The 57,171-nt window shown below is 62.3% G+C and carries 51 protein-coding genes and 1 other RNA gene (1 of these 52 only partly in view); 19 read left to right on the top strand and 33 right to left on the bottom strand.

The genetic code is table 11. The annotated features are described in order from the left end of the window. A protein-coding gene (gene secF / locus ACZM96_RS01445; RefSeq protein WP_294484271.1) for a protein translocase subunit SecF crosses the window boundary here: on the top strand, positions 1–974 show its 3' portion. It extends 142 nt beyond the left edge of the window; 974 of the gene's 1,116 nt are visible here — the last part of the coding sequence; its start codon lies beyond the left edge, outside the window; its stop codon occupies positions 972–974. Between the two features lie 475 nt (positions 975–1,449). Here the strand turns inward: secF and ACZM96_RS01440 are convergent, their stop codons facing one another. Next, on the bottom strand, positions 1,450–2,598 hold the full coding sequence (locus ACZM96_RS01440) for an ATP-grasp domain-containing protein (protein WP_489486850.1): 1,149 nt from the start codon (positions 2,596–2,598) through the stop codon (positions 1,450–1,452). A gap of 7 nt (positions 2,599–2,605) precedes the next feature. Further along, positions 2,606–3,577, bottom strand: a complete 972-nt coding sequence (locus tag ACZM96_RS01435) for an ABC transporter ATP-binding protein (RefSeq protein WP_489486848.1) — start codon at positions 3,575–3,577, stop codon at positions 2,606–2,608. Between the two features lie 277 nt (positions 3,578–3,854). Here ACZM96_RS01435 and ACZM96_RS01430 point away from each other — a divergent pair, with 277 nt between their 5' ends. Continuing rightward, on the top strand, positions 3,855–5,465 hold the full coding sequence (locus ACZM96_RS01430) for an OpgD/OpgG family glucan biosynthesis protein (protein WP_489486846.1): 1,611 nt from the start codon (positions 3,855–3,857) through the stop codon (positions 5,463–5,465). Between the two features lie 99 nt (positions 5,466–5,564). Then, on the top strand, positions 5,565–8,030 hold the full coding sequence (mdoH, locus tag ACZM96_RS01425) for a glucans biosynthesis glucosyltransferase MdoH (RefSeq protein ID WP_489486845.1): 2,466 nt from the start codon (positions 5,565–5,567) through the stop codon (positions 8,028–8,030). Positions 8,031–8,678: 648 nt separating this feature from the next. Here the strand turns inward: mdoH and infB are convergent. Genes infB through ACZM96_RS01405 form a run of 4 tightly spaced genes read right to left on the bottom strand, consistent with a single transcriptional unit; the run spans position 8,679 to position 13,919 of the window. After that, positions 8,679–11,774: a translation initiation factor IF-2 gene (gene infB / locus ACZM96_RS01420; RefSeq protein WP_489486843.1), complete on the bottom strand. Its 3,096-nt coding sequence runs from the start codon at positions 11,772–11,774 to the stop codon at positions 8,679–8,681. Then, complete coding sequence (locus ACZM96_RS01415) at positions 11,767–11,982, bottom strand: DUF448 domain-containing protein (RefSeq protein ID WP_489486854.1); 216 nt, start codon at positions 11,980–11,982, stop codon at positions 11,767–11,769. The genes infB and ACZM96_RS01415 overlap by 8 nt, the downstream gene beginning before the upstream one ends. 30 nt (positions 11,983–12,012) lie before the next feature. Next, complete coding sequence (nusA, locus tag ACZM96_RS01410; protein ID WP_294484279.1) at positions 12,013–13,293, bottom strand: transcription termination factor NusA; 1,281 nt, start codon at positions 13,291–13,293, stop codon at positions 12,013–12,015. Next, entirely contained in the window at positions 13,290–13,919 is a 630-nt protein-coding gene (locus ACZM96_RS01405) for an LSm family protein (RefSeq protein WP_489486842.1), read from the bottom strand. The genes nusA and ACZM96_RS01405 overlap by 4 nt, the downstream gene beginning before the upstream one ends. Before the next feature lie 534 nt (positions 13,920–14,453). On the opposite strand from ACZM96_RS01405, the gene ACZM96_RS01400 reads away from it, so the two are divergent. Both ACZM96_RS01400 and nrdD read left to right on the top strand, forming a co-directional pair. After that, complete coding sequence (locus ACZM96_RS01400; RefSeq protein WP_489486841.1) at positions 14,454–16,709, top strand: anaerobic ribonucleoside triphosphate reductase; 2,256 nt, start codon at positions 14,454–14,456, stop codon at positions 16,707–16,709. Between the two features lie 11 nt (positions 16,710–16,720). Beyond that, the gene (nrdD, locus tag ACZM96_RS01395) at positions 16,721–16,906 is read left to right on the top strand and encodes an anaerobic ribonucleoside-triphosphate reductase (RefSeq protein ID WP_294484282.1); all 186 of its coding nucleotides are present in this window, start codon (positions 16,721–16,723) and stop codon (positions 16,904–16,906) included. 878 nt (positions 16,907–17,784) lie between these two features. Here nrdD and nrdG read toward each other — a convergent pair. From nrdG to ACZM96_RS01335, 12 genes are all read right to left on the bottom strand, one after another. Further along, complete coding sequence (nrdG, locus tag ACZM96_RS01390) at positions 17,785–18,315, bottom strand: anaerobic ribonucleoside-triphosphate reductase activating protein (RefSeq protein WP_489486839.1); 531 nt, start codon at positions 18,313–18,315, stop codon at positions 17,785–17,787. Position 18,316: 1 nt separating this feature from the next. Beyond that, entirely contained in the window at positions 18,317–19,201 is an 885-nt protein-coding gene (locus ACZM96_RS01385; protein ID WP_489486838.1) for a hypothetical protein, read from the bottom strand. Positions 19,202–19,371: 170 nt separating this feature from the next. Beyond that, entirely contained in the window at positions 19,372–19,590 is a 219-nt protein-coding gene (locus tag ACZM96_RS01380; RefSeq protein ID WP_489486837.1) for a hypothetical protein, read from the bottom strand. A gap of 113 nt (positions 19,591–19,703) precedes the next feature. Beyond that, on the bottom strand, positions 19,704–21,410 hold the full coding sequence (locus ACZM96_RS01375; protein WP_489486835.1) for a YeiH family protein: 1,707 nt from the start codon (positions 21,408–21,410) through the stop codon (positions 19,704–19,706). Positions 21,411–21,651: 241 nt separating this feature from the next. Beyond that, positions 21,652–22,311 carry a tetratricopeptide repeat protein gene (locus tag ACZM96_RS01370; RefSeq protein ID WP_489486834.1) on the bottom strand — a complete coding sequence of 220 codons (660 nt, stop codon included), beginning with the start codon at positions 22,309–22,311 and terminating at the stop codon, positions 21,652–21,654. Continuing rightward, positions 22,308–22,712 carry a hypothetical protein gene (locus tag ACZM96_RS01365; RefSeq protein WP_294484291.1) on the bottom strand — a complete coding sequence of 135 codons (405 nt, stop codon included), beginning with the start codon at positions 22,710–22,712 and terminating at the stop codon, positions 22,308–22,310. The genes ACZM96_RS01370 and ACZM96_RS01365 overlap by 4 nt, the downstream gene beginning before the upstream one ends. A 2-nt stretch (positions 22,713–22,714) precedes the next feature. After that, positions 22,715–23,386 carry a YkgJ family cysteine cluster protein gene (locus ACZM96_RS01360; RefSeq protein WP_489486832.1) on the bottom strand — a complete coding sequence of 224 codons (672 nt, stop codon included), beginning with the start codon at positions 23,384–23,386 and terminating at the stop codon, positions 22,715–22,717. A gap of 193 nt (positions 23,387–23,579) precedes the next feature. Then, complete coding sequence (locus tag ACZM96_RS01355; RefSeq protein ID WP_077074005.1) at positions 23,580–23,768, bottom strand: ferredoxin family protein; 189 nt, start codon at positions 23,766–23,768, stop codon at positions 23,580–23,582. Between the two features lie 153 nt (positions 23,769–23,921). Further along, positions 23,922–25,361 (bottom strand): threonine synthase, encoded by a 1,440-nt coding sequence (thrC, locus tag ACZM96_RS01350; RefSeq protein ID WP_489486830.1) that lies wholly within the window; start codon positions 25,359–25,361, stop codon positions 23,922–23,924. Positions 25,362–25,465: 104 nt separating this feature from the next. After that, positions 25,466–26,248, bottom strand: a complete 783-nt coding sequence (hisF, locus tag ACZM96_RS01345; protein WP_294484510.1) for an imidazole glycerol phosphate synthase subunit HisF — start codon at positions 26,246–26,248, stop codon at positions 25,466–25,468. A 1-nt stretch (position 26,249) separates the two neighbouring features. Beyond that, positions 26,250–26,885: an imidazole glycerol phosphate synthase subunit HisH gene (gene hisH / locus ACZM96_RS01340; RefSeq protein ID WP_489486828.1), complete on the bottom strand. Its 636-nt coding sequence runs from the start codon at positions 26,883–26,885 to the stop codon at positions 26,250–26,252. 38 nt (positions 26,886–26,923) lie between these two features. Continuing rightward, positions 26,924–27,103 carry a hypothetical protein gene (locus tag ACZM96_RS01335; protein WP_489486826.1) on the bottom strand — a complete coding sequence of 60 codons (180 nt, stop codon included), beginning with the start codon at positions 27,101–27,103 and terminating at the stop codon, positions 26,924–26,926. 237 nt (positions 27,104–27,340) lie between these two features. Between ACZM96_RS01335 and ACZM96_RS01330 the strand changes: the two genes are divergently transcribed. Further along, positions 27,341–28,381 (top strand): aspartate-semialdehyde dehydrogenase, encoded by a 1,041-nt coding sequence (locus ACZM96_RS01330; RefSeq protein ID WP_489486824.1) that lies wholly within the window; start codon positions 27,341–27,343, stop codon positions 28,379–28,381. A gap of 748 nt (positions 28,382–29,129) precedes the next feature. Here ACZM96_RS01330 and hisG read toward each other — a convergent pair. The 11 genes from hisG to ACZM96_RS01275 all read right to left on the bottom strand — a co-directional run bounded on the left by hisG (position 29,130) and on the right by ACZM96_RS01275 (position 37,601). Continuing rightward, positions 29,130–30,035, bottom strand: a complete 906-nt coding sequence (hisG, locus tag ACZM96_RS01325; protein ID WP_489486822.1) for an ATP phosphoribosyltransferase — start codon at positions 30,033–30,035, stop codon at positions 29,130–29,132. 10 nt (positions 30,036–30,045) lie between these two features. Continuing rightward, on the bottom strand, positions 30,046–30,450 hold the full coding sequence (gene hisI / locus ACZM96_RS01320; RefSeq protein ID WP_294484307.1) for a phosphoribosyl-AMP cyclohydrolase: 405 nt from the start codon (positions 30,448–30,450) through the stop codon (positions 30,046–30,048). Positions 30,451–30,522: 72 nt separating this feature from the next. After that, positions 30,523–32,085: a ribonuclease Y gene (gene rny / locus ACZM96_RS01315; RefSeq protein WP_294484308.1), complete on the bottom strand. Its 1,563-nt coding sequence runs from the start codon at positions 32,083–32,085 to the stop codon at positions 30,523–30,525. A gap of 145 nt (positions 32,086–32,230) precedes the next feature. Then, positions 32,231–32,412, bottom strand: a non-coding RNA gene (gene ssrS, locus ACZM96_RS01310) — 6S RNA. Between the two features lie 28 nt (positions 32,413–32,440). After that, positions 32,441–32,728, bottom strand: a complete 288-nt coding sequence (locus tag ACZM96_RS01305; RefSeq protein WP_294484309.1) for a cell division protein ZapA — start codon at positions 32,726–32,728, stop codon at positions 32,441–32,443. Positions 32,729–32,742: 14 nt separating this feature from the next. After that, positions 32,743–33,006 (bottom strand): cell division protein ZapB, encoded by a 264-nt coding sequence (locus tag ACZM96_RS01300; RefSeq protein ID WP_294445633.1) that lies wholly within the window; start codon positions 33,004–33,006, stop codon positions 32,743–32,745. A gap of 1,781 nt (positions 33,007–34,787) precedes the next feature. Then, the gene (locus ACZM96_RS01295) at positions 34,788–35,432 is read right to left on the bottom strand and encodes a redox-sensing transcriptional repressor Rex (protein ID WP_077074016.1); all 645 of its coding nucleotides are present in this window, start codon (positions 35,430–35,432) and stop codon (positions 34,788–34,790) included. Between the two features lie 68 nt (positions 35,433–35,500). After that, positions 35,501–35,818 carry an ATP synthase F0 subunit C gene (gene atpE / locus ACZM96_RS01290; RefSeq protein WP_418765919.1) on the bottom strand — a complete coding sequence of 106 codons (318 nt, stop codon included), beginning with the start codon at positions 35,816–35,818 and terminating at the stop codon, positions 35,501–35,503. A gap of 65 nt (positions 35,819–35,883) precedes the next feature. After that, complete coding sequence (atpB, locus tag ACZM96_RS01285) at positions 35,884–36,612, bottom strand: F0F1 ATP synthase subunit A (RefSeq protein WP_489486820.1); 729 nt, start codon at positions 36,610–36,612, stop codon at positions 35,884–35,886. A 28-nt stretch (positions 36,613–36,640) separates the two neighbouring features. After that, positions 36,641–37,075 carry a hypothetical protein gene (locus ACZM96_RS01280; protein WP_489486818.1) on the bottom strand — a complete coding sequence of 145 codons (435 nt, stop codon included), beginning with the start codon at positions 37,073–37,075 and terminating at the stop codon, positions 36,641–36,643. Next, positions 37,062–37,601, bottom strand: coding sequence for an AtpZ/AtpI family protein (locus tag ACZM96_RS01275; RefSeq protein WP_489486816.1), 540 nt, complete (start codon positions 37,599–37,601; stop codon positions 37,062–37,064). The genes ACZM96_RS01280 and ACZM96_RS01275 overlap by 14 nt, the downstream gene beginning before the upstream one ends. 180 nt (positions 37,602–37,781) lie before the next feature. Here ACZM96_RS01275 and ACZM96_RS01270 point away from each other — a divergent pair, with 180 nt between their 5' ends. The 11 genes from ACZM96_RS01270 to priA all read left to right on the top strand — a co-directional run bounded on the left by ACZM96_RS01270 (position 37,782) and on the right by priA (position 50,704). After that, entirely contained in the window at positions 37,782–38,204 is a 423-nt protein-coding gene (locus ACZM96_RS01270) for an FKBP-type peptidyl-prolyl cis-trans isomerase (RefSeq protein ID WP_294484323.1), read from the top strand. Between the two features lie 76 nt (positions 38,205–38,280). After that, complete coding sequence (locus ACZM96_RS01265; RefSeq protein ID WP_489486815.1) at positions 38,281–40,500, top strand: glutamine synthetase III family protein; 2,220 nt, start codon at positions 38,281–38,283, stop codon at positions 40,498–40,500. Positions 40,501–40,513: 13 nt separating this feature from the next. Further along, positions 40,514–41,797: a phosphoribosylamine--glycine ligase gene (purD, locus tag ACZM96_RS01260; RefSeq protein ID WP_294484328.1), complete on the top strand. Its 1,284-nt coding sequence runs from the start codon at positions 40,514–40,516 to the stop codon at positions 41,795–41,797. Between the two features lie 73 nt (positions 41,798–41,870). Beyond that, on the top strand, positions 41,871–42,365 hold the full coding sequence (gene purE, locus ACZM96_RS01255; RefSeq protein WP_489486814.1) for a 5-(carboxyamino)imidazole ribonucleotide mutase: 495 nt from the start codon (positions 41,871–41,873) through the stop codon (positions 42,363–42,365). A 205-nt stretch (positions 42,366–42,570) separates the two neighbouring features. Beyond that, positions 42,571–43,602: an alpha-hydroxy-acid oxidizing protein gene (locus tag ACZM96_RS01250; protein WP_489486813.1), complete on the top strand. Its 1,032-nt coding sequence runs from the start codon at positions 42,571–42,573 to the stop codon at positions 43,600–43,602. 235 nt (positions 43,603–43,837) lie between these two features. Further along, a complete protein-coding gene (gene acpS / locus ACZM96_RS01245) occupies positions 43,838–44,218 on the top strand; it encodes a holo-ACP synthase (protein ID WP_489486812.1) in 381 nt (126 codons plus the stop codon). Between the two features lie 112 nt (positions 44,219–44,330). Then, positions 44,331–45,995, top strand: a complete 1,665-nt coding sequence (locus tag ACZM96_RS01240; protein ID WP_489486811.1) for an NAD(P)H-hydrate dehydratase — start codon at positions 44,331–44,333, stop codon at positions 45,993–45,995. Further along, positions 45,980–46,525 (top strand): tRNA (adenosine(37)-N6)-threonylcarbamoyltransferase complex ATPase subunit type 1 TsaE, encoded by a 546-nt coding sequence (gene tsaE, locus ACZM96_RS01235; RefSeq protein WP_489486810.1) that lies wholly within the window; start codon positions 45,980–45,982, stop codon positions 46,523–46,525. Before ACZM96_RS01240 ends, tsaE begins: the two co-directional genes overlap by 16 nt. 32 nt (positions 46,526–46,557) lie before the next feature. Continuing rightward, positions 46,558–47,763, top strand: coding sequence for an aspartate kinase (locus ACZM96_RS01230; RefSeq protein WP_489486809.1), 1,206 nt, complete (start codon positions 46,558–46,560; stop codon positions 47,761–47,763). 97 nt (positions 47,764–47,860) lie between these two features. Beyond that, on the top strand, positions 47,861–48,211 hold the full coding sequence (locus ACZM96_RS01225) for a DMT family protein (RefSeq protein WP_489486808.1): 351 nt from the start codon (positions 47,861–47,863) through the stop codon (positions 48,209–48,211). Between the two features lie 39 nt (positions 48,212–48,250). Next, the gene (gene priA / locus ACZM96_RS01220; RefSeq protein WP_489486807.1) at positions 48,251–50,704 is read left to right on the top strand and encodes a replication restart helicase PriA; all 2,454 of its coding nucleotides are present in this window, start codon (positions 48,251–48,253) and stop codon (positions 50,702–50,704) included. A 179-nt stretch (positions 50,705–50,883) separates the two neighbouring features. On the opposite strand, the gene ACZM96_RS01215 is transcribed toward priA, so the two are convergent. From ACZM96_RS01215 to ACZM96_RS01200, 4 genes are all read right to left on the bottom strand, one after another. Continuing rightward, positions 50,884–51,312, bottom strand: a complete 429-nt coding sequence (locus ACZM96_RS01215; RefSeq protein WP_489486805.1) for a hypothetical protein — start codon at positions 51,310–51,312, stop codon at positions 50,884–50,886. A gap of 18 nt (positions 51,313–51,330) precedes the next feature. Further along, positions 51,331–52,281 carry an aminotransferase class IV gene (locus tag ACZM96_RS01210; protein WP_489486804.1) on the bottom strand — a complete coding sequence of 317 codons (951 nt, stop codon included), beginning with the start codon at positions 52,279–52,281 and terminating at the stop codon, positions 51,331–51,333. 192 nt (positions 52,282–52,473) lie between these two features. Further along, a complete protein-coding gene (locus ACZM96_RS01205; protein WP_294484361.1) occupies positions 52,474–52,779 on the bottom strand; it encodes an integration host factor subunit alpha in 306 nt (101 codons plus the stop codon). 33 nt (positions 52,780–52,812) lie between these two features. Continuing rightward, positions 52,813–53,235, bottom strand: coding sequence for an HIT family protein (locus ACZM96_RS01200; protein ID WP_489486802.1), 423 nt, complete (start codon positions 53,233–53,235; stop codon positions 52,813–52,815). Positions 53,236–53,344: 109 nt separating this feature from the next. Here ACZM96_RS01200 and ACZM96_RS01195 point away from each other — a divergent pair, with 109 nt between their 5' ends. Both ACZM96_RS01195 and topA read left to right on the top strand, forming a co-directional pair. Then, complete coding sequence (locus ACZM96_RS01195) at positions 53,345–54,415, top strand: elongator complex protein 3 (protein WP_489486800.1); 1,071 nt, start codon at positions 53,345–53,347, stop codon at positions 54,413–54,415. A 169-nt stretch (positions 54,416–54,584) separates the two neighbouring features. Beyond that, positions 54,585–56,900, top strand: coding sequence for a type I DNA topoisomerase (topA, locus tag ACZM96_RS01190; protein ID WP_489486798.1), 2,316 nt, complete (start codon positions 54,585–54,587; stop codon positions 56,898–56,900). The last annotated feature ends 271 nt before the right edge of the window (positions 56,901–57,171 follow it).

The raw sequence follows: 57,171 nt of genomic DNA, 5'->3' as shown, positions 1-57,171 counted from the left end.
TCGCCGGCGGCGTCATGGTGCAGATTGAATTCGCCCAGCCCATTCCCGACGAACAGGTGAAAACCGCCTTGAAGGACGTCGATCTGCCCGGCCTCACCGTGCAGCAGGTCGATACCGAAGACCGCGACTATCTGCTGCGCTTCTCCATGCCCGCGGCGGAAAATCAGGACCTGCGCGAGCAGGTGTCCTCCGCGCTGAAGTCCAGCATTCCCGACAACCCCTCCACCATCCAGCGTCTGGAATCCGTGGGCCCCAAGGTGGGCAACGATCTGCGCAACATGGCCATCGAGGCCCTGTTCTACGCCGTGCTGCTCATCACCGTGTACATCTCCGGCCGCTTTGAATACAGCTGGTTCATGGCCGGAGCCATGGCCATCGTGCTCTGGGCCGCCGTGTACGGCGCTTCCTACCTCGGCTTCAACCGGCTGTGGGGCGTGGCCATAGGCATGATCATCACGCTCCTCTGCTGCTGGAAACTCAAGCTCAACTTCGCCCTGGGCGCCATTCTGGCCCTCATTCACGACGTGATCGTCACGCTCGGCCTGCTCACCCTGCTCGGCGTGGAAATAGACCTCAACGTCATTGCGGCTCTGCTCACCCTCGTGGGCTACTCCATCAACGACACCATCGTCGTGTACGACCGCATCCGTGAAAACCTGCGTGCCGTGCCCGCAGACGCCCATCCGAAGCCCACCATGGGGCAGATCATCAACAAGTCCGTGAACCAGACGCTCTCGCGCACCATCATGACCTCCGCCACCACGCTGGTGGCCAGCCTGGCCCTGTACCTGCTCGGCGGCAACGTCATTCACGACTTCGCCCTCACCATCACGCTCGGCATCGTGTTCGGTACCTTCTCCTCCATCTTCGTGGCCTCGCCCATCCTCATCGCCTTCGGCGACGTGGACCTCTACCACTCCAAGACGAAGCAGAAGGACGACTACGAACGCCCCGGCGAACACGGCATCGTGTAGCGCCGCCGCGCCCGCAGCGCCTTTTCCTCCGCTTTCCTCCGGGAAGGCGGAGGATTTTTTATGCCGGAACTTCGGGGGAAAGGCGCGCCCGCAGCAACGTCCGGCCCACGGAATGCCCTGCCTCCCGCGCGGTCTTCGGCCATCCGCAGCCAGCCTGAACGCCCGCGTATCGAGGCTGCGCCGTCAGGGCGTCGCGCGTGAACCTCGATCTGACCTTCCGCCACGCCTCGCGCCTTCACCATGCTGTACACTCGCCGACCGACGCGCCATTTCTCCCAAACCTCGCCCCGGCCTTTCGTGCCGCATCGCGGCTGCTCCTTCCTGCGCCCTGCGCCGGGCCGCTCTGCCTTCCTAGCGTGCTCACGCGCGCTGCAACGCTCCTTCCGCCCTTCCCTCAAAAAAATACGGCGCAGCAGGCGCAAAAAAAGAGCGGCCTTCCGTGGGAAAGCCGCCCTTTGATTCGCGTTTGCCGCAATCAGTCGAGATACTCGGTCAGATCGCTGCGCAGAATGTGATCCAGTTCCGCGCGGTCGGAAGCGAGCGTCTCGGTGAACAGGAAGCCGAACACCGGGCCGGTATGATAGTCGATGGGACGCAGTTCCATCACGTTGCGGAAGGAGGCGCGGAGCCTGTCGTAGTTGAACACGTCGGAAGGCTTGAGGCTCGCCGGCGGATTCAGCACGATGAAGGAATAGATTTTGTCTTCCTTGCCCTTCAGCAGGGTGTCCCAGTCGGGACGGACGTTCCGCAGAAAATAGTCGTAGGTGCGGAAGCCGTAGGCGTGCAGGGAAAGATCGGTGAGGCACCAGCCCGCAAAGCGCAGAGGATTGGCCTCGATGGGAATGATGCGGCCGTTGTCCACGCGCAGTTCCAGATGAATGGGCAGATTGCGCGCGCCCATTTCCTCGTTCATGCGGTTGAAGAACTCAGTGAACGGCTCAAGATGCTCGCGGATGATGGACGCGCCGGAGCAGTACAGTCTGTCGCTCACGTCGTCCGCCGAAGCGAATTCGTGATGGAAGATGTTCACGATGACGGCCCGGCCTTCGTCGTCGTAGTAGAAATCGACCGCGTATTCCTCGCCGCCGATGTACTGCTCAAGGATGAAGCGGCCATTGCCCACCACGCTTTCGTCGTAGTTCTTCTTCCAGTCGCCGGAGTGCAGACGGATGTCTTCCAGCGCCTTCTTCCAGTCGTCCTCGCTGAAGATGGTGTACACGCCCACGCTGAAAAAGCCCACGGAAGGCTTGAGAATGAAAGGCGTCTTCAGTTCGCTGAAGTCGATCTTGTCGAGATCGGCCGTCGCGACTTCGCGGAACAGGAAGTCGGGATAGATTTTCGCAAGCATGCGGCGGAAGGCGGCCTTGTCCTTGCACAGGGCTATGCCCTTCTGCAGGCCTTTGTCGGGCGAATGCTTCAGCACCCACGAAAGGGAATTTTCGCAGGTGGTGTAGATGCGGTCGCCCTGCGCGAGCAGCGCGTCGGCCTCTTCGTCGGAAACGAGGCGGAACGCGCCTTCGGGCGCGGCGGCCAGCGCGGCTTCGTTGCGGAGCACGGGCGTGCGGCTTTCAACAAGATAATCCCGAAGTTCCCGGGACACGTACTGTTTGTCAAGAATGATCATGCAGTCCTCACAGGGGGAAGTGGCAGCGCACGGCATGCCCTTGGTTGACGGCAACAAGCGGAGGCTCTTCTTCCCGGCACTGCGGCCTTGCATGCGGGCAGCGGGGATGGAAGGCGCATCCGGCAGGCGGAGAAAGCGGACTCGGCATTTCTCCGGAAAGAATTGCGCCCCGGCCGCGGCGGGACGGATCCCGCGACGGCGCGGCGGCCATGAGCGCTTCCGTGTAGGGATGCGCGGCATGGGAAAAAAGTTCGTCGCAGGAAGCCATTTCCACAAGACGCCCGAGGTACATGACGGCCACCCGGTCGCTCATGAAGCCGATGACGCCGAGATCGTGGGAAATGAACAGGTAGCCGAGGCCCATGTTCTGCTGCATGTCCTTCAAAAGATTCAGCACCTGCGCCTGCACCGAGGCGTCCAGCGCGGAAACGGGCTCGTCGCACACCACCGCGCCGGGCCGCGCCACAATGGCTCTGGCCACGGCCACGCGCTGACGCTGCCCGCCGGAAAACTCATGCGGATACCTGTCGATGTGCTCGGGCTGAAGCCCCACATGCCCAAGAATGTCCTGCACCTTTTCCCGCCATTCGGCCCGCGACAGCGGCCGTCCGGCGGCCTGCGCGGCGAGGCGCAGCGGTTCGGCAATGCTGGCTCCCACGCTCTGGCGCGGATCGAGCGAAGAAAACGGATCCTGAAAAATCATCTGAATGCGGCTTGCGCGCTCCAGAGGCGACCATTCGCCGATGGGATGCCCCGAAAGCAGAACCTCGCCGGAAGAGGGCGAAAGCAGTCCCACGGCCATGCGGGCGAGCGTGGACTTGCCGCAGCCCGATTCTCCCACAAGACCCAGGGTTTCTCCGGCGGAAAGCTGGAAGCTTACCTCGTTCACGGCCTTCACGCTTGCCGGACGGGGATCGAAAAAGCCCCGCCGCACGGCAAATTCCCGGCTCACCCGTTTCAGTTCCAGCAACGCATCCATAGAAGTTCCCGTATAGTTCCTGTTCGTCGAGGGGCGAAAGTTCCGCCCGGGCGACATCCTATCTTAGCCTTCCCCGTGCCGCAAGGGGATAAAATCTCTGGACATGGAGCCGTTCCGGCTTTAAGTAGGGAGGAAGGAGAGGAACCGCTGAGACATTTTGTGCTTCATGCCGACAAGCCGACCGCCGCTGCGGTCATGTCCACGCGGCTCCTTTTGCATTCCAGGCTCCACACTCATTCATGGACAGCAAATCCCAATACTCAGGGAGTTACTTCCTATGTTTCACCGCATGATTTCTTCTTTCTGCCTGCTTGCGGCTCTTTTTGCGGCTCCTCTTTCCGCCGGCGCCGCGGCGCCCTTCGCCTTTGCCGACGTGCAGGCCAAGGCACAGGATCTGGCCGGAACAAAGTACGTTCCCACCACTCCCGTGCCGGAATTTCTCACCAAGCTCAATTACGGCGAATGGAGCGGCATACGCTACCTGCCGGAAAAGGCGCTCTGGGCCGAGGAGAATCTGCCCTTCACGGTGCAGTTCTTCCACCCCGGCCTGTACTACGACAGACCGGTGCGCGTACACATCGTCAACGACGAAGGCGTGGAAGACGTGGCCTTTGATCCTTCGCTGTTCCAGTACGGCAGCGAAGACCTGGCCAAGCAGGTCGCCCAGACCAAGGACATGAACTTCGCCGGATTCCGTCTGCACTATCCGCTGAACAAGCCCGAATACAAGGACGAAGTGGCCATTTTCCTCGGCGCGTCCTACTTCCGCGCGCTGGCTGCGGATACGCACTACGGCATCTATTCCCGCGGACTCGCCCTGGACACCGCCACGGCGCAGGGCGAAGAGTTCCCCTACTTCAAGGAATTCTGGATCGTGAAGCCCGCCGCCGACGCCAAGGACATCACCATCTACGCGCTCATGGACAGCGAAAGCATGGCCGGAGCCTATCGCTTCGTCATCACGCCCGGCTCTCCCACGGTCATGGACGTGAAATGCGCGCTCTTCACCCGCAAGGGCGCCAAAAACATTCAGAAAATCGGCCTTGCTCCCCTCACGAGCATGTTCTTCTACGGCGAAGAGAAAAACGGTCGTCCCGGCGACTACCGGCCCGAAGTCCACAATTCCGACGGTCTGCTCTTCGTGAACGGCGACAAGCACTGGTTCTGGAGCCCGCTCGCCAACTTCAAGCGCCTCAGCGTGAACACCTTCCCGCTTCAGAATCCGCGCGGCTTCGGCCTTCTGCAGCGCGACAGCGACTTCAAGAGCTATCAGGACATCGAGGCCGCCTATGAACGCCGTCCCTCCCTGTGGGTGGAACCCCAGGGCGACTGGGGCCCCGGCACGCTGAACCTGGTGGAAATCCCCACGGAAGACGAAATGCACGACAACATCGTGGCCTTCTGGACGCCCGACAAGCCCCGCGACAAGAACAATCCCGATCAGCCGGAAGCGGAACTGCGCTATCCCGACACGCAGATGTACAGCTGGAAGCTCTACTGGATGCAGCCCCAGACCCAGCAGCACGACCGCGGACAGGTGACCTCCACCCGCGTTTCCCGCAACGGCGACACCATGACCTTCCATGTGGATTTCGCCGGCGGCGAACTGGCCACGCTCCCCGCGGACACCGGCCTTTCGAGCATCGTGGAAACGCCCGAGCCCATTCCGCTGCTGGAAAAGAAGCTGCTGCGCAATCCGGCCACGGGCGGCTGGCGGCTCACCTTCACCGTGCGTCTTCCCAAGGAAGAAGGCGTCATTCAGAGCCTCATGGCCGCGCGCAAAGGGCCCGTCATGCTGCGCTTCCGCGCCCTGCTCAAGAAGGGCGAAAACCTGCCCGATCCTCTGACCGAAACCTGGATCTACGACTGGCAGCTGCAGCAGCAGTAATCCGCCTCTGCCGGAACGCTCCCGTTCCCGGAGCGCGGAGTGCGGGGAAAAATTTTCCCTGCCGCCCTGCCTCCGTCAACCTCTTCAAAAGGTCTTCGTATGAACGCCTATCAGGATATGGATTTCCGGGTTCGCGACCGCATTCTGCTCTATGCGCGCGGGCTGAACCTCTCGCCGAAAGCCAGCGTGGAACTCGCGCTGGAAAGCCTGAAACGCTGTGAATCCGATCATCCGAGCTACCACGAGGCCCTCGCCTGCCTCCACGCCATTCTGGCGGAAAAAGGCCGTGAACTCATTCCCGGCGACGAAGCTCCGCATCTCGTGTCCGCCCCGGGCATGACCCGCAGCTCCATGCTGGCCGAAGAACTCGACCGCACGCCGTGGCTGAGCATCTTCAAAAAAACGCTGAGCCGTCTGTTTCGCATCTTCCGCCCGTCGGGCATGGCCGCTCGCGCCTCCTGGAAGGACAGCGCCGACAGGCAGCGCCAGCAGCTGGAATGGGAAAAAGTGGCGGGCCGCCGCCGCACCCTGCTCATGACGCTGATTCTCGTGCCCGCCGTCATCGGCGCGTACCTCATGTACAGCATTCTGCCGCAGCAGGGCATTGAAGCCGTCAAAATCATGACGGCCGTGCTTTTCGCCATCCTGTTCGGATGGATTTCCATCGGCTTCTGGATGTGCGTGGCGGGCTGCTGGGTGCTCTCCCACAAGGTGGACCGCTTCACCCCCACGCGCGGATGCGACGCCGTGAACATTCCCGACACGACCCGCACCGCCATTCTCTTCCCCGTGTACAACGAGGACACCCGCAAATACATGGCGGGCATTGCCGCCACCTGGCATTCCCTGGTGCAGACCGGCGAAAGCGACAAGTTCGACATCTTCATTCTCAGCGACTCCACCAGTCCCGACTCCTGGGTGGCCGAAGAGGAAGCCTGGTACGAATTCTGCCAGAGAGAAAACGTGTTCAACCACATTTTCTACCGTCGCCGCCGCAACAACACCAAGCGCAAGAGCGGCAACGTGGCCGACTTCTGCCGCCGCTGGGGCGCGCAGTACAAGTACATGATCGTGTTCGACGCCGACAGCGTCATGAGCGGCCGCACCATGGTGCGCATGGTGAAGTCCATGGAACTGCATCCCGAAATGGGCATGATCCAGACGCCGCCGCTCGCCGTGAACATGAACAGCCTCGTGGCCCGCGTGCAGCAGTTTGCGAACCATCTCTACGGCCCCGTGTTCGCCACGGGCCTGCACTTCTGGCTGCTCGGCGACGCCCAGTACTGGGGACACAACGCCATCATACGCGTGGATCCCTTCATCAAGCACTGTCAGCTTCCCACCCTGCCCGGACGCGGTCCCCTCGCCGGCGACATTCTGAGCCACGACTTCGTGGAATCCGCCCTCATGCGGCGCGCAGGCTACGGCGTGTGGCTGGCCTACGACCTCGACGGCTCCTGGGAAGAAAGTCCGCCTTCGCTCATCGATGAACTCATACGCGACCGCCGCTGGTGCCAGGGCAACCTGCAGCACAGCCGTCTCATTTTCTCGGGCGGCATCTTCCCCACGCATCGCGCGCTGTTCATCAACGGCATCATGTCCTACGCCTCGGCCCTGCTGTGGCTGTTCTTCCTGGTGTTCAGCTCCATTCAGGCCGTGACGGAAGCCTTCATTCCGCCCTCCTACTTCCCGAACGGCCCCACGCTGTTCCCCGTGTGGCCCACCTGGTATCCCAAATGGGCTCTGCTGCTGCTCGTGAGCACCTGCATCATGCTGTTCATGCCCAAGATTTTCGCCATCGTTCTCACGCTGCGCAAAGGCGGCGCCAAAAACTTCGGCGGAGCCTTCAGCATGTGCATGAGCGTGCTCGGCGAAGTGCTCATTTCCACGCTGCTCGCCCCCGTGCGCATGCTCTTCCACAGCTTCTTCGTGGTCACCACCCTGCTCGGCTGGAAGGTTTCGTGGAACACCCAGAACCGCAGCGACACCGGCACAAGCTGGAGCGACGCCATCCGCTTCCACTGGTGGGGCACGCTCATCGGCCTTTTGTGGGGCGGCGTCATGTGGCTCATCAACCCGGGCTTCTTCATCTGGTTCTCGCCCATCGCCGTCGGCCTCGTGCTCTCCATTCCGCTTTCGGTGTTCACCAGCCGCGTGAGCTGGGGCCTGGCCGCCAAGCGCATGGGCCTCTTCATCACCTCGTCCGAACTCAAGGCCGAGCCCGAACAGGCCGACATGCACAAAGAACTCGAACGCCCCGACCGCTATTCGCCCTTCACCATCGCGCGCGACAAGGGCTTCACGCGTGCCGTGGTCATTCCCCGCGTGCATGCGCTGCACATCGCCCTCATCCGTCGCCGCAAGTGGGAACGCCCCATCGGCGAAGAGCGCGAAAAGATGCGCCGCGCCCTGCTAGCCAAGGCTCTCGAAACCGGGCCGCGCGGCCTTTCCAAGCAGGAAAAGTCGGCGCTGCTCATGGATCCGCGCCTCTTGAACGAACTGCACAGGAACGTCTGGCAGCTGGATCCGGAAAAAGGACACGACTGGGGCGTGGCGCAGAACTGACGCCGCGCACCCCCGGCGAGCCTCGGCAAAAACGCCGACGCCGACATCCGCTTCATCATCAAGGCCGATCCCGCAACGGGGTCGGCCTTTTTCATGGTCAAGGCCGGACTCGACCGCCTTGCCGGAAAAGCTGCGCCGCAGAACGCCGGGCTCTCGGAACATGCGCGCAAAAGACCGAGGGCGCGCCGACTTCGCCGGGAAAGGCTTCGGACTCAAGGACGCCGCGCTGAACGCCCGACGCACACAGCTCTTGCCGGGAACCGGGAGAGCTTCGGGAAATCACACCGGAATGTTCCCCGCTCCCTCCGGCACGCTTTCTCCCCCGTTCGCCGCCTCGAAGAACTCGGAACGTGAGTCAAGCGGACATAGGCCATCGGCTCCGGCGCCGACGCGCCTTCCAGCGCCCCTCTCCGCCTCTCTCCCGCGCTCTGCGCTTTTCCCCGGTCTTCTCCCAGGTCTTTCGTCTTCGCGCCAAGAGGGCCCTCCCGGCCGCAGATTTTTGCAGGCGGATTTTCCCGCACACAGGCGGCTTTCCTCGCGCAAATGCCGAGCGACGAAAAAGGGCGGAAGGATCGCTCCTTCCGCCCTTCAGGGTATGTCATTGTCAGACGGCAGACGCCGCCCGTTCAACGCGCGTTCTTTGGATCATCAGTCCAGAGAGGCCGCTTCCTCCACCACTTCAAAGGCTTCGATGACGTCGCCGACCTTGATGTCGTGGAAGTTGTCGAGGCCCACGCCGCATTCAAGGTTGCGCACGACTTCGCGGGCGTCGTCCTTGAGGCGCTTGAGGGAAGCGATCTTGCCGGTGTACACCACCACGCCGTCGCGCAGCAGGCGCACGTTGGCGGTGCGGGTGAGCTTGCCGTCCGTAACCATGCAGCCCGCAATAAGGCCGACCTTGGGCACGGAGAAGGTCTGACGCACTTCGGCCTGACCGAGATACACTTCCTTGGACACGGGAGCCAGCAGGCCGGCCATGGCGCTCTTGATCTCGTCCACCAGCTTGTAGATGATGTCGTAGAAGCGGATGTCCACCTGTTCCTGCTCGGCCACTTCCTTGACCTTGGCCGTGGGACGGACGTTGAAGCCGATGATGATGGCGTTGGACGCCGCAGCCAGCATGACGTCGGATTCCGAAATCGCGCCCGCGCCGCCGTGGATAATGTCGATGCGCACCTTGTCGGTGCTGAGCTTGCGCAGCGACTCGGTAATGGCTTCCAGAGAGCCCTGCACGTCGGCCTTGAGCACCACGTTGAGCACCTGCGTTTCCTGCGCGTCCGCGCTCTGCTTGAGGAAGTTTTCAAGGGTCACGCGGGACACCTTGGCCAGTTCCTTTTCGCGCAGCTTGGTGGCGCGGGATTCGGCGATGCGGCGGGCCGTCTTTTCATCTTCGAGGCACACGAACTCGTCGCCGGCTTCCGGCACGCCTTCAAAGCCCTGGATTTCCACAGGCATGGAAGGTCCGGCTTCCTTGATCTTGCGGCCCTGATCGTTGAAGAGAGCGCGCACGCGGCCGGAGAACACGCCGCACACGAACACGTCGCCCTGATGCAGCGTGCCTTCCTGCACGAGCACGGTGGCCACGGGGCCGCGGCCCTTGTCGAGCTTGGCTTCCACCACGTGACCGCGGGCGGGCTTGTCGGGATTGGCCTTGAGTTCCAGAATTTCGGCCTGGAGGGCGATGAGTTCCAGAAGATCGTCGAGGCCCTTGCCCGTCTTGGCGGAAACCATGGCCACCACGGTGTCGCCGCCCCAGGCTTCGGGCTGCAGTCCGAGTTCGGAGAGCTCGCGGAGCACGCGGTCGGGGTTGGCGGTTTCCTTGTCTATCTTGTTCACGGCCACCAGAATGGGCACGCCGGCGGCGCGGGAGTGGTTGATGGCTTCGCGGGTCTGTTCCATGACGCCGTCGTCGGCGGCGACCACGAGCACCACGAGGTCGGTCACCTGCGCGCCGCGGGCGCGCATGGCGGTGAAGGCCGCATGGCCGGGCGTGTCGAGGAACACGATGTCGCCGCGCTTGGTCTTCACGAGATACGCGCCGATGTGCTGCGTAATGCCGCCCGCTTCGCCGCTGGTCACGCTGGTCTTGCGGATGGCGTCGAGCAGAGAGGTCTTGCCGTGGTCGACGTGGCCCATGATGGTCACCACCGGAGGACGGGGCTTGAGCATCTCGGGCGTATCCACCACGGTGGGCACGAGGTAATCTTCTTCGGAGAAGCCCACCTTTTCCACTTCGTAGCCGAATTCCGAAGCCACGAGCGTGGCGGTGTCGATGTCGAGGGCGTTGTTGATGGTGGCCATCACGCCGAGACCGAACAGAACCTTGATGACTTCGCTGGACTTCACGCCCATCTGATGGGCCAGTTCCGACACGCGGATGGATTCTTCCACGCGAATCTTGCGCTTGGTGGCCTTCATGGGCTGGGTGGACTGGCTCACCGCCTGATGCTGCTGCTTCTTGGGCTTGTGCGACCGGCGGGTGCGGACCATGCCCTCATCGTCGTCCATGTCGGGGCCGCCGTGACGACGGCTGAAATCGTCGGCATCCTGCGGGAAGTCGGTGGAACGACGGCTCTTGCTGTTGCGCTTCTTGCGGCTCTGCTCGTTCTCCATGGGAGGCTGCTGGCCGAAGGGCGGCGTGAAGGAGCCGCCGGCGGAACGGCCGCCCGCCGGACGATTGCCGGAAGGACGGTTGCCGCCGGAGCGACGGTTGTCGCGATTGTCTCCGTCGCGGCCGTCACGACCGTCGCGACCGTCGCGGGCGTCGGGACGCACGGGACGCGCGTCGCGGCGACCTCCGTCGCGGCGATTGTCGCCGTCGCGGGAAGAGCGGTTCTCCGAGGGAGACGCGGGACGAATGATGCGGGCCTGCGTGGGATCGGGGCGGGAAATGACGCGCACGCGGGGCGTGCCGTCGGCGGCGGGCTGGGCCTTCTTGCGGGCGTCTTCGCCTTCATGCTCTTCGGAGACGTGACGGCGTTCCTGCACGGGAGGCAGCAGGCTGGGCTGGGAAGAGCCTTCCGGCTCGGCGGAAGCCGCAGGAGCTCTGCGGGCGCGTTCGGGCTTCGCCGGTTCGGCCGAAGCGGCGGGGCGCACTTCCGGCTTTTCCTCCTTCGCGGGAGCGGGCGCAGGGCGGGGCGTCACGATGCGGGCGGCGGGAGCCTCCGTCTTGCGGGCGGGGGCCGTCTTGTCCGCAGACTCGTCGGCGGGCTTTTCCACCACCTTGGCCGCAACGGGCTTTTCCGGCGCGCTCTTTTCCGCAGCGGGCTTTTCGACCGCAGGCTTCTCCACCACCTTGGCGGCAGGAGCCGGCGCGGCAGGCGCGGGCTCGGGTTCCGGAGTCACCACGCGGGCGGGGCGCACGATGCGCGCCACAGGCGCGGCTTCGCGGGGCGTTCTGGCCTTTCTGGGGGCCTTTTCCGCGGCAGGCGCGGCCTTTTCCGCAGCTTCGGCTTCGGGAGCGGCGGGAGTCTGGGCGGCGGCGGGCGCCGCGGCCTTCTCTTCGACTACGGGAGCGGCAGGAGCTTGCGCCGCTGCCGGCTTGGAACGACGACGTATAATAACGTCCTTGCGGACAACTTCCACAGAGGCCTCCGACTTTTTAACCTTGACTTTTTCGTATTCTTCCGGGGAGATGGACCCTTTCACCGTCTTTTCTATCCCGGCCTCGCGCAGGCGGGCAACAAGCTCTTCGGGCTTCATGCCCTGTTCGAGCGCGGCATCTTTTATCTTTATCTTATCCATGCTTTCTCCCCTTGTGAGATTTGCGCCTGAATTTCATACCCGCAAAACGCTCCCGGCAGACCGGATCATCGCACACGTACCAGCCTCGTCCGGGCCTGGTCTGCGCGTGATCTGCTTCAAGGCCGTTGCCGGCGGCAGCGCCTTCCGGGGCAGACACATGACGCAGGAGCCGCGACTTGGCAAAACGCCGTCGGCATACGACACACATGCGCACGGGCTCCTGCCTGTTCTCCATGCTCTATTCCTCTCCGGCTTCCGCCTTTTCCTCTTCGGCGCCTTCGCCTTCCACAACGGGGCTGAGGAAGTTCACGGCGGCACGCAGATCGGCAATGCGCGCGGCGGAAAGCTCAAGCTTTTCGGCAAGCTCGTCGTCCGAGGCGGCGCGCAGGGCGTCGAGAGAACGGAAACCGGCGTCCATCAGTCTGTCCACGGGAATCTCGGCCACGCTGGCCACCTGTTCCAGACCGCGGCCGGCGGCGTTGGCTTCGTGGTAGCGGGACTCGGTGAAGATGTCGATCTTCCAGCCGAGGAGCTTGGCCGCGAGCTTCACGTTCTGACCCTTGCGGCCGATGGCGTTGGTAAGCTGATCGTCCGGCACGGTGACTTCCAGAAGGTTGGAAGCCTCGTCCACGTTGATGCGCGACACCAGCGCCGGAGCCAGCGCGTTGCGGGCGTAGGTGGCGATATCGGGGCTCCACACCACGATGTCGATGCGCTCGCCGTGCAGCTCCTGCACGATGTTCTGAATGCGGGATCCGCGCACGCCCACGCAGGCGCCCACGGGATCGATGTCGCGCTCGCGGGAGAGCACGGCCACCTTGGCGCGGGAACCGGGATCGCGGGCCACGCCCATGATCTGCACGCTGCCGTCGTCCACTTCGGGCACTTCGCGGCGGAAGAGGGCGGCCATGTAGTCGCGGTGCGCGCGGGAAATGATGACCTGCGGACCGCGGCCCTCGCGGCGCACGTCGATGATGAGCGCCTGAATGCGGTCGTTGCGCTTGTAATGTTCTCTGGGAATCTGTTCCTCGCGGGGCAGCAGAGCCTCGGTGCGGCCCAGGTTGATGACCCAGCCGCCCTTGTCGCGGCGCTGCACCATGCCGCTCACGATTTCGCCCACGCGGTCCTTGAATTCCTCGTAAATGAGTTCCTGCTCGGCGTCGCGCATGCGCTGGATGATGACCTGCTTGGCGGACTGAGCGGCAATCCGGCCGAGATCCTCCACCTTGAGGCGGAAGCCCATTTCGTCGTCAATCTGAATGGAAGGATCGTGCTGACGGGCCTCTTCCAGGGAAATCTGGGTGAGCGGATCCTCCACCTCGTCCACGACGAACTTGAACTGGAACACCTCGATGTCGCCGGTGTCGTCGCTGTAATGCACTTCCACGTCCAGATCATCACCGTACTTGCGGGTCACCGACGTGCGCACGGCTTCCTCAAGAGTGCTGATGAGCATATCGCGATCCAGCCCTCTGTCCTTGCTGATCTGTTCAATGGCTTTCTTCAGTTCCAGGCTCATGCTTGCTTACCTCCGCCTTTGCCGGCAGCTTTTTTCGCGCTCTTTCCGGCTCCGGGCTTGCTGGTGTCAGGAAAAACAGGGACGAGGCGCGCCTTTCTTACCCAGTCCCATCGAATGGAAACATTGGAGGGAACGGGCTTTTCGCCCGCAGCGGGCGCAAGAAGCACCTCCATGACAAAGGCGTTTTCCGAAACGCTCACGAGCGGTCCCCGGAACTTGCGCCGACCGGCGATCTCGGGATGGGGATCCGCAAGAGTCACGTCTATCTCTCGCCCGACGTAGGGAGAAAGCTGCGCGGGCTCAAAAAACAGCCGATCCATGCCCGGGGAGGACACTTCCAGCACCCAGGCGTCGGCAAACACCTCATCGACCTCAAGGGCCAGACCCACCATACGGGAAATTTCCGCGCACTGATCCACGGACACGCCTTCCAGCATGCCGTTCTCACCGTTGCCATCCACGGCGACGTCGCCGCCGGCGGGGGCGTCCACATACACGCGCACCACGGTGCGCCCGCCCGCCACGACCTCAATGCCCCAGAGCATCAGGCCAAACGACGCGACGACAGGTTCCGCCGCCTCGCGGACGCGGCGGACGATCTGTTCAGGAGAAAGTCCTTTTCCCATGCATCATACCTTATATAATAAAAAAAGGGAGGCCGTCGTCAGGCCACCCCTACCAGACCGCCTTGCGCGGTGCATCAGGATGTAGAAAGACAGAGCTGAATCAGACCCCGCCTTCCACTGCGTGAAGACGTTTTACCCATGACGGCGACCCTTGTCAAGAGCTCCCCCGCGCCCCCCCGCTGCACAAAAATTTTTTTGGGCCGCCCGGGAGCCGCGCCCCAAGACGAATCTCATCATGCGAGCATCGGATAACCTTCAGTTCTTTTCCGAACGATGCTTGACCCACTCCCCTCGGCACGCTAGGCTCTTCTTCTCGGGTCGGTAAACATGCCTTTTCATCCTGGCTCCGCGCATCGAAAAAACGTGCGCCGCAAGGCATGAGTCCCGAGTATTTTTGTCTTTATATCCGCGCAGTTGCCACAAAAGCCGGGTGGCTGCGTCTTTTCCTGGCCTCTCCAGGATTCCCCAGGCTTCACAAGGAATACACAGGTTACACAGGTTATGATTCGCTTCATCAAAAAACGCGATTCTCGAGTGGTCCCCTTTGACATCGCCAAGATAGATGAGGCGATCTTCCGAGCGGCGAAGGCTCAGGGCGGCACCGATCGCGCCATGTCCCGCAACCTCGCCGATCAGGTGCTCGACATGCTCGAGGCCGAAGGCGGCGACACGCCCGACGTGGAACACGTGCAGGATCTCGTGGAAAAGGTGCTCATCGAAGCCGGTCATGCCCGCACCGCCAAGGCGTATATTCTCTACCGCAACGAACGCACCCGCGTGCGCGAAATGAAGACCAGACTCATGAACACGTTGAAGGATCTTTCCTTCACCGACGCCAAGGAGCTGGACCTCAAGCGCGAGAACGCCAACATCGACGGCGACACGCCCATGGGCACCATGCTGCGCTACGGCAGCGAGGCGGCCAAGGCCTTCTACAAGAACTATCTGCTCTCGCCCGAATACAGCCGCGCGCACGAGGAAGGCGACATTCACATTCACGACCTCGACTTCCTCTCCCTCACCACCACCTGCTGCCAGATCGACATCAAGAAGCTGTTCAACGGCGGTTTCAACACCGGTCACGGCTTCCTGCGCGAACCCAACAGCATTCAGTGCGCGAGCGCCCTCGCCTGCATCGCCATTCAGTCCAACCAGAACGATCAGCACGGCGGCCAGAGCATTCCCAACTTTGAATACGGTCTCGCTCCCGGCGTGGCCCGCAGCTTCATCAAGAACATCGACCTCGCCCTCGACATGCGCGACGCGCCCGAAGACTTCCGCAACGAAGTGAAAACCGCGCTGCGTTCCCGCGCCTTCCCCACGGGCGAATACGCCTCCTTCCGGTCCATCCTCAACGAGGAAGGCCTCGACTTCGTGAAGCAGCAGCTCATGACCCGCCTTTCCGAAAAGGAAGCCGCCCACGTCATCGACAAGGCCCTCGCCAAGACCGACAAGGACACCTATCAGGCCATGGAAGGACTGATCCACAACCTGAACACCATGCACAGCCGCGCCGGCGCTCAGGTTCCCTTCAGCTCCATCAACTACGGCACCGACACCACGCCCGAAGGCCGCATGGTCATCAAGAACACCCTGCTGGCCGAAGATGCGGGTCTCGGAAACGGCGAAACGCCCATTTTCCCCATCCACATCTTCAAGGTGCGCGACGGCTACAGCTTCAACCCCGGCGATCCCAACTACGACCTGTTCAAGCTCGCCTGCCGCGTGTCCGCCAAGCGCCTGTTCCCCAACTTCTCCTTCATGGATGCGCCCTTCAACGCCCCCTATCTCCGGGGCAATGATCCCAACCATGAAGTAGCCTACATGGGCTGCCGCACCCGCGTCATGGCCAACCGCTACGACCCCGAACGTGAAACCACCTTCGGCCGCGGCAACCTCTCGTTCACGTCCATCAACCTGCCCCGCCTCGGCCTCAAGCACCGCGGCGACGTGGAAGGATTCTTCGAGGAACTCAACGAAAAGATCGATCTCGTCTTCGGTCAGCTTCTCGAACGCCTCGAAATTCAGAGCCACAAGCGCTGCCGCAACTATCCCTTCCTCATGGGACAGGGCATCTGGCTGGATTCCGAAAGCCTGGCCCCCGGCGACGAAGTGGGCGAAGTGCTCAAGCACGGCACCCTGACCACCGGCTTCATCGGCCTCGCCGAATGCCTGAAGGCGCTCATCGGCGTGCATCACGGCGAATCCGAGGAAGCGCAGGAACTGGGTCTGCGCATCGTGCGCACCCTGCGCGAGCGCTCCGACGCCAAGGGCGAGGAAACCGGACTGAACTTCACCGTGATCGCCACCCCCGCCGAAGGCCTCGCCGGCCGCTTCGTCAAGTACGACCGCAAGCTCTTCGGCAGCATTCCCGGCATCACCGACAGAGACTACTACACCAACTCGTTCCACATTCCGGTGTACTTCCCCATCAACGCATTCAACAAGATACGCCTTGAAGCCCCCTACCACGCCCTGACCAACGGCGGCCACATCAGCTATGTGGAAGTGGACGGCGATCCGCTCAACAACCTTGAGGCCTTTGAAGACATCGTCAAGGCCATGAAGGAAATGGGCATCGGCTACGGATCCATCAACCATCCCGTTGACCGCGATCCCGTATGCGGCTATACCGGCATCATCGGCGACGTCTGCCCCCGCTGCGGCAGACACGACGGCGAAGGCATTCCTCTTTCCGTTCTGAAACAGATCAAGGGCTACATCCGCGACAGCCGCACCAGCGACGAACGCAGCGAAGCCCATGACAAAATTCCGAATATCAAACTCTAAGGAGCGTTCTCATGATCCATTGCAAGTCCGATGTGGCTGCCACCACCGATCAGATTCTCGTCGGTTCCAATGTCAAGTTCGAGCGTATCCGCCGCATCACCGGTTACCTCGTAGGCACCCTCGACCGCTTCAACGACGGCAAGGCCGCGGAAGAACGTGATCGCGTCAAGCACTGCAGCATGGACAACTGGAAGTAATCCGGTCCTGCGGCAAAAAAAACTTACGGGGACGGACCTTTTGGGGTCCGTCCCTTTTTTCATGCCAAAAACGCGGGCAGCACCGCTTTTCCGAAGCCCTCACCGGAGCCTGCCGGAGCACAAGAGCCGCGCTCCGGCCAGCTTCCCCGGTTTCTCCGGCTCCCCCGAATCTCTCCAGATCTTCACAGGGCCGCACGCGCCGCCTGAGACGCAGAATGCTCCGGCCCGACTCCTTGATGAAAAAAGCGAACACTGCGCCGCAGGCGGGCCCGTGAACGCGGAAAACGGCCATGCCGGACGCCCCCGCAAACCCCGCGGACAGCCTGCCCGCAAAAGTCCGCCAGCCGCTCCGTCAGGCGCCTCGTCTTCCCTCGTGCGACATTTCAGGCACGGCGGGCTGAATTTTTCGTCGCACGGGATACACTGTCCATCGCACGCCCCAGGTGCCCCTCCGTCCGACAGCCCAGACACGGCAGGCTGCGCTCTTTGCCGTATGCGCCGCGCCTCCCCCTCCGTCTGCCGTCCCAGAGATGCAGACTGATCCTTCCGCCATGTTCCGCCTGAGGTCTGCTCATCGGTAGAAGTCCTTTCCGCAGCCCCGGCTCCGCCGGATACGGCACCGAAGCCCCAAAAACTTCTTGCCGAGTCGGGCCGTCTCCCCCGACCTCCGCGCCGACTCCGAAACGTTCTGCCGCGGCACGGGCCCGCCTGCGCGTCCGTTCCGCGTCCCAAAGCCCTGCGCCTTCGCAGTCGGTCAGGGCACCTTCGCGCCGAACGAACGCCTCCGCCCCGCGAACAAAAGTCCATGAAAAAACGCGGAGAAAAGCCCCCCGAAAGGGAGACTCTTCCCCGCGCCATGCGTCAAAAGGCAAAAATGCCTAGCGCTCGATAGGCCCGTTCAGCGCGTCCAGCACGGGCGTCCACCCGGCGTCTCTGGAAGCAGCCAGATTCAGAATGCGCTGATTGCGCGAGCCGCGGAACCGCAGCTCCAGCGACTTTTCCTCCTCAATGAACGGCCCGTCCACAAGAAGATCCAGAAGAGAAAGCAGTTCGCGGCAGCCGGGCTTCGGCAGAAGCTGCTCGAAGGTGTAGCCGCTGAACGCCATGAGATGATAGCCGCGCCGCTTCAGTTCGGCGGCCAGAGGCAGCAGCGCCTGCGCCTGCTCAAAGGGCTCGCCGCCGCTGAAGGTGATGCCGTGAACCAGGGGATCGCCCTGAATGCGGGCCAGAACGTCCTCAGCCGAAACCAGCGTGCCTCCGTTGAAGTCCCAGGTCTGGGGATTCTGGCAGCCCTTGCAGTGCGTGCGGCAGCCCTGAAGAAAAAGCACGAAGCGGAGCCCCGGTCCATCGACGATGGACTCCTCGATGACGCCCGCCACGCGCAGCATGATATCCTTCAGAGCTTCCATGTTATTCCTTGTTCGGTTCGGGAATGACGCTTTCTTCCGTTGCCGGAGCCACCTTGCCTTCGGTGTCGTCCACGCGGCCCTGCATCCAGAAGATCATGTCCACGTCGTCGCCTTCCTTGGGTTCGTAACCCTTGTAGCAGATGCGCTCGGGCGCGTAGATGATGGCATAGACCGGCTTTTCGGGATTGCCGAAGCCCACGCCGAAACGATAAATCTTCATCTGCGACTTTTCCGGCCCGAACATGAAGCTGTCCACATCAAAAATTCTGGCGCGGCACTGGTACTCGCAGCAGTGATCGGTGACGTCGATGAGCGTTCTGCCCTTGAGCGGAATCTTGAGCGCAGGCACGTCGAGACGGGTCTTGTCGGGATGCTGCTTCATCCATTCCAGGGCGTGCTTTTCATAGGCGGGGCCCTGCGTCACGGTCAGTTCGTCGAGCAGGGCGCGGCGGATGCCGTAGCACAGGCCGGAGAGGAGAAAGTTGAAGCTCTTTCCCTCCACGTCGCCGACGCCGTCGCGGAAAAACAGCGGCGCGTAGAACCAGAACGGCGGGAAATCGTCGGTGCCGGCAAGAATTTCGCCGGCATGTTCGCCCTTCCAGGGATAGACGTCCCTGATGGTGAGCGTGTTGGAGAAGCCTTCCATGAGAGGAGCCACGGCCACGGCGGAGAGATTGCCGTCCGGCTTGCCCGCCATGAGCACCGACGAGCGCAGAAGCGACTCGCTCGGCCAGGCCATGAGCATGCGCTCCACCTGTTCGTCCTTCATGCCCCACACGGGACGGCTGCCGCCGAGTTCCAGAGTGGTGGCCATCACGCCGACAACCTGCCTGGCATCAACTCCGAGGACAAACCACTTGTCCCCCATGCTTTCAATATGCTGCATATGACTTTCCATGGTAATTGAGATTCCGACGCGCTTTCCCTGCCGGAAAACGGCGTCGAGGGAGAGAATAGCACAGGGGACACCGGCAGAACAATAGAAACCTGCCCCCTAAAAAAAATGCCGAAGGCAATCGCCTGCGGCATTTTACATTTTCCGAACAGGAAAAAAAACTACAAGGAAGAGGCCCGAAGCTCTATGGCCTTCTGCACAGCCTCGCGGGAGGCCATTTCGCTGTCAAGCGATACAGGCACGTCCGTATAGTAAATGGCTCCCGCCGAGATGTCGAACCTGGCCTGCTGATCCCTCGAATGCCGGAGTGGGGGCACCACATCGTACACCCAGGGGAGGAATTCCCCCAGAAACAGCCATGTGACAATGCTGAGTGCCACAAGCTTGAGCCATGCGACCTTTCTGCTGGAAGAAGAGGAGAGAGAAGTCATTTTCAAGAAATCCAATGTCCGCACCGTCTTTCGACGGTGCGGACCGAGTTCAACGGTTCAGGTTAGATGCTGGCGGTGATTTCCGGGAACACCTTGTAGAACATGATCCAGGCCATCAGCAGGGTCAGAGCCAGGTTGAAGGACTGACCGCAGACGTACAGGATGATGGGCTTGCCGCCCTTGAAGTAGCCGGCGAGTTCCTTGAAGTTGGTGGCCAGACCGATGGAGATGAAGGCCAGGGCGAAGAACCAGCCGCGCAGAGGCACGGTGATCTTGTTGGTGCCGTTGGAGATCAGGGCGTTGCCGAGATCAGCGCCGAGGTTGCCGGCGATGGTGGACAGCACGATGGAGGCAGCGAGGAAGCCGATGACGAACTTGGGGAAGCGGTTCCAGATTTCCATGGGACCGACCTTCGTGCCTTCTTCATGGGCTTCGACCTTGGTGGCGAAGTAGATGGCCACGCAGAAGGCGCTCACGCCGATGAGCACGTTCTGGATCATCTTGATGGTAGCGGCGACCTGCAGAGCCTTGGGACCGATGAAGGCGCCAGCGGCGGCCACGGAGCCCGTGGCGTCGATGGTACCGCCGATCCAGGCGCCGCCGAGCACTTCAGGCATGCCCACGGCCTTGATGAAGGCAGGCATGACGATCATCATGATGGCGGTGAACACCATGGAGAGGCCGACGGAGAGGGTCAGTTCTTCCTTCTTGGCGCGGCAGGCGGCGGCCACGGCGATGGCGGCGGAGGTACCGCACACGGACATGTCGGCCGAAATGGTGATGTTCAGGGTCTTGGAGGGCATCTTCAGCACGGTCTGGCCGAAGATGTAGGTGGAGATGAGCACGATAGGCGTCACCACCCAGGCCACGAAGATGCCGGGGATGCCGATGGCGAGAATCTTGTTGAAGAGCACTTCGGCGCCGAGCAGCACGAGGCCGGCCTTGATGAAGTATTCCACCTGCACGGCGGGCTTCATCCACTTGGGCGTGCCGATGGTGTTGGCCACCACCATACCGACGATGATGGACCAGATTTCGGCGTTGAGGCCGTAGGTGGCCGTGGGCTTGTAGCCGCCGAGGAAGTTAGCGAACACGCACAGCACGTACACGCCGATGAAGCCGATGAAGTACTGAACGACGTTGGCGCCCATGACGCCCATGCCGACGGCGGTGATCACGCCCAGGCTGATGCCGAGAATGATGAGGCCGGGAATGAGGTTGGTGTCGGAACCGATCTTGGCCTTGGCCTTGGAAGCGGCGCTGTCGGCCTTCTGCCAGTCGGCGATGGCGGTTTCGGCGGCCTTGTTCAGGTCGGCGTTCTGGAAGGAAGCGGCGGAAGCGGCGTCCTGCGCGGCCTTGGCGGCGGTGAGGGCTTCGGCGGCAGCCTTGGCGGCGGCTTCAGCGGCGGGCTTGGCCGATTCGTCCGCGTGCGTCACGAAGGAGTTCATCGGATTGCCGGACCACTTCGCGGGAGTCTTGAGGTAGCCGATGATGGTCTTGGCGGCGGGCAGCTTGTTGCCGGCCACGGCCTTCTTGCCGGCCTGGGCCTGAATCAGTTCGATGGTTTTGATGGGCTTGGCCTTCTCAGCGGCGATAACGGCGTCGTACTTGCTGAGCTGGGCTTCGATGTCGGCACGGCCGTTCATCATGATGAGACCGGAAACGATCAGAATGAAGAAACCGATCCAAATCGCCCAATAGTCTTCCTTCAGCCAGAGGTCAGACCATTTTGCACGGCCATCGTCAACGACAATGTTCTCATTAGCCATAAAAAGTCCCCTGCTTAAAAAATTAGAAACAAACTCTCCTCAGGCCCATTTGTACCTTCAATAACAAACTCATGCCCTATTGACAAGTATTTGTCTGATACTTGCCGTTTTTCCTGCAAAGAACTCATGCGCCCGCAACGCGTCTTCGTCACGAGCCCGACATAAAAAAACCGGCGACAAAGCCCTGTTATACAGACTTTGCGCCGGTCGGAAGGTGGCTCGCCGCCCCGAAAAAAAATTGTTACGCAGTTTCGCCGGAAGGCTTTTCTTCCGCCTTCTCGCAGGCTTCCGTGAGAAGCTTCCAGTAGTCGTCGGCGACATCGTAACCGAATTCACACGCTTTTTCCGCGTATTCCTTGGCCTTTTCCACTTCGCCGAGTTCAAAGCAGGCCAGCGAGAGGTTGTTCCACGCGGGAGCGAAGGAAGGTTCCTGCTGAATGACCATGCGGCTCATTTCGGCGCTTTTTTCGTATTCGCCCTTCATATACAGGGCGGAAGCGAAGGTGGCGCGGGCCTGCAGATACTTGGGATCCCAGGTCAGGGCCTTGTGCAGGGCGGCAATGGCCTCGTCCACTTCGCCCTTCTGCAGATGCACGAAGCCGATGTTGCCCCAGGCGACAGGGAACTTGGCGCGGCACTGGGCCGCTTCCTTGTTGTACTGCATGCAGCCGTCGAGATCGCCGCGGCGCAGGCAGAGACCGCCGAGCTGCACGAACGCTTCGGCCATGTGACCGGAGTTGCGAACGGCGTTCAGAAAGCATTCCTCAGCCTCGGCGTAGTCGCCGAGAGAGAGCATGGCCACCCCGAGATTGTAGTGGTGGATGGCGCACTTGGGATCTTTTTCGATTTCTGCCTGAAGATCGTGAATATACTCGTGAATATCGGTATAACGGTCTTTCATTGAACGTGACCTTCCTTCTTTAGGAGTTCATGGTACCAGGCGGCGAATTCATAAGCGCCCAGGAACTTGTCCTGCTTGTTCACCACGCCGATGGCGGCTTCCATGGCGCCCTGAATGAACGCTTCGCTGGATTCTTCCGATTCGCCGGAGAGCTGCGCCTCACATTTCTTGGCGCGCATAAATTCCTTCATGAGCTGCTGCGCCGTGCGCTTGGTGACGTCGGTGCGAATTTCCACAGGATCGTTGGGCTCGGGGAAAGGATCCCACTTGTCGTAGCCTATGCGGTCGATGAACTTGCGCCGACGGGGCGAAATTCTCTCGTACAGATCGCGCTTGAGCTTTTCCTCTTCGGCGGTAAGCTCGCGGGGCTTTTCGCTGCGCAGGATGGAAGCAATGGACATGGCTACTCCTTGGGAACGGGACCGACGCCGAGATAGGCGTCATCGTACTTGGTGATGAGCGCCATGGACACCGGAACGTACACGCGGTGCAGTTCGCGGAAACGCGAGCCTATGGCCGCGCCGATGCGGCGGCTCATGTCGGCCAGACGGTCCTGAATGCGGTCGAGGGCCACGGTGGGATAGGCCTGTCCTTTTTTGAAATGACATTCTCCGCACACATGCGCCTTGCCGTGTATGGAGGTGGGAATGCCGTAGAGCCGGCAGGTGATGGGCCGGTGCTCATAAAGCAGGCAGGTTTCGTCGAGGCCGAGCAGGGGGCAGCGCACCCGTTCCCTGGCGGCTTCCACCATGATTTCCTCGTCGGACATGCCCTGTCTGGCCTGCTGGAAGTAGTGATGCTTCAGCCTGGTAAGCTGCCGGTCGGCGTCGCCCGCGGCCTGAAGCACGGCGGAACGACGAATGCCGAAGTCAAATTCCTTGTTGAACGCCCGGTTCAGCGCCATGGCCTCCACAAGGGAAAGATCGAAGGCCGCATGGCAGCAGCTGCTGCAGCCCGAGGCGCAGGCCACCTCTTCAGGATACTGGTTCTTCACTCGCTCGAAAAGCTGATCGGCCTGCGCGGCAAGCTGATCATATTCCTGAAAAATAGCGTCCAATTCCGGGTTGGTCATCATAGTTCCCACTGAAAAACGGTTAAAAAACCGCCGGATGAGCAACGCCCATCCGGCGGCAACAGGCTCACATGGGCCGCTGCAGGGCAGCGGTTCTGTCAGCGTTGCGGATGACTCCGATCATCCGCCGGCCTTCGGCGCAAGCGCGTCGGGCCCGGACGGCCTGAGCCGCCCTCGCCGAGGAATTCCTCAGGCGTTAGTCTTCTTCGATGGTGATGGCGTCGTGTTCGCAAACGCCGGTGCAGGATTCGCAGCCCAGGCATTCTTCAGCGTTCACGGGATCGCTCTTGCCGTCGTGCATTTCCCAGACGGAAACGGGGCAGATGTCCACGCACTGGCCGCAGCCGACGCACTTGTCCGCATCAAAAGTAATCTTGTAGCCCATAACAGCCTCCAATGTTCGGCCGAACAAGGTTCGGCACAAGTTAATAATTCCGAGTTGAGCGGATACGCCGTCCGGAGTATCCGATGCATGAGGGATAGCCTGTGCGCCACACGCTGTCAAGCGGCATCTCCTCAAAACGCCGGTTCTTCCGGCTCAATCCGCGGCCTTGAGTCCGGCGGCCTTCGCCACCGCCAGCGCCGCGGCTCTGGTGAATTCTCCGGCAGGCAGCGCGGCGCGCTCTTCGGCCGTGAGCAGCAGCTTCGGATGATTCACGAGTTCCGGCCGGGCCTTCACCCCGTATTCGGCGGGGAAGGCATCTTCAAAATACATGTTCTGGAATCCGGCGAACTTCAGGGCGTGCGCCGTGGAGTCGAGCACACAGAATTCGTTCTCGCCGAGCAGGCCGAGTTCCTGCGCCTTCAGCATGCCGGCAAAGCTTTCGCCGCCCTGCGTGCAGGCGATGTGTCCGTGACGGTTGGCCAGAATCATGGAATCCATGATGGCCTGTTCAGTCACCTGCACCACGTCGAAGCGGCCGCCGAGCGCCTCGAACTTCTCCACGAGATTGCGCACCCGGGGGAAGGACACGGGATTGCCTATCATGGCGGCCTGCGCCACGCTGGGCTGCACCGTCACGGCATGGTATTCGCGCTTTTCCTTCGGCTGACTGTAGTATCTCCACACCGGATCGGCGTGTTCGGACTGCACGCCCACAATGTGCGGAAGTTCTTCAATAATGCCAAGGCGGTACATCTTGAGACAGGCGGAAATCATGGACGTGATGTTGCCCGCGTTGCCTATGGGCATGAAGAGCGCCTTGTCCTTCATGTTCCAGGCGTACCACTGAGCCACTTCGTAGGCGTAGGATTCCTGACCGAGCACGCGCCAGCTGTTCTTGGAATTGAGAAGGGCCACGCGGTAGTGTTCGGCGAGGTATTCGACCACCTTCATGCAGTCGTCGAACACGCCGGGCACTTCCAGCACCTGCGCGCCGGAGCCGAGCGGCTGGGAAAGCTGGGCGGGGGTCACCTTGCCGTGGGGCAGCAGCACCACGGTGCGGATGGGCGCGCCCACATAGGCCCCGTACATGGCCGCCGCGGCCGAGGTGTCGCCCGTGGAGGCGCAGATGGTGAGCACTTCCTTCCAGCCGTTCTTGCGTACGAGCGATTTGAGGTAGCTGTACGCGCCGGCCATGCCGCGGTCCTTGAACGAGGCGCTGGGATTCATGCCGTCGTTCTTGTAGGCGAAGCGGCGTCCCACCTTGGCCTGAAGCGCCGCCGACGCCTCGACGATGGGCGTGTCGCCTTCGCCGAGATACACGATGTCTTCTTCTTCCAGCACGGGAGCCATGAGCTCGTAGAAGCGGAACACGCCGCGCAGGGCCGTGGTGCGGGTGGCGCGGCGGGCATCGAACAGATCGCGCCAGTACTGCGCGCCCTTTGCCTTCATGTCGTCGAAGTCGAGATCCTCAAGAAGAAGGACTCCTCCGCAGTCGGGGCAGGTGTAGAGCAGGGCGTCCACCGGGTGGCGATGGCCGCAGTTCATGCATACGTATTCCATGCGCGCGCGGCGCGTGGGGAAATCCTGAGACATATCATACTCCTGAGTGATGGTCGAATCTGAGGCGCAAGCATAGAATGTTTGCCGCCCGGCCGCAACAACTTCCGGGCCGGACGGCAGAAAAACAGTGCGTCCGGCTAGATCCGGCGCACCGGCACGCCGGCCTTTTCCATGTAGTCCTTCAGCTCGGCGATGGTGTACTGGCCGTAATGAACGATGGAGGCCACGAGCGCCGCGGAAGCGCCGCCGCGGGTGACGGCGTCCACGAGATGCTGCGGCGCGCCCGCACCGCCGGAAGCGATGACGGGAATGGTCACGGCGTCGCAGATTTTGCGGGTCAGGTTGAGCTCGTAGCCGTCGAGAGTGCCGTCGGCATCGATGGAGTTCACGCACAGCTCGCCCGCGCCGAGCTCTTCGCAGCGGCGCGCCCAGGCAATGGCGTCGATTCCCATGGGCTTGCGGCCGCCGTGAATGACGATTTCATAGCCGGAAGGGCAGGCTTCGCTCACGGGCACCTGCTTCACGTCCATGCCCACCACCACGGCCTGCGAACCGAAGGCGTCGGCCCCGCGGCTGATGAGGTAGGGATCCTTCACGGCCGCCGAGTTCACGGACACCTTTTCCGCGCCTGCGAGCAGCACGGCGCGCATGTCCTCCACGGAAGCGATGCCGCCGCCCACGGAAAACGGAATGAAAATGTTGCTCGCCACCTTTTCGACCACGTCAAGAAAGATGCCGCGCGCCTCGCAGGAGGCCGTAATGTCGTAGAAGACTATTTCGTCCGCGCCTTCCTCATAGTAGCGGCGGGCGGTTTCCACCGGATCGCCGATGTCCACGTTGCCCGCAAACTTGACGCCCTTGGTGAGGCGGCCGTTGCGCACGTCGAGGCAGGGAATGAGTCGTTTGCTCAGATGGCTGATTTCAGACACGGGCGGCCTCCTGACAGTAGCGGTAGAAGTTCGTCAGCAGCGCAAGCCCGGGGCGGCCGCTCTTTTCGGGGTGGAACTGCACGGCCCACAGGCCCGGACGACCGTACATGGCCGTGAACTCCACGCCGTAGCGGCACGTGGCAATGACGAGCTCCGGAGCCGGAACGGTATAGTAGCTGTGCACGAAATAAAAACGGGAAGAGGGATCAATGCCCTCCAGAAGTTCGGAAGGCTTCTTCACCGAAAGCGTATTCCAGCCCATGTGCGGAATGCGGATGGGTTCCCCGCCGTCGCGCCATTCCGGCTGGAAGCGACGGCATTCGCCGGGCACGATGCCGAGCGTTTCGGTGTTGTTTTCCTCGCTGCGTTCAAGCAGAATCTGGCAGCCGAGGCAGATGCCGAGCAGGGGCTTGCCTCTGGCGACCACCTCGCGCAACACCTTGTCCATGCCCGTGGAGACGAGCTGATTCATGGCCTGACCGGCCGCGCCCACGCCCGGAAAGATCACGCCTTCCGCGGCAAGAATGACCGAAGGATCGGCCGTAATTTCGGCGGGTATGCCCAGAGAACGCAGCGCTCTCAGAACGCTGGTCTGGTTCCCGGCCTTGTAATCGAGAATGGCAAGCATCGGGATGACCTGTCTTGTAGATGAACGGCTCCGAAGAGCTAGAAACTGAGCCCGGTACGGGTCCGGCTCGACATGTGGGAAGGCGAACTTCCCGTTCTGAACACCGTGGTGATATCGCCATCGACCTTGACGCTGTCGAAGGTGTCTTCCTGCATGCAGCCCGTCAGAAAGAGCATCGCCAGCATCAAAAGAGCGAGCGGCACAAGAAACGTTTTCATGTCGCATCCTCCTGCGGTCATCATAACCAAGACGTAAAACAGCGCAAGCCCTTCCCCACCTGCGGAACAAAAAAGAAGTCGCATTTTCAATACTCTGATTTTATTGGTATTATTTTGCAAGATTAAAGAAAAAGAACGCATGACTTGACAGTTCTTCATCTCGGGTGCAAACATGCGTTTTACAATAATGAAAAACTTGCCCCTTATGCAGGTTTTGCAACAGGAGAATTGCCCGCCATGAAGAAGTCCCTGAACGTTGCTGTGTGCGGCGCTACCGGCGCCGTCGGCCGCGAAATGCTTAAAACCCTTGCCGAACGCCATTTTCCCTGCGCTTCCATCACCGCTCTCGCCTCCGCCCGTTCCGCCGGAACCCGCGTTCCCTTCGGAGACGACGAAATTACGGTCAAGGAACTGACGAAGGACTCCTTCAAGGGCATTGATCTGGCCATCTTTTCCGCCGGCGGCAGCGTCTCCACCGAATTTGCGCCCTACGCCGTGGCTTCCGGCTGCGTGGTGGTGGACAATTCCAGCGCCTGGCGCATGGACGACCGCTGCCCCCTCGTCATTCCCGAAGTGAACCCCGACGATCTGGAAAAGCACAACGGCATCATCGCCAACCCCAACTGCTCCACCATTCAGATGCTGGTGGCCCTCAAGCCCCTGCACGACGTCGCCAAGATCAAGCGCATCATCGTGACCACCATGCAGGCCGTGAGCGGCACGGGCAAGAAGGGCATCGACGAACTCGAAACCCAGGTGCGCCGCCTCTTCAACATGCAGGACGTCGAACCCAAGGCCTACCCCCATCAGATCGCCTTCAACTGCCTGCCCCACATCGACGTCTTCCAGGCCAACGACTACACCAAGGAAGAAATGAAGATGGTGAACGAAACGCACAAGATGCTCGATCCGAACATCCGCGTCACCGCCACGTGCGTCCGCGTTCCCGTGTTCTACGGCCATTCCGAATCCGTGAACATTGAAACGGAAAAGAAGCTCACCGCCGCCGAAGCCCGCGTCATTCTTTCCCAGGCTCCCGGCGTGCAGGTGGTGGACAACCCCCGCGCCAATCTCTATCCGCTCGCCATCGACGCCGCCGGTGAAGACGACGTGTTCGTGGGCCGCATTCGTGAAGACGAAAGCTGCGACAACTCCCTGAACATGTGGATCGTGGCCGACAACGTGCGCAAGGGCGCGGCCCTCAACGCCGTGCAGATCGGCGAAGAACTGCTGAAGCGCGACCTCGTTTCCGTGGTCAATCCCAAAATGTTCCTGTAGTCCTCCAACCGACAGGAAAAAGGCCGCCGTTCCCGCAAAGGACGGCGGCCTTCTTTTTTGCCCTCGGCGCAGAGCCGAGGTTCGAAACGCCGTCCCCGGGAGGGGAAGCGCTCCAGAGCGGAAAAGAGCGCCGTGGGGAAAACGGCTCCCAAAGGGGAAAAGCGCGCCGGAAGGGCAATCGCCGGCTGACGCGGCCGCAAACGGCAAAGCGCCATCCACGCCGAGGAAAAGACGAACCCGGGAGAGCAAAATCCGGGGCCCGGAAGAACTTGAACCGGAGGCGAGGGCGTCGGGGATGGAGACGGGAGACATCGCTCCAGAGACGCGCGAGATGTCGAGAGGCGAGGGGAGCCGGAAGGGCACGATGCGAAGAGAGGAGCGAGGATAAGAAAGGAGGAGAACCCCGGAAGGACGTGACGTTGAAAAGGTCTTTCGCCGCAAGGCAAGCGCCGCCGATCTCCGCATCCGGCGTTTTTGCCAGTGAAGATATGTTTCCGCCCTGCATGCTCACGCGAAAATCCGCACCCGATGCACGCGCAGGAGAGCGCCTTCGGCCCGTATGTGCAATGTTCCGCGCAGATGTCGCTCGAAAGACCGTTGCACCGCCCGGGATGACTCTCGAAAAACTGCTGCGCCCCACCATCGACAACGCTCCGGCTTTTCCGTGCGATGCCCGCGAGACGAAAAAGCCGGAAGCAACCATCGTCGCTTCCGGCCGTCACATCGTTTTCAGAACAACGTCAGAAAACTAGATAACCTTGTTCAGGCTGTATTCCAGAATGCCTTCCGCGCCCAGCGCATGCAGCTGAGGAATCAGATCACGCACCACGTGAGTGTCCACCACGGTTTCCAGCGACACCCAGGCCGGGTCGCGCAGCGAGGCCACGGTGGGAGAATTCAGGGCTGGCAGCAGGCCGAGAATGGCGTCAAGACGGGCGGTGGGCGCGTTCATCTTGAGGCAGACGAAGCTTTCCGCGCGCAGCGCGCCCTGCAGGAGCAGATCAATCTGCTCGATCTTGCGGCGGCTGTCGGGGTCGTTCCACACGTCGCGGTTGGCGATGAGCACGGTGTTGCTGGCCATCACTTCGTCGATGACGCGCAGGCCGTGCGCGCGAATGGTGGTTTCGGTTTCCGTCACTTCCACGATGGCGTCGGCCAGGCCTTCCACAACCTTGGCTTCGGTCGCGCCCCAAGAATAATTGATCTGAACCGGCACGCCCTTCTTCTCGAAATAGCGGGTGCTCACGCCCACAAGTTCCGTGGAAATGCGCTTGCCTTCCAGGTCGGCCGCGCACTGATAGGGGGAATCGCCGGCCACGGCGAGCACCCAGCGGGCCTTGCGGTTCGACACCTTGGAATACACGAGGTCGGAAATCACAACCACGGGGGCGTCGCTGTCTTCCTTGCCGCCGTAGGCAACGCCGCGCTCTTCCAGCCAGTCCTTGCCGGTGAGGGCCACGTCGAGAATACCGTTCTGAATGTATTCGGGAATTTCCTGCACGCGGCACAGACGGGCCGTCAGTTCAGGATCGTCGATATCGGGAAAATAGTTGCGGACATGTTTATGAATCTTCCAACCGGCCCTGTCGAAAAGGGCGATGGTGGCTTCTTCCAGAGAACCTTTGGGAATGCCGAGCTTGAGCTGAGCTTTCATGAGTTGAGCCTCACTTCTTGTACACTTCTGCAGGATCAAACACCTGCGGGCAGCAGATGGTCGCTTCGGAGCTGCCGGGCGTGAGCCGCCGATAAAAACAGCTGCTTCTGCCGGTGTGACAGGCGGAACCGCCCACCTGCTCGATTTCCAGCACCACGGCGTCGGAATCGCAGTCGAGGCGGATGGCCTTGACTATCTGAACGTTGCCGGAACTTTCTCCCTTGTGCCACAGCTTCTGACGGCTGCGGCTCCAGTAATGGGCCTCGCCGGTGGCGAGCGTGGCTTCCCAGGCTTCCCGGTTCATCCAGGCAAGCATGAGCACTTCGCCGGTGGCGGCGTCCTGAGCCACGGCGGCGATGAGGCCTCCGGACTTGGAAAAATCGGGAACGAAGTCGGACGGGGCTTGAAACTTCATGGAACAGTATCCTTCTGAAACGTGCGTTGTGAACGCCGTTATACGCTGCAATGATGACGCCAGTGTGATGATTTACTTGGCAAAGCCCACGGCGCGGCGCTCGCGGATGACCGTGACGCGTATCTGACCGGGGTAGGTGAGGTTTTCCTCGATCTTGGCGGAAATGTCCTTGCAGAGCAGATAGGTGCTGTCGTCGTCCACGTTGTCGGAATTGACGATGACGCGCAGCTCGCGGCCCGCCTGAATGGCGTAGGACTTGGCCACGCCCTCGAAGGAATCGGCAATGTTTTCCAGATCTTCAAGGCGCTTGACGTAGTTCTCCAAAAGTTCCTTGCGCGCGCCGGGCCTTGCGCCGGAAAGAGAATCCGCCGCCTGCACGAGCACGGCGAGCGCCGTTTCGGGATGCACGTCCTCATGATGCGCGGCGATGGCGTGAACGATGTCCTTGCCTTCGCCGTACTTCTTGGCGATGTCCGCGCCGATGAGCGCATGGGAGCCTTCCACTTCATGATCCACGGCCTTGCCGATGTCGTGCAGGAGACCTGCGCGCTTGGCACGCTTGATGTCCATGCCGAGTTCGGCGGCCATCATGCCGCAGAGGGCGGAGACTTCCAGAGAATGCTGAAGCACGTTCTGCGTGAAGCTCGTGCGGTACTTGAGCTGTCCGAGCAGACGGATGATGTCGGGATGAATGCCGTGAACGCCGGCGTCGAAGGTGGCCTGTTCGCCCACTTCGCGAATCTGCACTTCCAGTTCCTGCTCGCACTTGTGAACCACGTCCTCGATGCGGGCGGGATGAATGCGGCCGTCCTGAATGAGGCGTTCAAGGGCCATGCGGGCCACCTGACGGCGGATGGGGCTGTAGGCGGAAAGAATCACGGTTTCCGGCGTGTCGTCGATGATGAGATCCACGCCGGTGGCGGCTTCGAGCGCGCGGATGTTGCGGCCTTCGCGGCCGATGATGCGGCCCTTCATGTCTTCGCTCGGCAGGGTGACGGCCGTCACGGTCTGTTCGCCCACGTAGTCGCCGGCGTAGCGCTGAATGGCGCAGGCCAGAATTTCCTTGGCCTTTCTGTCGGCGGTTTCCTTGGCCTCGGTTTCGATGACGCGCATCATCTTGGCGGCTTCATGACGGGTGCGCGATTCAATTTCCTCGAACAGACGGGTCTTGGCCTCTTCGGCCGTCAGACCGGAAACTTCCTGAAGGCGGCGTTCCTGCTCGTCGAGCTTGGCCTCCACCTGCGTTTCCTTTTCGGCGAGCACGCGCTCGCGCTGGGTCTGTTCCTTTTCCTGCGCCAGAATGTCGTGCTCCTTCTGCGTGATGCGCTCCATCTTCTCTTCCATGCGGTCGCTGATGTCCTGGAGCTTTTTCTCACGGTTCTTAAGGGCGCGTTCCTGATCCTTGCACTCCATCTCGAAGGCGTGCTTCTGGCTGAAAATTTCGTTCTGTCCCTGGAGAAGAATTTCCTTCTTCTGAGCCTGCGCTTCCTTGCGTGCTTCTTCCACAATGCGGCTGGCCAGATCGTTGGCCTCGCCGATGCGCTTGGTGGTCATATGCCGCTGTATGCAGACGCCCAGCAGCGCGCCGGCCACAAGACTGACCAGCGCGAAGGCGTAAATAACGATATCATCCATGATAATTCCTGTAATATGCTGACGGGCAAAACCCGATATGTCCGAAACGGCCGGAAGGCGCGCCGGATTGTCGCGGACTCGCCGCGCTCCGAAAGGGGAGGGAGAATATTCCGCCTCAAGGGCGAACAAGTGCGGAAGAAGGAAAAAAGAACCCGGGATGCCGTGAAAAGCTGCTGGCACGAGACCTTGTGGTCTCCAAGTGGGCGCCTGTCCGAGACTTCAGGCTGCCCGCCTTGGGCGGGTATGCACACCATCTCGGAGACTGGCTCCCTGCTAACGCTAGTGAGGCCGGCGCAAGCCAGCTCCTCACGCACATCCCAGGGAATATGGGCTGCCGGAACGCTGCCGGATCGGCTCAGGAAGCCGTATCCGTCTTCTCCGGCGTGTTTTCCTTCAAACTCTGCAGCAGCTCGTCGAGCCGGGCATCTTCCCGACTGCGGCGCTCCTGCAGTTCCAGCAGGTCGTCCGCCATGCTGATGAGCAGCATGACCAGCAACCTGTCTCTGCCGAACTGGCCGCCCTGCGCCTTGACCCTGCTATATCTTTCCTCCACGTACTTTCTGGCTCTTTCCACCCGTTCGGGATCGGCCTCGGTACGGAACGCGACCTGCAGGTCGCAAAGGTCAAGATGATAGCTGTGCATGCGGCCGCCCGCCATTAACCGTTCTGCTGCGGTTCAGCGGCAGGCAACGTATCCTGAATACGGCTGATGAGCGCATCGACCCTGTTGCAGGCCTCGTCGCGAACGCTGCGTTCGCGGTTGAGCTGCTCCTGAAGCTCCTCGGAAGCCATCTGCCCGAGCTCCAGGTCTTCACGAAGACGCTTGCCTTCCTCACGGAGCTGATGATTTTCCTCCCGGAGTCGATCCAGTTCCTGAATGAGACTATCGATACGCTGCGCCAGCAGTTCCAACTTTTCCATAACTCTTCTATCTCCTTGAGAACCGGCGGGAAGCACTCAGCGCCGATTCCGAGCATTTTTGTACATGCCGGGCGTTTTCCGGCTTTTTTGCAAGTGCGCAGAGAACATGGAATGACGGCAATGTTTCTTCTTGCGCTCTTTTCTTATTGATAAACTATGGAGGCCGGATGAGCAAGTAGATAAAGCGCTCACTATCGGCAAACTTCGCAGAAAAAACAAAAAAGACGTCGCCGAAGTTCCTGTTCCGAAAGTACGGACTCGGGAGCGGTCATGATTTCAGAGAAAAAGCCGGACGAGCGCTCCCAAAACGCTGTCCGCGGCGGAAAATTCGGGAGCGCGAAGGGCATTCTCAGCGCCCGGAGCGCCGAACGGCATCCGCCCGCGGCCGCAAATGCCGGTCAACGCGACTGTCGCCGGAACAACGCGCCGTCTGCACAAAGGAAACCTTCGGCGAAAGAAGGAGCATGCCGCGCCCAGACCGGAAAGTCGCGGACAGACGCGCGCCCGCACTCGCCGCCGCGCACACGAAAAACATCGGGCGAAGGCCGTGCGGAGAACCGCGGGCGCTCTGAAGGCGGGGCGGAGCCCAGGGGGCGCTCCTGCCGTAATGAAGGACCAGGCAGGAGCTCCTGCGCGGAAAAAGGGCAGCGGGACGCAGAGGCAATCGACGAGATGGGAGCCTGAGCCCGAGAAAAAGGCCGTTTGCCCCGGGCAAAGCGCAACAGGATGCCTCCCCGAGAGTGGAGCAAACGAAGGGCACGCGCAATCCACGGCCGCGTGCCGTACGCCAGGGAAAGCGCCGCGCGGCAAGGCGGGCGACAATGTCCGGCAACGGAACGGCAGCCGCCAAAGCGACCAGCAGACGGAACAAGGAGCGTCGTTTCAGAAAACGCTTTATCCGACGGCGGAATGCATGGGCAAAAAAAGCACCTCCGCAAGAATCCGGGGAAAGCCTCGGCAACAAGAATCCGCGGCGGCGATGACTCTCGCCTCGTCAACAGCGACGTGCGCCGGAAAACGCTTCCTGCGACGGAATCTCCGCCCCATTGCCCGACGACGCCACACCTCCGCCGGACGCGCGGCAAGCAAGGGTACAACGAGGACAGCGTGCATGACGAAGTCGTGCGAAAAGAGCCCCGTCGGCAGAAAGACGACGCCCGAGCGACGATGGGGCGACCGTCTCCCGGCAACGCCGTGCATACGAGAACATACGGCCCGCGTCCGGGCCTTCAAGGGGGATTTCGTCGCCATTCCGCAACGCTGCAAAGGTTGTGATAAAAATATCGAAATCCGATACCTTATCATTTAAATACGTTTTTGTTTTATTTTTACAAAAAGCAAAGCCTCAGGTTCCGCAGCCCCACGCCCCGACGCCCGATTTTCAAGAAGAGGCGATCTTCTTTCCGACTGTTCCGAACAATCCTTGCCGACGACGTCGAGACCTTGCCGGAACATCACGCCGTACAGGTTCAAAACGCAGCAACAAACTCTGCGGCAGGTTCCGCCATGTACCGAGAGTCTCGAAGTTTGCCCCGCGTCGTGCGGCTGACGCCGATCTTGGAGTTCATGCGGAAGGGCAGGCGCAAGGGCGGAGACTGCGGGCGCAGCGCCGCCTCAGCAGGTGAGACTGCCGCCTGCCGAAGACAAGGAACACGCGTGCAGACCGCCCCGACGGCTGCACTGTTGCGCAGCAAGGCCGCCGCAGCCGACTCGCCGCGTTCAGACAAAAAAGCCCGCCGAAAGTCGGGCTTCCGGCGGGCGAACATGCAGAGCGAAAAAAATCAGCGCTGCTTCGTGGAGATGTTGAACGTCAGCGAGTAAATCTGATGGAAGAAGTTGACGTATTCCACGAACACGTGATCCGGCACGGTGATGCGGGCAGCGGAGTAGTTCAGAATACCCTTGATGCCGGCGTCCACGAGCTGCGTGGCCGCGCGCTGGGCGCGTTCCGGCGGCACGGTGATGATGCCGATTTCAATGCCCAGTTCGGGCACTTTTTCCATAAGGGTCTTGGTGCAGTACACTTCCAGACCGTAGAGCTTTTCACCGATCTTGAAGGGGTCGCAGTCGAACGCGCCCACAATGGTGAAGCCGTGGCGGCGAAATTCCTGATAGTTGAGCAGGGCTCTGCCCATGTTGCCCACGCCCACGAGGGCGGCGCGCCATTCGCGGTTGGCGTTGAGGCAGGCCTTGATGACCTCCAGAAGATACGAGACATAATAACCTACGCCGCGAACGCCGAATTCGCCGAAGTAGGCGAGATCCTTACGAACCTGTGAGGCGTTGACGTCGCACGCCCGGGACAGGGGTTCGGAAGAAATGACCTGAACGCCATCCTTGTCCATGGCTTCGAGAACCTGGAGATAAGTGGCGAGACGCTGGATGGTTGCGCGAGGGATATGTTCGTATTTAGGAGTCTGGTTCATCGTCTTGGTTGGCCTGTTAAAAGAATAGGGGCGGAAAGAAATATATCCTTCCCGCCCGATAAATGCAACTACATCTTCACGAAGAGCAGGATGAGCGCCACGAGAAGGGCATAGATGACGAGGGATTCGATGAAGGCGAGGCCCAGGATGAGGGACTGGGAGATCTTGCCGGAAGCGTCGGGATTGCGGGCGATGCCTTCGCAGGCGGCCTTGATGGCCGCACCCTGGCCGCAGGCGCCGCCGGTGGCGGCAAGGCCGATGCCCAGAGCGATGCCGGCAGCGGCAAGGCCGAAGCCGCCGGTGACGCCGCCGTCAGCAGCGAAGGCCACGGCAGCCATGGAAACGAGCATGAGGGTGGTCAGGGTCGTGAGAACGATCTTGCGCATGGTAAAACTCCATTACAATTATGAGTGTTGAGGCCGAAAGGCCATTCCCCCGAAGGTAGGTCGGCTTAGTGGGCGTGTTCCACGGAGCCCTGGATGTAGATCATGGACAGGATGAACAGGATGAAGGCCTGCAGCACCTTGCCGAGCAGGAACAGGAAGTACATGGGCACCGTGCCGAGCAGCACGCCCACGTAGATGCTGGCGCCGAAGCCGAAGAAGATGATGAGCGTCATTTCTTCAGCGAAGATGTTGCCGAAAAGACGGAGCGACATGGAAAGCGGACGGGCCAGATGGGAAATGATTTCGATGGGGAACATCAGCGGAATCAGCGGTTTGCTGGAACCGGTGAAGTGATGGATGTACCCGAAGCCCCAGGTGCGGATGCCCACATAGTTGTAATAGATGAACACGCACAGCGCGATGGAAATGGTGGTGTTCAGGTTGGCGGTAGGCGCGTCGCAGCCGGGCACGAGACCCAGCAGGTTCATGGTGAGCACGTAGATGAAGATGGAGGCGAGCAGCGGCACGAAGCGGCGGCCCTTTTCCTCGCCGAGGTTGTTCAGCACGAACTTTTCCAGGCCGTCCACCAGGGCTTCAAAGAAGATCTGGAACTTGCCGGCGGGCACGATGCTGAGCTTCTTGCGCAGCACGAGGCCGGTGATGAGCAGAATGAGCATGCCGAGCCAGGTGAAGAACACATACTTGGTTTCAATGGTCATGCCCGCGACCGTGATCTGATCCATGTGGAAAACGGTCGACAAGAGCAGCGGGTGAGCCAGTCCAGATGCAGCCATGGAAATCCTCCTGTATGTGCCAGGCCTTTCAACCCCGGAAAATCAGCGAGACCGGAATGATTATCAGCGCCGAGGAAAGACCGACCGCAAGCGCGATCGGATTCGCCTGAAAAAAGACTAATGCTATATACACGAAAATTCCGGTAATGAAAAGCCTCAATTGCGTTCTGATGAGCAAACCTTTTTTCACAATGCGTGCCTGCGAGGCTCCGTTTTTGTCGCCGCCGGGAATGGACAGGGGCAGAGTATGCTGAATAAAAAGGGCAAGAGTATAAAAATTCCAGCATGATAGCACTGCTGCTACCCCTGCCCAGAAAAGCTCCGTGCGCCACCAGAAGGCCGCGGTTCCCGCCGCAAAAATCAGCAGGGAAAAGATAAAAAGATTCCTCGTCGCCCGGCGCAGAGGCGCATGGATGAATCCCCGTCTCCACAGCAGACGATCCGCTTGTTCAATTATGCTCATGCTCGTCCTTTCTCCGCTCTTCCTCGGCATATTCCCGCAGTTCCCGGCGTATGGCCTCCAGCGATTCGCCGAGCTTGTCGAGATCCCGTTCCGAGGGATCGGCCGTGCCCGCAAGTATGGACGCCGTCACGTTATCCTGCCTCCCGGCCCGTTTTTCCTCGGCCGCCAGGGATTCCGGCGTGTCGGCCACGATGGCCGCCCTTGCCGGATCCGGCGCGGCGGGTCTGCGCGTTTTTTCCTGCGCCTGACGCTCCTCTTCGCGGCGGGCCTTTTCCTCGGCGTCGCGCTCGGCGTTGCGCCTGGCAAGATAGCGGGCGTCTATCCACACGTTGCGGAAGCCCGCGGCAAGACCGAGAAGCAGTCCTATGCCCGCGCCCGCGGGCCAGGTGCCGAGCCACTTGTCCGCCAGCCAGCCGAGCACGCCCCCCACGATGGGGCCGGAAACCATGTGCAGTCCCATGGTGCTCGCCGTGCCGAGCAGACTTATCTGCCCGCCGCCCTTGTTCTCTTTTCTTTCCTCGCTCATCTACGGGCCTCCATCCATTAAATGCTCTTGGAGTTGGACGCTGTCTGTGTTAGGTATCGTCCTGTGCCGACGCCGTCAATCGGAAAGCCCGCAAGCCTTCCGGCACAGTCCGTCCGCGGCAGGCGTCGGTTCCTCGCTCGTCTTTTTTGCACCCTTCAACGCTCTTCCACAGAGGTTCTCATGCCCATTAAACCCGGCGACACTGTTTCTGTCCATTATGTTGGCACTCTGAACGACGGCTCCGAATTCGACCGCTCCCGCGAAGGCAGCCCCCTGCGCTTCAAGGTGGGTTCCGGTCAGGTCATTCCCGGTTTCGACAAGGCCGTGACCGGCCACGAAGTCGGCGACAAGTTCTCCGTGACCATTCCTGCCGCGGAAGCCTACGGTGAAAGGCAGCAGCAGCTTCTCTTCTCCGTTCCGCTGGAACAGGTGCCGCCTTCCATCAAGCCGCAGCCGGGCATGATGCTCCACGTCTCCACCGATCAGGGCGAACTCGAAGTCGCCGTACACGAAGTCACCGACACCCACATCGTGCTCGACGCCAATCACCCCATGGCCGGCAAGGATCTCACCTTCGCTCTGGAAGTGGTTGCCATCGACTGATGTTCCGGGGCGTCGCCCCTTTCTTCGACACAAGGCCCGCTCGACGGGCCGCTTATCTTTTCTTCAAGGAGTTCGCATGAGTTCTGCCAACGCCAGCCGCAGTCATGCCGTACTTTCCGTCGCCACGCGGCGTCATGACGCGGAATACATCGCGGGGGGACATCCCGCCTCGGCCGAAGCCCATACCGATCCCACCGAATACTACGGGTGCAACGTTTTCGACGACAAGGCCATGCGGCGCTATCTGCCCAAGGCCGTGTACAAGTCGCTGCGCACCACCATCGACCTCGGTCGTCGCCTCGATCCCAACGTGGCCGACGTGGTGGCCAACGCCATGAAGTCCTGGGCCATGGAACGCGGCGCGGATCACTACACCCACGTGTTCTATCCGCTCACCGGCCTCACTGCGGAAAAGCACGACAGCTTCCTCGAACCCGACGGCAAGGGCGGCGCCCTGGCCCAGTTCAGCGGCAGCGCCCTCGTGCAGGGCGAGGCCGACGGCTCCAGCTTCCCCTCCGGCGGTCTCCGTTCCACCTTCGAGGCCCGCGGCTACACCGCCTGGGACGTGACCAGCCCCGCCTATCTCATGGAAAGCCCCGCCGGCATGGTGCTGTGCATTCCCACGGTCTTCCTTTCCTGGACGGGCATCGCCCTCGACAAGAAGACCCCGGTGCTGCGTTCCGGTCAGGCCCTCAGCCAGCAGGCCGCCCGCGTGCTGCGCCTGTTCGGCGTGAATCCCACCATGCCCATCACCTCCAACGGCGGCCTTGAACAGGAATACTTCCTCATCGACGGCACCTTCGTTTCCGCGCGCCCCGACCTGCTCATCGCCGGCCGCGCCCTCTACGGCGCGCGTCCGCCCAAAGGCCAGGAATTCGAGGATCAGTACTACGGCGTCATTCCGAGCCGCGTGCTCGGCTTCATGGCCGATGTGGAACGCCAGCTCTACCGCCTGGGCATTCCGGTGAAGACCCGTCACAACGAAGTCGCGCCCAGCCAGTACGAAATCGCCCCCACCTTTGAATCCGGCAACCTCGCCTGCGACCACAACCAGCTCATCATGACGGTGCTGCGCAAGACCGCCCGCCGTCACGGCATGTCCTGCCTGCTGCACGAAAAGCCCTTCGACTGCATCAACGGCTCGGGCAAGCATCTCAACTATTCCATCGGCAGCCCCGAGGTGGGCAATCTCTTCGCTCCCGGCGACAATCCGCATGAAAACGCCCAGTTCCTGGTGTTCCTGTGCGCCGTCATCCGCGCCCTGCACCGCCACGGCGGATTCCTGCGCGCCGTGGTGGCTTCCGCCTCCAACGACCGCCGCCTCGGCGCCAACGAAGCGCCGCCCGCCATCATGTCCCTGTTCCTCGGCGATCAGCTCACCGACGTGCTGGAACAGTTCCGCGTGGGCCAGGTGACCGGCTCCGCGCACAAGCGCATCATGAACGTGGGCGTGGACACCCTGCCCCCCCTGCCCGCCGATCCCGGCGACCGCAACCGCACCAGCCCCTTCGCCTTCGTGGGCAACCGCTTCGAGTTCCGCGCCCTGGGCTCCTCCATGTCCGCGGCCGACTCCCTCGTGGTGCTCAACACCATGATGGCCGAATCGCTGGACTACGCCGCCACCTTCCTCGAAAACGCCATGCACGACGAACGTCTCAGCCTGGGCGAAGCCGTGCAGAAGCTCATCGAAAACGTGATGGAGGAAAACAGCGCCGTCATCTTCAACGGCAACGGCTATTCCGAAATCTGGCAACGCGAGGCCGAACGCCGCGGCCTGCCGAACTATCCGGCCACGCCCGACGCCGTGCCAGTGTTCTCCTCGCCCGAAGTGGTGGCGCTGTGCGAACGCTATCAGGTCTTCTCCCGCCAGGAACTCAAGGCCCGCGAAGACATTCAGCTTGAGCAGTACATCAAGAGCATTCACACCGAATGCAGCCTCGCCGTGCGCATGGCCCGCACCCAGATTTATCCCGCGGCCGTCCGCTACCGTCAGGAACTCTCCTCGTCGGCGGCCTCCTGCGCCGCGCTCGGCGTGCCCGCGTCTCTGGATTCGCTCAAGGAGCTCTCCGAAGTCATCGCCGGCTTTGAAGCCGCCCTCCGCACGCTGGAAGCCAACGCGGCAAACCTCAACTGGACTCCCGAAGAGAGTCAGCTGCTGTCCGTCGCGCAGACCTGCCTCCACTCCGTGCTGCCCGCCATGGAAGAGCTGCGCCGCTGGGCCGACAGAATCGAAACGCTGGTGGCCGACGATCTCTGGCCTCTGCCCAGCTATCAGGAAATGCTGTTCATGAAATAAGGGAGGAATACCCATGCGCATACTCATCATCGGATCCGGCGGCCGCGAACACGCCCTGGCCTGGAAGCTCCGTCAGAGCCCCGACGTGACCGAACTCTTTGTGGCTCCCGGCAACGGCGGCACGGCGGGAATCGCCACCAACGTCGCCATCAAGGACAGCGACGTTCCCGCGCTGGTGGCCTTTGCCAAAGAGCACGGCGTGGATCTCGTGGTGCCCGGTCCGGAACTGCCGCTCACGCTCGGCGTGGTGGACGCCATGAAGGAAGCGGGCATTCCCTGCTTCGGCCCCGTGGCCGCCTGCGCAAGGCTGGAAGGCAGCAAGGCCTTTGCCAAGGAAGTCATGCAGGCGGCGGGCGTGCCCACCGCCGCGGCGGGCGTGTTCACGAACCGCGCCGATGCCGACGCCTTTGTGGCCGCCCACGGCGCGCCGCTCGTGGTCAAGGCCGACGGTCTGGCTGCGGGCAAGGGCGTCGTTGTAGCCATGACCGACGAGGAAGTGAAGGCCGCGCTTGATCTCATGTTCGACGACCACGCCTTCGGCGACGCCTCCAGCACGGTACTCATCGAAGAATTCCTCAAGGGCGAGGAAGTGTCGCTGCTGTGCTTCTGCGACGGCAAGACCGCCCTGCCGCTGCCTTCCGCGCAGGATCACAAGGCCGTGTTCGACGGCGACAAGGGCCCCAACACCGGCGGCATGGGCGCGTACAGCCCGGCCCCCGTGCTGCCCGACGAAAAGCTCGACGCCATGGCCGACATCGTGGCGCGCCCCATTCTCGCCGAAATGGCGCGTCGCGGCACGCCCTTCACCGGCATTCTGTACGCCGGCCTCATGATGACCGAAACCGGCCCCAAGGTGCTGGAATACAACGTGCGCTTCGGCGACCCCGAATGTCAGCCGCTGCTCATGCGCCTCAAAAACAATCTTGTGGACGTCATCAAGGCCTGTCTGGAAGGTCGCCTCAACGAGATCACGCTCGACATCGAACCGCGTTCGGCCCTCGGCGTGGTGCTCACTGCGGCGGGCTATCCCGGCTCCTACCCCAAGGGCATGCCCATTTCCGGCATTGAAAGCGCCGAAGAACTGGACGACGTGCAGGTCTTTCAGGCGGGCACCCGTCGCGAAGGCGACCGCGTGCTCTCAAACGGCGGCCGCGTGCTCTGCGTGACCGCGCTCGGCAAGGACCTCAAGGACGCGCAGAAGCGCGCCTACGAAGGGCTCGACCGCCTGTCCATGGAGCACAGCCAGTTCCGCAGCGACATCGGCCTGAAGGGCCTGAAGCGCCTCGGCCTCGCCTGATCTTTGTTTTTTCGCGGGCGTCCCGGCAAGTCCGGGGCGTCCGCTTCCCCGACAAACGCTCAAGGATTTTCCCATGACTCAAGTCGCCATATTCATCGGCTCCGCTTCCGACGATCCCGTCGTCGGCGCCTGCGCCGACGTGCTGAAGAAACTCGGCATTTCCTACCGCTACACCATCACCTCGGCCCATCGCACCCCCGAACGCACCGTCGAGCTCATGAACGAACTCGAAGCCGACGGCTGCCAGGTCTATATCTGCGCCGCGGGCATGGCCGCCCATCTGGCCGGAGCCGTGGCCGCCCGCACCATCAAGCCCGTCATCGGCATTCCGGTGGCCGGTTCGCCCATCGGCGGCCTCGACGCCCTCTACGCCACGGTGCAGATGCCCTCCGGCTTCCCCGTGGCCACCGTGGCCCTGAACGGCGCCAAGAACGCCGCCTGGCTCGCCGCTGAAATCATTGCGCTGCACGACGAGCGCGTAGCCGGTCTCATCCGCGCCGAACGCGAAGGCTACAAGACTTCCATAAGCAAGGCCGCCGCCGAGCTGGAAGCCAAACATCAGGCCTGACCATATTTCGCGCGCCCGCCTGCGCGGCGCTCTCCCGGCTTTGCCTAAAGCCGTTCCGGCCTTGGCCGCGAACCGTTTTTAGCACGGCCACGTCCGCGATTCAGGTTCCGCACGCGAATTTCGGGCGGACACGACCGCCCCTCAGTTTTCCGACGCTCCTTCCCGGCTCGCCGGAAATGTCCTTTTACCGTACAGGAGAATGACCATGGACGCATCCATCAAACAGCTGGCCCGCGAACGCATGAAGGGCCATTGCCGCGTCTGCCCCCAGTGCGACGGCCGGGCCTGCGCCGGCGAAGTGCCCGGCATGGGCGGTCTCGGCACCGGTTCGTCCTTCCGCGCCAACGTGGAAGCGCTCGCGAACGTGAAACTCGCCATGCGCTGCCTCCACACCGCGGCCCAGCCCGACACCTCCACCGAAATTCTCGGCCTCAAGCTCGCGCTGCCTCTTCTTGCCGCTCCCATCGGCGGCGTGGCCTTCAACATGGGCGACGCCTCTCAGAACCCCGTGGACGAAGCCGCCTATGCCGAAGCCATCATCTGCGGCTCCAAGCAGGCGGGCATCATCGGCTGCGGCGGCGACGGCGTGGGCTCCCTCATTCCCGACTGCGCCTTTGCGGCCATCCGCAAGGCGGAAGGCTGGGGCATTCCCTTCATCAAGCCCTGGGAAGGCGACTTCCTCTGGAACAGACTGGAATCGGCCACGGCCACGGGCTGCCCGGTGGTGGGCATGGACGTGGACGCCGCAGGTCTTGTGACCCTGCGCCTTCAGGGCCGCCCCGTGTCTCCCAAGAGCGCGGAAGAGCTCGCGGAAATCGCCCGCTTCGTCCACGAACGCGGCGCGAAGTTCATGATTAAGGGCGTGATGACCGTGGCCGACGCGCGCGTGGCCATCGACGCCGGCGTGGACGCCCTGGTGGTTTCCAACCACGGCGGCCGCGTGCTCGACGGCACGCCCGGCAGCGCCTCCGTGCTTCCCGGCATTGCCGCAGCCGTAGGCGACAGAATTCCCGTTCTGGCCGACGGCGGCGTGCGTTCCGGCACCGACGTGCTCAAGATGCTGGCCCTCGGCGCCAGGGCCGTGCTCATCGGCCGTCCGTTCTCCGTGGCGGCCGTGGGCGGACAGACCGACGGCGTGGCCGCCTACGTGGCGGACATCAAGGGGCAGCTCACCTCGGCCATGGCCCTCACCGGCTGCGCCGACATCGCCTCCATCAGCTCCGACATTCTGGCCTGATCTTCCGGCCGGTCCGGTTCGCCGGACCGGCCATGCCGAAGACGCGCTTTCCCATAAGCCGCGCGGCTCCCCCTTTGCGGCAGACGCCGGCGAAGCGCGGTTTTCCGTCGTGGAGGAACGCGCGTCGCGGCAAAGGCCCTTCGCGCGTCTTTCGCGCCTTCCCATGTTACGCCGCAGGGCGCAACCTGCATTTCTCACCCCTTCCGCAGCCGCGCGGCCCCCGGAACCATCTCTCATGATACAAGGCACAGGATTCGATCTTGCGGCGCTGCCGCGCATCAGAACGCTGCTGGAGCGCTACGGCGAGCGCTTTCTCTGCCGCGTGCTCACGGAAAAGGAGCGCGAAGGCATGCCCGCCGTGCTCTCCGCCCGCACGGCCTACGTGGCCGGACGCTTCGCCGCCAAGGAAGCCGCGGTCAAGGCGCTCGGCACCGGCTTTGCGCAGGGCGTGGGCATGCACGACGTGGAAATTCTCTCCCTCGCCTCGGGCAGGCCGGAACTTTTTCTGCACGGCGAGGCGGCCGCAAAAGCCCGCGCCATGAACGTGCAGAAAACCCACGTGTCCATTTCCCACGAACGCGACATGGCAGGAGCCGTGGTCATTCTCGAATCCTGACCGAAAAAATTTTTGCCCTGACAGGCACTTTTCCGCCGAGGCCTTACCTTCGCCCTGCGGAGAATTTTCCGGAACGCGTCGGCCCGTCCGGCCGCAGACTGGAGGAAAAACAATGTTCGTTCCCGTTCCCACTCCGGAGGAAATGAGCCGCTGGGACGCCGCGGCCGCTTCTTCCGGCATTTCCGAAGAAACCCTCATGGAAAGCGCCGCGCGCGCCGCCATGGACTGCCTGCGCGAAGAGGCCGGAAAACGGCGTCTGTCTCCGGCCGGAGCCTCCGTGCTTCTGCTTGCGGGCGGCGGCAACAACGGCGGCGACGCCTTCTGCATGGCCCGTCATCTTCTGGACGCCGGAGCCGCGCCCGTGCTCGTGTGCGCGAAGGAGCCCGACGCCTATCACGGCGCGGCGCTGCACTGGCTGCGCGTGGCCATGAGCCTCGGCGTGCCCGTCGTGCCTGCCGACGACTGGGTGAAGGGCGACACCCGCGCGCCCGCAGCGCCCGACATCGTGGTGGACGCGCTGCTCGGCACCGGGTTTCACGGCGAACTGCGCGAGCGGGAGAAATCCTTTGTGGAAAAGCTGAACGCCCTTTCCGCGCCCTTTGTTCTTGCCGTGGACGTGCCTTCCGGGCTTTCCGCCCGCAACGGCCGTCCTTCGCCCACGGCCGTGCGCGCCCACGTCACGGTCACGTTTCAGGCGGCCAAACCCGGACTGCTGCTGCCCGAAGCGCAGAAGTTCACCGGAGATCTCATCGTGCGGCCCATAGGCATGCCGCGCGCCGTGCAGGAAGCCGATCCCCCGTCCTTCCGCACCTGGCTCTGCACGCGCCGCCTCGACAGAGGCGCGCCCTACACCGTGGAACACGGTCTTTCGCCCCGGCTTGAGGAAATCTTCAACACGCCCGCTGTGTCGGAAGGCCGCGGCCCTGCCCACAAGGGCGCGGCCGGAAGAGTGCTTGTGGCCGGAGGCTGCCCGTCCTACACCGGCGCTCCGTGCCTTTCCGCCTGGGCAGCCCTGCGCTCCGGCGCGGGACTCGTCATGCTGGCCGCTCCCGAACCCGTGCTCAACGCCGCACGCATTTCCATGCCCGCCCTGACGCTGCACGCGCTCTCAGGCAAGGCTCCGGACAACGCCTGGTGCGCCGAAGACGCGCAGACGCTGGCCGAAACCCTGCCCACCTTCGGAGCGCTGGTATTCGGCCCGGGACTCGGACGCAGCAGCGGGGCAGCGGACATGACCGAAGCGCTGCTTCAGCTTCCCCATCGCCCGCCCATGGTGATCGACGCCGACGCGCTCTTTGCCCTGGCGCAGCGGCCGAAGCTCCTTTCCCTGCTGCGCCCCTGCGACGTGCTCACCCCGCATCCGGGCGAAGCCGCCACGCTTCTCGGCACCGGCGTCCGCGACGTGCAGGCCGACCGCTTCGGCGCTCTTAGGAGCCTTGCCGCGCTCGCGCCCGCCGTGTGGGTGCTGAAGGGCGAAGGCACGCTCATCAGCGCGCCGAACGAGCCTTCCGTCATTTCTCCGTGGCAGGTGCCGCAGCTGGCCGTGGCCGGTTCCGGCGACGTGCTTGCCGGCGTCATCGGCGCGCTGCTCGCCCGAGGCCACGCGGCCCCGCTTGCCGCCACGCTCGGCGTGTGGCTGCACGCCCTTGCGGGGCTTCGCCTCGCCGGAGAATTTCCCCTGCGCGGCAACGGCCCGCACGACATTGCCAACATCCTGCCCCGAGTGCTCGGCTCGGCAGGCGAACCCAGCAGAGAAGAATCATGCCCATCCTTCTGAAATCCCCCGAAGACACCATGGAATTCGGCGCCATGCTCGCGCAGGCCATGCTCGACTCGCCCCTGCGCACCATCTACCTGTTCGCCGATCTCGGCGGAGGCAAGACCACCTTCACCCGCGGCTTTGCGGCGGCGCTGCCCGGCGGCGATCAGGCCGAAGTGGCCAGCCCCAGCTTCACCCTGTGCAACGTGTATCCCACAAGGCCGGAAGTGCTCCACGCCGACCTCTACCGCCTTTCCGAAAACGCCTCGCTCCCCGAAGAAATGGAAGAAATGCTCGACGAGGGCGACCCCTTCCTCATTCTCGAATGGCCGCAGTATCTGGCTCCCGAGCGCCGCGCCGCCGAGCGCCTCGACATTTATCTTGACCCCGTACAGGGCAACGACGCAAAAGCTCTGGACAAGACTGCGGAATCATGCCAGACTTTCCGGCTGGCAACGCTGAAAGCCCACGGCAATGCAGCCGACGCTCTTCTGCGGAATCTGAAGCCCCGGCTCGAACGGCGCTTTGCGCCTGCCGACAAGGCATAAGCGTGCCATATCCCTTTTTTTCAGGATGTCCTATGCGTATTCTTGTGCAGAAATTCGGAGGATCCTCCGTCGCCGACCTGGAGTGCATGAAAAAAGTGCGCACCAAAGTGCTTGCCGCACTTGAGGAAGGCTACAAGGTTGTGGTGGTTCTCTCCGCCCGCTACGGCCAGACCAACAGCCTGCTGGAAAGAGCCTATCAGTGGTCGGACGAACCCGATCCCGCAGAACTCGACGTTCTGCTCACCACCGGCGAACAGGAATCTGTGGCGCTGTTTTCCATGCTCCTGCGCGACGCAGGCGTGAAAGCCCGCTCCTTCCTCGGTTTTCAGGTGCCCGTCATTACCGACGACGCCTACGGCAACGCCCGCATTGACACCATCAATGCCGACGCCATCCGCGAAGCCTTCCAGACCTACGACGTCGTGGTCATGGCCGGCTTCCAGGGCCGCACGCCAGAAATGCGCCTCACTACGCTGGGCCGCGGAGGCTCGGACACCTCCGCCGTGGCCGTGGCCGCCGCTCTCGGCGACGAGACCCGCTGCGACATCTATACCGACGTGGACGGCGTATATACCACCGATCCGCGCATGTGCAAGGACGCCCACAAAATGGAACGCATCAGCTACGACGAAATGCTGGAAATGGCTTCCATGGGCGCCAAGGTTCTGCAAATCCGTTCCGTAGAAATCGCCGAAAAATATAATGTTCCCGTCCGGGTGCGTTCCACCTTCTCGAACGATCCGGGCACGCTGGTCACCAAGGAGGACATCATGATGGAGTCCGTGCTCGTTTCGGGCATCGCTTTTGATAAGGATCAAGCCAGAGTCACGCTCCGCGACGTACACGACAGACCCGGTTCGGCGGCCAGCATCTTCAGCCCGCTCGGCAAGGCCGGCATCGTGGTGGACATGATCATTCAGACCGCCAGCCGCGACGGCGTGACCGACATGGCCTTCACCGTGTCCCGCAAGGACCTCAAGCGCACCCTCGACGTGCTCCAGAAGGCCGAGCCCGCCTGCAGCAGCATCGAACACTCCTCCAACATCGCCAAGGTGTCCGTGGTGGGCGTGGGCATGCGCAATCACAGCGGCGCGGCCAGCCGCGCCTTCGACGCCCTGTACAAGGCCGGCATCAACCTCATCATGATCAGCACCTCGGAAGTGAAGATTTCCTGCCTGGTGGACGAGGCCGACCTCGAACTCGCGGTCAACGTTCTGCACAAGGAATTCGATCTGTAATCCGTCGGACTTAGGTCCGTTTCATATCATCACTGGGAAAGGGGAGCGCGCTCCCCTTTCTTGTTCCTTCCGCAGCAAAGCATACGACGAGGCCGTCATGACTCTGCATCTGCCCATTCCCGTCATCACCGTTCTGCTTCTCATAGGTTCCAACATCTTCATGACCTATGCCTGGTACGGACATCTGCGCCACCACTCCCTCACCTTCGTGGGAGCCATTCTCGTCAGCTGGGGCATCGCCTTCTTTGAATACTGCCTTCAGGTGCCCGCCAACCGCGTGGGCTACGGCTATTTTTCCGCCGCCGAGCTCAAGACCATTCAGGAAGTCATTTCCCTGACCATCTTCGGCATCTTCTCCACGCTCTATCTCGGCGAAAGCCTCACCTGGAATCACGCCATCGGCTTTGCGCTCATCGTGGCGGGAGCCTTCTTCGTGTTCAAGGGATAGAGGCGCGCCCCGTCTCCGGGCCAGCCCAGGACCGCATTCATGATCTGCCACGTCGCCCTCTGCACGCCGCCCTACGCCACGCTGAGCTATCTGACGCCTGAGGAGTTTCCGGACTTTCCCTGGCAGGCCGGACTGCGCGTGGCCGTACCGCTCGGCAACGGAGCCATCCGCGCGGGCGTCGTCACGGCCGTGTTCGCCGACGACGATCCGAACGCCCTCCGGGAAAGCGCCGCCGGTCAGCACAGCATGAAAAAAAGCGGCGACATCACGCTGCGCCCCCTGACGTGGCCTCTGGAACTGACGCCGCTGCTTCCGCGCGACTACATGGAAACCGTGGAACAGCTCGCCGCGCGTCAGTATTCCTCGCCCGGCCGCGTGCTCGGCAATCTTCTGCCGCAGGGGCTGAGAGTCACCGCGCGCATCCGCGTGCGGCAGTACCTGCCGGACGTGAACGGCAAAGGACAAAAGCCGAAACTCTTCGCCCTGCGCGACATCCCCGCCATGTCCGCCGCCGAACGCGCCGCGCTGGCGCAGGACTTCACGCACGGCCGGGCCGAACTTCTCATGCTGGCCGAAGACGCCGCCGACGGAGAACTCTGCGCGCTGGCCTGCGATCCGCCGTGGCCGGTACGTCCCAATGCCGTCAAGCAGCGCGAACTGCTCGACTGGCTGCTCAGAAACGGCACGGTGACGCGCAGAAAGCTGCGCGAAGCCCTGCCCGACAGCTCGCAGACGCTCACGGCGCTCGTGAAGAACAAGCTGGTGGAACTTCGCCCCGCAACGCCCGAAGAGGACGAGCCGGAACCGGAGGAGGCGCTGCTGCCGCCGCCAGAGCCGCCCTTCCAGCTCACGGAGGAGCAGCAGGCCGCGCTCAGGGAATACTGCGAGCAGATGGATGCCCTCGCCCGCGGAGAAAAGCGGCCCTTCGCGCATCTTCTTTTCGGCATCACGGGAAGCGGCAAGACGGCCGTGTATCTGGAACTCGCCCACGCCTGCCTTACGAGGGGCCGTTCCGCGCTTCTTCTCGCCCCGGAAGTGGCCATCGCCCTCAAACTGCGCAGAGACGCCGAACAGCGTTTTCCCGGCGCGCCCATTTTCTTCTATCACGGCTACCAGAGCCAGCAGCAGCGGGAACGCACCTTCCGCCGCCTCGCCGCGCGCAGGGAACCCTGCCTCGTCATCGGCACGCGTTCGGCGCTGTTTCTGCCCCTGCCGCCGCTGGGAGCCATCGTGCTCGACGAGGAACACGACGGCTCCTTCAAGCAGGAAGACCGTCTGCCCTATCAGGCCAAGGAAGTGGCCTGGGAAAGGGCGGGCAGGCATCGGGCGCTGCTGATTCTCGGTTCGGCCACGCCGGACATCAAAACCTTTCATGCGGCAAAGGAAGGGCTTTTTCCCATCTCCCGGCTGACGCACCGCACGGGCGGCGGCACGCTGCCCGCCATCGAGCTTGTGGACATCAAGAATCAGCCGGCCTCCAAACTGCTTTCCGACCGCGCCGTGGAGGCGCTGCGGGAAACCGTGCAGCGCGGCGAACAGGCCGTGGTGCTGCTCAACCGCCGAGGCTACGCGCCGCTCATGTACTGCCTGAACTGCGGCACCGTGGCCAAGTGCCCCAACTGCGACATAGCCCTCACCTATCACAAGAAGCGCGAACAGCTCGTGTGCCACTACTGCGGCCACACGCGCCCCTTTCCCTCGCCCTGCGAAAAATGCGGCGGCCTCAACTTTCTGCCCATGGGCGAAGGCACGGAAAAGCTGGAGGAAAGTCTGGCCGGAGAAGAGCTCGCCGGAGCCCTGCCGCCCGGCGGCCGCGTGCTCAGGCTCGACCGCGACAGCACGAGCCGCCCCGGACGCATGGAAGAAATTCTCGCCGCCTTCGCCCGGCAGGAAGCGCAGGTGCTGGTGGGCACGCAGATGCTCTCCAAGGGGCATCACTTTCCCAACGTCACGCTGGCCGTGGTGGCCGACGGCGACATGGGCCTGAACATGCCCGACTACCGCTCGGCCGAACGCACGTTTCAGCTTCTGGTGCAGTCCTCAGGACGCGCCGGACGCGGCGAAAAGCCCGGACGCGTGCTCATTCAGACCAGAGACGTCAATCACTACTGCTGGCAGTTCGTGAAAACCGGCGACTACGAGGGCTTCTACGAACACGAAATAGCCCTGCGCAAGCAGCGCCGCTACCCGCCTTTCATCAAGCTGGCGCTCATCCGTCTTTCCTACCCCTGGGACTGGAAGGAAGGACAAAGCCGCGTGAACGCCTTTGCCGCAGCTCTGCGCGCCCACGGCCGCGCTCTCGGCCTCACCGTGCTCGGCCCGGCTCCCGCGCCGCTGGCCCGCATTCAGGGCCGCATGCGCTTTCAGTGCCTCATGAAGGCCGATACCTGGCAGCACGTGCGTCAGGCCTACGCCATGGCCCTGCGCGACGTCGGCGCGCTGCCTCACGAGCTGCGCATCACGCTGGACCTCGACCCCGTGAACATGCTCTGAGGCAAAGCGCCCCGGGCACGGTGCGCTTTGCCTCCGCTGCATTGTCCGTTCCGAACCGCCGGCCCCGGCCTTCTGCCGGCGCTGCGCCGCATGAAAAAGGCATGAAAAAAGCCGGGCCGCCCGCCATGCGGAACGACTCCGGCCTTCATGACTCTCTGCGGAACATTCCGCAAACAAATTTAGAACTTGTACACATCCAGAGAAATGGCGGAGGCGGGCTGACCATCGTCGCCGGGGAACACGCGGGCGCGGACCTTGTCGCCCTTCTTCAGGTCGCCGATGCCCTTCTTGCTCTCCCAGGTGAAGATGTCGGCGTACACGTTTTCAACCAGCGTGTTGTCCGTCACCTTGATGGTGGAAGTGTCGCCCTGCTTGTCCTTGATGGTAAAGGTGCCGTTCTTGGCGTCCACGCTCTCCACCACGCCGCGTTCCACGACGAACAGCGGGAAGGTGACCACGATTTCCTCGCTGGGAGCCACGATCACGAAAGGCGTGTCGGCCACGGTCTGCTTGGCCTTGGACGCGGGAGCGGTATCGGCGGCAAGGGCCATTGCGGGAGCCAGAATGATACCACAGCAAAAACCGGTGAACAGAGTCTTGATGCGCATAAGTTCCTCACTTGTTAATCATTTGAGGAACGGCACGCCTCCGGTCACAAGAGCGTCATGCAGCAGATGGCGCAGCCTGTCCGCCATGGGACCGGGACGGCCGTCGCCTACGGGCTTGCCGTTGTAGTGCGTGACCGCCACGCACTCGCATGTAGTACCAAGTACCAGAATCTCGGAAGCCTGTTCCACTATTTCTTCTGTGATATCAGTGATAACTACGGGCATGAACGCCTTGGCGAGCTCCATGGCCCGGATGGACGTCGTGCCCGGAAGCGCATGCCGGAACTCGGGCATGAGCATGCGGCCCTGCCTGTCCACCAGCGCCACGTTGGCAATGGCCGCCTCGGCAAGAAAACCGTCTTCGTCGAAGGAAAAGGTGAGATCCACGCCCTTCTCGCGGGCTTCCTTCGCCATGAGCGCGTTGGCGAGATAGTTGGTGGACTTGATCTGCGCAAGCCATTCCTGCTTGGCCGGAACGGCACTTCTTGCCGCCGTCAGCCCCTTCTGCCAGAACGATTCCGGCAGCGGACGCCCCTTGGTGGCCACAATGTACAAACTGGGCTGCGGGCATTCGGCAGGATCCACGCCCAGCCCTCCGCAGCCGCGGCCGAGCAGCACCTTGAGCCCGCCGTACGGCGCACCGCCTTCCCGGGCCACGTCCAGCATGATGGAGCGCACCTCCTCCCACGGGCACGGAGGCTCAAGCTCCAGACGCGCGGCGGAATGCTTCATGCGTTCAAGATGGGCGTCGAGCTGCACGATGCGCCCTTCCAGAAACGTAAGGCTCTCAAAAATGGCGTCGCCGCGATGCACCATGTGATCGTCCAGAGGCACCAGCAGCAGACGGGCGTCCTTGCAGATCGCTCCCATGCGATGTTCGTAAAAGGCCGTGACGTTGGCCGCGCCCTCGCGCGGCAGCTCCATGAGTCTTGCCGTCCACCCGGCGGCATCGAGGACAGGAACAGACATGATATTCTCTCCAAGCTGGCCGAAACGGCCAGGATTTGCGTGCCCCGGAGACCGGAACAGCCGCGGGCACGCCACCGCTATAGCGCAAAAGACAGGGGGAGTACAGACAAGGCACTCTTGCCGCCCGCTCTTCAGATACGAAAAAAGGCCTGCCGAAGCAGGCCCTTCTTGCAGGGAACACCGCCCTTCAGACTACGCTTCTTCGCCGCCGTTGAGCTCCATGCGGAACTTGCGGGAAAGGCGGAACACCACCACTTTGCGCGGAGGCAGCGTGATGGATTCATCGGTCTGGGGGTTGCGTCCCTTGCGGGCGTTTTTGTCGTAGGCCTCGAACTTGCCGAAGCCGCTGATGAGAAGCGCGTCATCCTTCTTGATGGCCTGCTTCATGAGGGCAAGCAGATTTTCAACGATATTCTTCACTTCCGCACGGTTGCGGCCGAGATTCTTGTCATTGTACACCGCTTCCACAATGTCAGCCTTCGTCAGAGCCTTGTTCATGTTTTCCTCCTGCCATTTCCTTCCGGATACGGATTACTTTTCCAGGCACGCGGCCACCTTGTCAGCCATGGCCTGCATGGCTGCGGCGTCAGGATATTTCCCCTGCTCCCACACGCCGAGCCCGTCCCCGTCGAAACGGGGGATGATGTGCCAATGAATATGGAACATAGTCTGCCCTGCGGACAATCCGTTGTTCTGCATGACATTGAACCCCGAAGCTCCGGTGGCCTTCATGACGGCCGCACCGACCTTCTTCAGCGCCGCAAACACCGCAGGTGCAATATCACAGGAAACTTCAAGCATATCCTTGTAATGCGTCTTGGGTATCACCAGCGTATGACCGGGATGCACGGGCGACAAATCAAGAAACGCCAGAACGCAATCATCCTCGTACACCTTTGCGCAGGGAATCTCTCCCCTGGCAATAAGGCAGAAAATACATTTTTCTTCAGACATAACAGTACAGACCTCCAAAGTCTCTCCTGTATTTTTAACACGGGAGACACCTTGTCATCCTAAGCGCAAGCGATTAGAACATCAAGAGCTTTTCTGCCGAGGAAAAAAAATGTCACGTCTCCCTCAACCGTTGGGCCGCACCGGGTCCGGGCGCATCCTTTTCTTCACCGGAGCCCGCCAGAGCCGCTCCAGCCGCATCCTGCCGGTATTTCTCCCTTTTCTCGGCTGTCCCGGGCACTGCGTGTACTGCGCGCAGGACAAGCAGACCGGTCACACGGGCTCGGAAGGCCTGCGCGCCATTCTCGCCGAAGCCGCAAAAAACGCGGCTGAGCTCCCTCCCTGCGGGCCGCAGGAGCGCCGCGAGCTGGCTTTTTACGGCGGAACCTTCACGGCGCTGCCCGCTGCGGACCGCGCGTCCTGCTTTGAACTTCTCGACGCGCTGCGCCGCGAAGGCCGCATCCGCCTCGCCCGATGCTCCACCAGACCGGACGCCCTTTCGCCCGCCGTGCTGGACGAACTTCTGCGCCACGGCGTGGATCTCGTGGAGCTCGGCATACAGAGCTTCGAGAGCGAGGCCCTCGCGCTCTCCCGCCGCGGCTACGACCGCAGCGCCGCCCTCGCCGGATGCCGGGCCGTGACGGACGCCGGGCTCAGCCTCGGCATTCAGCTGCTTCCGGGCATGCCGGGAAGCACGCCCGACGTGTTTCTCGCCGACGTGCGCACGGCGCTTTCCCTTTCGCCCGCCTGCCTCCGCTTCTATCCCTGCCTCGTGCCCGAAGGCACAACGCTGGCGCGCTGGTTCCGCGAAGGCCGCTTTGCGCCGTGGACCGTGGAACAGACCGTGCGCACCCTGGGCGAAGCGCTGAACATGGCCTGGCAGGCGCAGGTTCCGGTCATCCGGCTGTCGGTAGCGCCGGAGAGCGCCTTCGACGCCGCGCTGCTCGCCGGCCCGCGGCATCCGGCCCTCGGCGCGCTCATTCAGGCCGAAGCGCTGCTTCGCGCCGCCGAAAACGCCGTGAAGGCCCTCGGCCGCGCGCCGGAAAGGCTCACGCTGCCGCAGTCGTGTCAGGGCTTCATGTACGGCGACAAAGGCGCGCTCAAGCCGCGCTGGCAGGCTCTCGGCCTCGGCCCGGAACGCATTGCCTTTGCGCGCGACGCCTCGGCCGCCGAGCTCATCTGACGCCTTTTGCCGCGCCGAAACCCCGCCGAGCCCCCGAAAAAGCCCGCAGGAACGGGCTAAATGCGTCTTTTGCGCCGCACGGGACTTGACGCTCCCCCCTTTTAACGTATGTTGCTTGACGACGGAGGAGGCGCATCCTCTCTTTGAAATTCCTACTTGTGAGCGAAATATGGGCAAGGATCTGATTATCGTGGAATCACCGGCCAAGGTGAAGACCATCAAGAAATTTCTGGGAAACAAATACATGGTGCAGGCCAGCGTAGGTCACATACGCGATCTGCCCACCAGAGAAATCGGCGTGGATGAAGCCCACGACTTTGCCCCGCACTACGAAATCATCAAGGGCAAGGAAAAGGTGGTGCGCGATCTGCAGGAAGCGGCCTCCAAGGCCGACACCGTGTACCTTGCGCCCGACCCGGACCGCGAAGGGGAAGCCATTGCCTGGCACATCGCCGAGGTCATCAAGAACAAGGCGAAGAACATCAAGCGCATTCAGTTCAACGAAATCACGGCCCGCGCCGTGAAGAACGCCCTGGAACACCCGCACGACATCAATCCCAATCTCTTCGACGCCCAGCAGGCCCGCCGCGTGCTCGACCGTCTCGTGGGCTACAAGATTTCGCCGCTGCTGTGGAAAACCGTGAAGCGCGGCATTTCCGCCGGACGCGTGCAGTCTGTGGCGCTGCGCCTCATCGTGGAACGCGAAGAGGAACGCCTCGCCTTCGTGCCCGAAGAATTCTGGACCTTCCGCGCGCTGCTTGCCGGAGCCACGCCTCCGCCGTTCAAGGCGGAGCTTGCCAAGATCGAAACGAACTTCGCCAAAAAGCTGAAGGAACTTTCCGGCTCCGACGAAAACAAGGATAAAAGCGCGCGCAAAATTCTCATCGCCAGCAAGGCCGCGGCCGACGCCCTCGAACAGGCCATGGCCGGTCAGCCCTTCGTGGTGACGCAGGTGGAGGAAAAGGAACGCTCGCGCAACCCGCTGCCGCCCTTCACCACGTCCACGCTCCAGCAGACGGCCAACCAGCGCATCGGCTTCACCTCCAAGCGCACCATGGCCACGGCGCAGCGGCTCTACGAAGGCATCGAGCTCGGCGAACGCGGCACCACGGCCCTCATCACCTACATGCGAACCGACTCCGTGCGCATTGCCGAAGAAGCGAAAAAAAGCGCCGCCGACTACATCGAACAGCGCTTCGGCAAGGACTACATGGCTCCCGGCGGCAAGGGCCGTTCCTTCAAGGGCAAGACCTCCGCGCAGGATGCTCACGAAGCCATCCGCCCCGTGGACATCACGCTGACGCCCCAGGACGTGAAGGAATTTCTCTCCTCCGATCAGTACCGCCTGTACAATCTCATCTGGTGCCGCTTCGTGGCCTCGCAGATGGCCGCGGCCACCTATCACGACACCGCCGTCAGCCTGACCTGCGGCCCGGGCCTGTGGAAGGCCAAGGGCGAACGCCTGCTCTTCCCCGGCTTTCTTGCGGTGATGCCGCGCTCCGCCGAGGAAGAGGAAGCCGCGCTTCCGGCCCTGCGCGAAGGCGAAACCGTCACGCTGCAGAAGCTCGAAAAGGAACAGAAGTTCACGCAGCCCGCCCCGCGCTACACCGAAGCTTCGCTGGTGCGCGAGCTGGAAGAGCGCGGCATAGGCCGTCCGTCCACCTACGCGACCATCATTTCCACCATTGAGGACCGTGAATACGTCCGCCTGGAAGACAAGCACTTCGCTCCCACGGATCTCGGCAAGGTGGTGTGCTCGCAGCTGCGCGACCACTTCGCCAAACTCATGGACGTGGGCTTCACCGCCGAGATGGAAAACAATCTCGACAAGGTGGCCGACGGCGAACTCGGCTGGGTGGATCTCATGAAGGGCTTTTCCAAGGACTTCAATCCCACGCTGGAAGCGGCCGCCAAGAACATGGCCCCCGTCAAGGGCGGACTCACCACCGACGTGCCCTGCCCCGAATGCGGCAAACCGCTGGTGGTGAAGTTCGGCAAGAGCGGCGAATTTCTGGCCTGCACGGGCTACCCCGAATGCCGCTACACCACCAACTTCACCCGCGACGAAAAGGGACACATCATTCCGCAGGAGCGCCCGAAGGAAGAACACAAGAAGATGGGCGTCTGCCCCAAGTGCGGCGGCGACGTGATTCTCAAGCAGTCGCGTACGGGCAGCCGCTTCCTGAGCTGCTCGCGCTACCCCGAATGCGACTACGCCGCGCCCTTCTCCACCGGCGTGGCCTGCCCCAAGTGCGGCAAGGGCATGCTGGTGGAAAAGAGCTCCCGCAAGGGCAAGCTGTTCTATTCCTGCGACCAGTACCCCAACTGCGACTACGCCGTGTGGGACTGGCCCGTGGCCGAACCCTGCCCCGAGTGCCATTCTCCCATTCTGGTCATCAAGACCACCCGCGCCCGCGGTCGTCATCTGGCCTGCCCCAATCCCAAGTGCCGGTACACCAGAGAGCTCGACGAGAATCAGAACTGATTCCGCCTTCCCGCAAGTCTCCGGGGGAAGCGCCCTTCAAGGGGTGCTTCCCCTTTCTTTTTTTCAGAGAGGCGAAACAGGCCCCCGGCCTTTTCCAAAAGCGACAAACGCCCCCACCCCCCCGCCGCGGAAAAGGCTTTTCCCCGCGCCCGGCGCGGGAGCCGCCCCGACATTGAATTCGCGCGTAGCGAACTGCCCAGAGCGGAGCATTCAATACGGGCTTTGTCGAAGCCGGTGCACACGGAGCAAACGCGCCGGGAACCATGTCGAG

It is taken from the genome of Mailhella sp. (genome assembly GCF_057866825.1).
Note: the sequence above shows the minus strand (reverse complement) of the source record. Positions and strands in the feature narration are given on the sequence as shown.

Bases quoted from the DNA above. Each gene is read 5' to 3' on its own strand.
- ACZM96_RS01225 (WP_489486808.1), top strand. From the start codon at position 47,861: ATGACTCTGCATCTGCCCATTCCCGTCATCACCGTTCTGCTTCTCATA.
- hisG (WP_489486822.1), bottom strand. From the start codon at position 30,035: ATGAAAGCTCAGCTCAAGCTCGGCATTCCCAAAGGTTCTCTGGAAGAA.
- ACZM96_RS01240 (WP_489486811.1), top strand. From the start codon at position 44,331: ATGTTCGTTCCCGTTCCCACTCCGGAGGAAATGAGCCGCTGGGACGCC.
- ACZM96_RS01295 (WP_077074016.1), bottom strand. From the start codon at position 35,432: ATGAACCAGACTCCTAAATACGAACATATCCCTCGCGCAACCATCCAG.
- ACZM96_RS01195 (WP_489486800.1), top strand. From the start codon at position 53,345: ATGTCACGTCTCCCTCAACCGTTGGGCCGCACCGGGTCCGGGCGCATC.
- infB (WP_489486843.1), bottom strand. From the start codon at position 11,774: ATGGATAAGATAAAGATAAAAGATGCCGCGCTCGAACAGGGCATGAAG.
- ACZM96_RS01440 (WP_489486850.1), bottom strand. From the start codon at position 2,598: ATGATCATTCTTGACAAACAGTACGTGTCCCGGGAACTTCGGGATTAT.
- nusA (WP_294484279.1), bottom strand. From the start codon at position 13,293: ATGAGCCTGGAACTGAAGAAAGCCATTGAACAGATCAGCAAGGACAGA.
- purD (WP_294484328.1), top strand. From the start codon at position 40,514: ATGCGCATACTCATCATCGGATCCGGCGGCCGCGAACACGCCCTGGCC.
- ACZM96_RS01385 (WP_489486838.1), bottom strand. From the start codon at position 19,201: ATGCAGCATATTGAAAGCATGGGGGACAAGTGGTTTGTCCTCGGAGTT.
- ACZM96_RS01360 (WP_489486832.1), bottom strand. From the start codon at position 23,386: ATGATGACCAACCCGGAATTGGACGCTATTTTTCAGGAATATGATCAG.
- hisH (WP_489486828.1), bottom strand. From the start codon at position 26,885: ATGCTTGCCATTCTCGATTACAAGGCCGGGAACCAGACCAGCGTTCTG.
- topA (WP_489486798.1), top strand. From the start codon at position 54,585: ATGGGCAAGGATCTGATTATCGTGGAATCACCGGCCAAGGTGAAGACC.
- ACZM96_RS01435 (WP_489486848.1), bottom strand. From the start codon at position 3,577: ATGGATGCGTTGCTGGAACTGAAACGGGTGAGCCGGGAATTTGCCGTG.
- thrC (WP_489486830.1), bottom strand. From the start codon at position 25,361: ATGTCTCAGGATTTCCCCACGCGCCGCGCGCGCATGGAATACGTATGC.
- ACZM96_RS01365 (WP_294484291.1), bottom strand. From the start codon at position 22,712: ATGTCCATTGCTTCCATCCTGCGCAGCGAAAAGCCCCGCGAGCTTACC.
- ACZM96_RS01280 (WP_489486818.1), bottom strand. From the start codon at position 37,075: ATGAGCATAATTGAACAAGCGGATCGTCTGCTGTGGAGACGGGGATTC.
- ACZM96_RS01215 (WP_489486805.1), bottom strand. From the start codon at position 51,312: ATGCGCATCAAGACTCTGTTCACCGGTTTTTGCTGTGGTATCATTCTG.
- rny (WP_294484308.1), bottom strand. From the start codon at position 32,085: ATGGATGATATCGTTATTTACGCCTTCGCGCTGGTCAGTCTTGTGGCC.
- ACZM96_RS01405 (WP_489486842.1), bottom strand. From the start codon at position 13,919: ATGGGAAAAGGACTTTCTCCTGAACAGATCGTCCGCCGCGTCCGCGAG.
- ACZM96_RS01375 (WP_489486835.1), bottom strand. From the start codon at position 21,410: ATGGCTAATGAGAACATTGTCGTTGACGATGGCCGTGCAAAATGGTCT.
- nrdG (WP_489486839.1), bottom strand. From the start codon at position 18,315: ATGGAAGCTCTGAAGGATATCATGCTGCGCGTGGCGGGCGTCATCGAG.
- ACZM96_RS01355 (WP_077074005.1), bottom strand. From the start codon at position 23,768: ATGGGCTACAAGATTACTTTTGATGCGGACAAGTGCGTCGGCTGCGGC.
- atpB (WP_489486820.1), bottom strand. From the start codon at position 36,612: ATGGCTGCATCTGGACTGGCTCACCCGCTGCTCTTGTCGACCGTTTTC.
- nrdD (WP_294484282.1), top strand. From the start codon at position 16,721: ATGATCCATTGCAAGTCCGATGTGGCTGCCACCACCGATCAGATTCTC.
- acpS (WP_489486812.1), top strand. From the start codon at position 43,838: ATGATACAAGGCACAGGATTCGATCTTGCGGCGCTGCCGCGCATCAGA.
- priA (WP_489486807.1), top strand. From the start codon at position 48,251: ATGATCTGCCACGTCGCCCTCTGCACGCCGCCCTACGCCACGCTGAGC.
- hisI (WP_294484307.1), bottom strand. From the start codon at position 30,450: ATGAAGTTTCAAGCCCCGTCCGACTTCGTTCCCGATTTTTCCAAGTCC.
- ACZM96_RS01270 (WP_294484323.1), top strand. From the start codon at position 37,782: ATGCCCATTAAACCCGGCGACACTGTTTCTGTCCATTATGTTGGCACT.
- ACZM96_RS01210 (WP_489486804.1), bottom strand. From the start codon at position 52,281: ATGTCTGTTCCTGTCCTCGATGCCGCCGGGTGGACGGCAAGACTCATG.
- purE (WP_489486814.1), top strand. From the start codon at position 41,871: ATGACTCAAGTCGCCATATTCATCGGCTCCGCTTCCGACGATCCCGTC.
- ACZM96_RS01335 (WP_489486826.1), bottom strand. From the start codon at position 27,103: ATGAAAACGTTTCTTGTGCCGCTCGCTCTTTTGATGCTGGCGATGCTC.
- ACZM96_RS01200 (WP_489486802.1), bottom strand. From the start codon at position 53,235: ATGTCTGAAGAAAAATGTATTTTCTGCCTTATTGCCAGGGGAGAGATT.
- atpE (WP_418765919.1), bottom strand. From the start codon at position 35,818: ATGCGCAAGATCGTTCTCACGACCCTGACCACCCTCATGCTCGTTTCC.
- tsaE (WP_489486810.1), top strand. From the start codon at position 45,980: ATGCCCATCCTTCTGAAATCCCCCGAAGACACCATGGAATTCGGCGCC.
- mdoH (WP_489486845.1), top strand. From the start codon at position 5,565: ATGAACGCCTATCAGGATATGGATTTCCGGGTTCGCGACCGCATTCTG.
- ACZM96_RS01370 (WP_489486834.1), bottom strand. From the start codon at position 22,311: ATGAAAGACCGTTATACCGATATTCACGAGTATATTCACGATCTTCAG.
- ACZM96_RS01275 (WP_489486816.1), bottom strand. From the start codon at position 37,601: ATGAGCGAGGAAAGAAAAGAGAACAAGGGCGGCGGGCAGATAAGTCTG.
- ACZM96_RS01230 (WP_489486809.1), top strand. From the start codon at position 46,558: ATGCGTATTCTTGTGCAGAAATTCGGAGGATCCTCCGTCGCCGACCTG.
- ACZM96_RS01305 (WP_294484309.1), bottom strand. From the start codon at position 32,728: ATGCACAGCTATCATCTTGACCTTTGCGACCTGCAGGTCGCGTTCCGT.
- ACZM96_RS01430 (WP_489486846.1), top strand. From the start codon at position 3,855: ATGTTTCACCGCATGATTTCTTCTTTCTGCCTGCTTGCGGCTCTTTTT.
- ACZM96_RS01265 (WP_489486815.1), top strand. From the start codon at position 38,281: ATGAGTTCTGCCAACGCCAGCCGCAGTCATGCCGTACTTTCCGTCGCC.
- ACZM96_RS01415 (WP_489486854.1), bottom strand. From the start codon at position 11,982: ATGTGTGTCGTATGCCGACGGCGTTTTGCCAAGTCGCGGCTCCTGCGT.
- ACZM96_RS01300 (WP_294445633.1), bottom strand. From the start codon at position 33,006: ATGGAAAAGTTGGAACTGCTGGCGCAGCGTATCGATAGTCTCATTCAG.
- ACZM96_RS01250 (WP_489486813.1), top strand. From the start codon at position 42,571: ATGGACGCATCCATCAAACAGCTGGCCCGCGAACGCATGAAGGGCCAT.
- ACZM96_RS01330 (WP_489486824.1), top strand. From the start codon at position 27,341: ATGAAGAAGTCCCTGAACGTTGCTGTGTGCGGCGCTACCGGCGCCGTC.
- ACZM96_RS01205 (WP_294484361.1), bottom strand. From the start codon at position 52,779: ATGAACAAGGCTCTGACGAAGGCTGACATTGTGGAAGCGGTGTACAAT.